Origin of the sequence: Kitasatospora sp. NPDC088134 (genome assembly GCF_044741705.1) — a bacterium.
In the GTDB taxonomy this organism is placed as follows: domain Bacteria; phylum Actinomycetota; class Actinomycetes; order Streptomycetales; family Streptomycetaceae; genus Kitasatospora.
This window is the reverse complement of sequence record NZ_JBIUTD010000025.1, coordinates 1-53,775: the sequence shown is the minus strand read 5'-3', so window position 1 is coordinate 53,775 and position 53,775 is coordinate 1. Positions and strand designations below refer to the sequence as shown.

General features: G+C 73.7%; 59 protein-coding genes, 1 tRNA gene and 2 pseudogenes. 21 read left to right on the top strand and 41 right to left on the bottom strand.

Annotated elements, in window-relative coordinates; genetic code table 11:
* Positions 1-89: 89 nt before the first annotated feature.
* From ACIOHG_RS29715 to ACIOHG_RS29690, 6 genes are all read right to left on the bottom strand, one after another.
* On the bottom strand, positions 90-905 hold the full coding sequence (locus ACIOHG_RS29715) for an ABC transporter ATP-binding protein (RefSeq protein ID WP_400955088.1): 816 nt from the start codon (positions 903-905) through the stop codon (positions 90-92).
* Complete coding sequence (locus tag ACIOHG_RS29710; protein WP_400955087.1) at positions 898-1,869, bottom strand: ABC transporter permease; 972 nt, start codon at positions 1,867-1,869, stop codon at positions 898-900. Before ACIOHG_RS29710 ends, ACIOHG_RS29715 begins: the two co-directional genes overlap by 8 nt.
* A gap of 119 nt (positions 1,870-1,988) precedes the next feature.
* A complete protein-coding gene (locus ACIOHG_RS29705; protein ID WP_400955085.1) occupies positions 1,989-2,873 on the bottom strand; it encodes a glycosyltransferase family 2 protein in 885 nt (294 codons plus the stop codon).
* A complete protein-coding gene (locus ACIOHG_RS29700; RefSeq protein WP_400955083.1) occupies positions 2,870-3,697 on the bottom strand; it encodes a CDP-alcohol phosphatidyltransferase family protein in 828 nt (275 codons plus the stop codon). Before ACIOHG_RS29700 ends, ACIOHG_RS29705 begins: the two co-directional genes overlap by 4 nt.
* Entirely contained in the window at positions 3,675-4,736 is a 1,062-nt protein-coding gene (locus ACIOHG_RS29695; protein WP_400955081.1) for an iron-containing alcohol dehydrogenase family protein, read from the bottom strand. Before ACIOHG_RS29695 ends, ACIOHG_RS29700 begins: the two co-directional genes overlap by 23 nt.
* Positions 4,724-5,479 carry a sugar phosphate nucleotidyltransferase gene (locus ACIOHG_RS29690; RefSeq protein ID WP_400955078.1) on the bottom strand — a complete coding sequence of 252 codons (756 nt, stop codon included), beginning with the start codon at positions 5,477-5,479 and terminating at the stop codon, positions 4,724-4,726. The genes ACIOHG_RS29695 and ACIOHG_RS29690 overlap by 13 nt, the downstream gene beginning before the upstream one ends.
* Positions 5,480-5,933: 454 nt before the next feature.
* Between ACIOHG_RS29690 and idi the strand changes: the two genes are divergently transcribed.
* Positions 5,934-6,542, top strand: a complete 609-nt coding sequence (gene idi, locus ACIOHG_RS29685; RefSeq protein ID WP_400955076.1) for an isopentenyl-diphosphate Delta-isomerase — start codon at positions 5,934-5,936, stop codon at positions 6,540-6,542.
* Positions 6,543-6,606: 64 nt separating this feature from the next.
* Here idi and ACIOHG_RS29680 read toward each other — a convergent pair whose 3' ends face one another.
* Entirely contained in the window at positions 6,607-7,146 is a 540-nt protein-coding gene (locus ACIOHG_RS29680; protein ID WP_400955074.1) for an ATP-binding protein, read from the bottom strand.
* 455 nt (positions 7,147-7,601) lie between these two features.
* On the opposite strand from ACIOHG_RS29680, the gene ACIOHG_RS29675 reads away from it, so the two are divergent.
* Positions 7,602-7,689, top strand: a tRNA-Leu gene (locus ACIOHG_RS29675).
* Between the two features lie 88 nt (positions 7,690-7,777).
* Here the strand turns inward: ACIOHG_RS29675 and ACIOHG_RS29670 are convergent.
* Complete coding sequence (locus tag ACIOHG_RS29670; RefSeq protein ID WP_400955072.1) at positions 7,778-8,659, bottom strand: hypothetical protein; 882 nt, start codon at positions 8,657-8,659, stop codon at positions 7,778-7,780.
* Between ACIOHG_RS29670 and ACIOHG_RS29665 the strand changes: the two genes are divergently transcribed.
* Complete coding sequence (locus ACIOHG_RS29665) at positions 8,595-9,800, top strand: DUF3987 domain-containing protein (RefSeq protein ID WP_400955070.1); 1,206 nt, start codon at positions 8,595-8,597, stop codon at positions 9,798-9,800. The genes ACIOHG_RS29670 and ACIOHG_RS29665 overlap by 65 nt on opposite strands.
* A gap of 748 nt (positions 9,801-10,548) precedes the next feature.
* Here the strand turns inward: ACIOHG_RS29665 and ACIOHG_RS29660 are convergent.
* The 8 genes and pseudogenes from ACIOHG_RS29660 to ACIOHG_RS29625 form a co-directional block, all read right to left on the bottom strand.
* Positions 10,549-10,875, bottom strand: coding sequence for a hypothetical protein (locus ACIOHG_RS29660; protein ID WP_400955067.1), 327 nt, complete (start codon positions 10,873-10,875; stop codon positions 10,549-10,551).
* Positions 10,876-10,967: 92 nt separating this feature from the next.
* Positions 10,968-11,561, bottom strand: a complete 594-nt coding sequence (locus ACIOHG_RS29655) for a DUF5753 domain-containing protein (protein WP_400955206.1) — start codon at positions 11,559-11,561, stop codon at positions 10,968-10,970.
* 51 nt (positions 11,562-11,612) lie between these two features.
* Positions 11,613-11,816: pseudogene (locus tag ACIOHG_RS29650) on the bottom strand (helix-turn-helix domain-containing protein); the annotation flags it as partial.
* A gap of 24 nt (positions 11,817-11,840) precedes the next feature.
* A complete protein-coding gene (locus ACIOHG_RS29645; RefSeq protein ID WP_400955065.1) occupies positions 11,841-12,365 on the bottom strand; it encodes a DUF6879 family protein in 525 nt (174 codons plus the stop codon).
* Complete coding sequence (locus ACIOHG_RS29640; protein WP_400955062.1) at positions 12,346-12,579, bottom strand: hypothetical protein; 234 nt, start codon at positions 12,577-12,579, stop codon at positions 12,346-12,348. The genes ACIOHG_RS29645 and ACIOHG_RS29640 overlap by 20 nt, the downstream gene beginning before the upstream one ends.
* A 408-nt stretch (positions 12,580-12,987) precedes the next feature.
* A complete protein-coding gene (locus ACIOHG_RS29635) occupies positions 12,988-13,827 on the bottom strand; it encodes a hypothetical protein (protein WP_400955060.1) in 840 nt (279 codons plus the stop codon).
* Complete coding sequence (locus ACIOHG_RS29630) at positions 13,824-14,309, bottom strand: hypothetical protein (RefSeq protein WP_400955058.1); 486 nt, start codon at positions 14,307-14,309, stop codon at positions 13,824-13,826. Before ACIOHG_RS29630 ends, ACIOHG_RS29635 begins: the two co-directional genes overlap by 4 nt.
* Before the next feature lie 83 nt (positions 14,310-14,392).
* Positions 14,393-14,803: a Fur family transcriptional regulator gene (locus ACIOHG_RS29625; RefSeq protein ID WP_400955204.1), complete on the bottom strand. Its 411-nt coding sequence runs from the start codon at positions 14,801-14,803 to the stop codon at positions 14,393-14,395.
* A gap of 190 nt (positions 14,804-14,993) precedes the next feature.
* On the opposite strand from ACIOHG_RS29625, the gene katG reads away from it, so the two are divergent.
* Positions 14,994-17,216: a catalase/peroxidase HPI gene (gene katG, locus ACIOHG_RS29620; protein ID WP_400955055.1), complete on the top strand. Its 2,223-nt coding sequence runs from the start codon at positions 14,994-14,996 to the stop codon at positions 17,214-17,216.
* A gap of 74 nt (positions 17,217-17,290) precedes the next feature.
* Here katG and ddaH read toward each other — a convergent pair whose 3' ends face one another.
* The 3 genes from ddaH to ACIOHG_RS29605 form a co-directional block, all read right to left on the bottom strand.
* The gene (gene ddaH, locus ACIOHG_RS29615) at positions 17,291-18,103 is read right to left on the bottom strand and encodes a dimethylargininase (RefSeq protein WP_400955053.1); all 813 of its coding nucleotides are present in this window, start codon (positions 18,101-18,103) and stop codon (positions 17,291-17,293) included.
* A gap of 91 nt (positions 18,104-18,194) precedes the next feature.
* Entirely contained in the window at positions 18,195-18,329 is a 135-nt protein-coding gene (locus tag ACIOHG_RS29610) for a BBE domain-containing protein (protein ID WP_400955202.1), read from the bottom strand.
* A gap of 103 nt (positions 18,330-18,432) precedes the next feature.
* Positions 18,433-19,869 carry a hypothetical protein gene (locus ACIOHG_RS29605; RefSeq protein ID WP_400955051.1) on the bottom strand — a complete coding sequence of 479 codons (1,437 nt, stop codon included), beginning with the start codon at positions 19,867-19,869 and terminating at the stop codon, positions 18,433-18,435.
* Between the two features lie 362 nt (positions 19,870-20,231).
* Between ACIOHG_RS29605 and ACIOHG_RS29600 the strand changes: the two genes are divergently transcribed.
* Entirely contained in the window at positions 20,232-21,797 is a 1,566-nt protein-coding gene (locus ACIOHG_RS29600) for an alpha-amylase family glycosyl hydrolase (protein WP_400955048.1), read from the top strand.
* Between the two features lie 40 nt (positions 21,798-21,837).
* Here ACIOHG_RS29600 and ACIOHG_RS29595 read toward each other — a convergent pair whose 3' ends face one another.
* Positions 21,838-22,803, bottom strand: a complete 966-nt coding sequence (locus ACIOHG_RS29595) for a DUF5937 family protein (RefSeq protein WP_400955046.1) — start codon at positions 22,801-22,803, stop codon at positions 21,838-21,840.
* 97 nt (positions 22,804-22,900) lie between these two features.
* Here ACIOHG_RS29595 and ACIOHG_RS29590 point away from each other — a divergent pair, with 97 nt between their 5' ends.
* Together ACIOHG_RS29590 and hemC are read left to right on the top strand one after the other, a co-directional pair.
* Positions 22,901-24,193 (top strand): MFS transporter, encoded by a 1,293-nt coding sequence (locus ACIOHG_RS29590; protein WP_400955044.1) that lies wholly within the window; start codon positions 22,901-22,903, stop codon positions 24,191-24,193.
* Positions 24,194-24,231: 38 nt separating this feature from the next.
* A complete protein-coding gene (gene hemC, locus ACIOHG_RS29585; protein ID WP_400955042.1) occupies positions 24,232-25,152 on the top strand; it encodes a hydroxymethylbilane synthase in 921 nt (306 codons plus the stop codon).
* A gap of 159 nt (positions 25,153-25,311) precedes the next feature.
* On the opposite strand, the gene ACIOHG_RS29580 is transcribed toward hemC, so the two are convergent.
* The 4 genes from ACIOHG_RS29580 to ACIOHG_RS29565 form a co-directional block, all read right to left on the bottom strand.
* Entirely contained in the window at positions 25,312-26,604 is a 1,293-nt protein-coding gene (locus tag ACIOHG_RS29580; RefSeq protein ID WP_400955039.1) for an MFS transporter, read from the bottom strand.
* The gene (locus ACIOHG_RS29575; RefSeq protein ID WP_400955037.1) at positions 26,601-27,170 is read right to left on the bottom strand and encodes an ArsR/SmtB family transcription factor; all 570 of its coding nucleotides are present in this window, start codon (positions 27,168-27,170) and stop codon (positions 26,601-26,603) included. Before ACIOHG_RS29575 ends, ACIOHG_RS29580 begins: the two co-directional genes overlap by 4 nt.
* Positions 27,171-27,235: 65 nt before the next feature.
* Positions 27,236-28,051: a UbiA family prenyltransferase gene (locus ACIOHG_RS29570; protein WP_400955034.1), complete on the bottom strand. Its 816-nt coding sequence runs from the start codon at positions 28,049-28,051 to the stop codon at positions 27,236-27,238.
* Positions 28,052-28,111: 60 nt separating this feature from the next.
* Complete coding sequence (locus ACIOHG_RS29565) at positions 28,112-28,381, bottom strand: ribosomal protein L7/L12 (RefSeq protein WP_400955031.1); 270 nt, start codon at positions 28,379-28,381, stop codon at positions 28,112-28,114.
* A gap of 137 nt (positions 28,382-28,518) precedes the next feature.
* On the opposite strand from ACIOHG_RS29565, the gene ACIOHG_RS29560 reads away from it, so the two are divergent.
* From ACIOHG_RS29560 to ACIOHG_RS29515, 10 genes are all read left to right on the top strand, one after another.
* Entirely contained in the window at positions 28,519-29,619 is a 1,101-nt protein-coding gene (locus tag ACIOHG_RS29560; RefSeq protein ID WP_400955029.1) for a type III polyketide synthase, read from the top strand.
* 6 nt (positions 29,620-29,625) lie between these two features.
* A complete protein-coding gene (locus ACIOHG_RS29555) occupies positions 29,626-30,144 on the top strand; it encodes an isoprenylcysteine carboxyl methyltransferase family protein (RefSeq protein WP_400955027.1) in 519 nt (172 codons plus the stop codon).
* Positions 30,141-31,169, top strand: a complete 1,029-nt coding sequence (locus tag ACIOHG_RS29550) for an NAD(P)/FAD-dependent oxidoreductase (RefSeq protein WP_400955025.1) — start codon at positions 30,141-30,143, stop codon at positions 31,167-31,169. Before ACIOHG_RS29555 ends, ACIOHG_RS29550 begins: the two co-directional genes overlap by 4 nt.
* A 181-nt stretch (positions 31,170-31,350) precedes the next feature.
* Entirely contained in the window at positions 31,351-31,812 is a 462-nt protein-coding gene (locus tag ACIOHG_RS29545; RefSeq protein WP_400955022.1) for an NUDIX hydrolase, read from the top strand.
* A gap of 44 nt (positions 31,813-31,856) precedes the next feature.
* Entirely contained in the window at positions 31,857-33,428 is a 1,572-nt protein-coding gene (locus ACIOHG_RS29540; RefSeq protein WP_400955020.1) for a prenyltransferase/squalene oxidase repeat-containing protein, read from the top strand.
* Between the two features lie 194 nt (positions 33,429-33,622).
* Positions 33,623-33,874 (top strand): hypothetical protein, encoded by a 252-nt coding sequence (locus ACIOHG_RS29535; protein WP_400955019.1) that lies wholly within the window; start codon positions 33,623-33,625, stop codon positions 33,872-33,874.
* Between the two features lie 140 nt (positions 33,875-34,014).
* A complete protein-coding gene (locus ACIOHG_RS29530) occupies positions 34,015-34,908 on the top strand; it encodes a hypothetical protein (RefSeq protein WP_400955016.1) in 894 nt (297 codons plus the stop codon).
* A gap of 137 nt (positions 34,909-35,045) precedes the next feature.
* Positions 35,046-36,497 (top strand): catalase, encoded by a 1,452-nt coding sequence (locus ACIOHG_RS29525; protein ID WP_400955014.1) that lies wholly within the window; start codon positions 35,046-35,048, stop codon positions 36,495-36,497.
* 181 nt (positions 36,498-36,678) lie between these two features.
* The gene (locus tag ACIOHG_RS29520) at positions 36,679-37,716 is read left to right on the top strand and encodes a phosphotransferase family protein (RefSeq protein WP_400955012.1); all 1,038 of its coding nucleotides are present in this window, start codon (positions 36,679-36,681) and stop codon (positions 37,714-37,716) included.
* Between the two features lie 3 nt (positions 37,717-37,719).
* Complete coding sequence (locus ACIOHG_RS29515; protein ID WP_400955010.1) at positions 37,720-38,949, top strand: acyl-CoA dehydrogenase family protein; 1,230 nt, start codon at positions 37,720-37,722, stop codon at positions 38,947-38,949.
* 57 nt (positions 38,950-39,006) lie between these two features.
* On the opposite strand, the gene ACIOHG_RS29510 is transcribed toward ACIOHG_RS29515, so the two are convergent.
* From ACIOHG_RS29510 to ACIOHG_RS29500, 3 genes are read right to left on the bottom strand one after another with little or no spacing between them, the layout of a single operon-like run.
* On the bottom strand, positions 39,007-39,966 hold the full coding sequence (locus ACIOHG_RS29510) for an NADPH:quinone oxidoreductase family protein (protein ID WP_400955007.1): 960 nt from the start codon (positions 39,964-39,966) through the stop codon (positions 39,007-39,009).
* A complete protein-coding gene (locus tag ACIOHG_RS29505; protein WP_400955005.1) occupies positions 39,963-40,772 on the bottom strand; it encodes an SDR family NAD(P)-dependent oxidoreductase in 810 nt (269 codons plus the stop codon). The genes ACIOHG_RS29510 and ACIOHG_RS29505 overlap by 4 nt, the downstream gene beginning before the upstream one ends.
* On the bottom strand, positions 40,769-41,524 hold the full coding sequence (locus ACIOHG_RS29500) for an SDR family oxidoreductase (RefSeq protein WP_400955003.1): 756 nt from the start codon (positions 41,522-41,524) through the stop codon (positions 40,769-40,771). The genes ACIOHG_RS29505 and ACIOHG_RS29500 overlap by 4 nt, the downstream gene beginning before the upstream one ends.
* A gap of 147 nt (positions 41,525-41,671) precedes the next feature.
* Here ACIOHG_RS29500 and ACIOHG_RS29495 point away from each other — a divergent pair, with 147 nt between their 5' ends.
* Entirely contained in the window at positions 41,672-42,298 is a 627-nt protein-coding gene (locus ACIOHG_RS29495) for a TetR/AcrR family transcriptional regulator (RefSeq protein WP_400955000.1), read from the top strand.
* Between the two features lie 80 nt (positions 42,299-42,378).
* Positions 42,379-43,203: a DUF2470 domain-containing protein gene (locus ACIOHG_RS29490; RefSeq protein ID WP_400954997.1), complete on the top strand. Its 825-nt coding sequence runs from the start codon at positions 42,379-42,381 to the stop codon at positions 43,201-43,203.
* Between the two features lie 32 nt (positions 43,204-43,235).
* On the opposite strand, the gene ACIOHG_RS29485 is transcribed toward ACIOHG_RS29490, so the two are convergent.
* Entirely contained in the window at positions 43,236-44,006 is a 771-nt protein-coding gene (locus tag ACIOHG_RS29485) for a VOC family protein (RefSeq protein ID WP_400954995.1), read from the bottom strand.
* Positions 44,007-44,216: 210 nt separating this feature from the next.
* On the opposite strand from ACIOHG_RS29485, the gene ACIOHG_RS29480 reads away from it, so the two are divergent.
* The gene (locus ACIOHG_RS29480) at positions 44,217-45,464 is read left to right on the top strand and encodes an NAD(P)/FAD-dependent oxidoreductase (RefSeq protein ID WP_400954993.1); all 1,248 of its coding nucleotides are present in this window, start codon (positions 44,217-44,219) and stop codon (positions 45,462-45,464) included.
* A gap of 16 nt (positions 45,465-45,480) precedes the next feature.
* Here the strand turns inward: ACIOHG_RS29480 and ACIOHG_RS29475 are convergent, their stop codons facing one another.
* The 13 genes from ACIOHG_RS29475 to ACIOHG_RS29415 form a co-directional block, all read right to left on the bottom strand.
* On the bottom strand, positions 45,481-45,744 hold the full coding sequence (locus tag ACIOHG_RS29475; protein ID WP_400954991.1) for a hypothetical protein: 264 nt from the start codon (positions 45,742-45,744) through the stop codon (positions 45,481-45,483).
* Between the two features lie 137 nt (positions 45,745-45,881).
* On the bottom strand, positions 45,882-46,154 hold the full coding sequence (locus tag ACIOHG_RS29470; protein WP_400954989.1) for a hypothetical protein: 273 nt from the start codon (positions 46,152-46,154) through the stop codon (positions 45,882-45,884).
* A complete protein-coding gene (locus ACIOHG_RS29465; RefSeq protein ID WP_400954988.1) occupies positions 46,151-46,414 on the bottom strand; it encodes a hypothetical protein in 264 nt (87 codons plus the stop codon). The genes ACIOHG_RS29470 and ACIOHG_RS29465 overlap by 4 nt, the downstream gene beginning before the upstream one ends.
* On the bottom strand, positions 46,411-46,656 hold the full coding sequence (locus tag ACIOHG_RS29460) for a hypothetical protein (RefSeq protein WP_400954986.1): 246 nt from the start codon (positions 46,654-46,656) through the stop codon (positions 46,411-46,413). Before ACIOHG_RS29460 ends, ACIOHG_RS29465 begins: the two co-directional genes overlap by 4 nt.
* Positions 46,657-46,730: 74 nt before the next feature.
* Positions 46,731-46,874, bottom strand: coding sequence for a hypothetical protein (locus ACIOHG_RS29455; RefSeq protein ID WP_400954985.1), 144 nt, complete (start codon positions 46,872-46,874; stop codon positions 46,731-46,733).
* 2 nt (positions 46,875-46,876) lie between these two features.
* On the bottom strand, positions 46,877-47,020 hold the full coding sequence (locus tag ACIOHG_RS29450) for a hypothetical protein (protein ID WP_400954983.1): 144 nt from the start codon (positions 47,018-47,020) through the stop codon (positions 46,877-46,879).
* A 126-nt stretch (positions 47,021-47,146) separates the two neighbouring features.
* Entirely contained in the window at positions 47,147-48,010 is an 864-nt protein-coding gene (locus ACIOHG_RS29445) for a helix-turn-helix domain-containing protein (RefSeq protein ID WP_400954980.1), read from the bottom strand.
* Positions 48,007-48,762: a DUF6879 family protein gene (locus ACIOHG_RS29440; RefSeq protein ID WP_400954978.1), complete on the bottom strand. Its 756-nt coding sequence runs from the start codon at positions 48,760-48,762 to the stop codon at positions 48,007-48,009. The genes ACIOHG_RS29445 and ACIOHG_RS29440 overlap by 4 nt, the downstream gene beginning before the upstream one ends.
* Before the next feature lie 273 nt (positions 48,763-49,035).
* The gene (locus ACIOHG_RS29435) at positions 49,036-49,377 is read right to left on the bottom strand and encodes a hypothetical protein (RefSeq protein ID WP_400954977.1); all 342 of its coding nucleotides are present in this window, start codon (positions 49,375-49,377) and stop codon (positions 49,036-49,038) included.
* A 171-nt stretch (positions 49,378-49,548) separates the two neighbouring features.
* A complete protein-coding gene (locus ACIOHG_RS29430; protein ID WP_400954974.1) occupies positions 49,549-50,421 on the bottom strand; it encodes a P22 phage major capsid protein family protein in 873 nt (290 codons plus the stop codon).
* 39 nt (positions 50,422-50,460) lie between these two features.
* Positions 50,461-50,880 (bottom strand): hypothetical protein, encoded by a 420-nt coding sequence (locus ACIOHG_RS29425; protein ID WP_400954972.1) that lies wholly within the window; start codon positions 50,878-50,880, stop codon positions 50,461-50,463.
* A complete protein-coding gene (locus ACIOHG_RS29420; RefSeq protein ID WP_400954970.1) occupies positions 50,877-51,212 on the bottom strand; it encodes a helix-turn-helix domain-containing protein in 336 nt (111 codons plus the stop codon). Before ACIOHG_RS29420 ends, ACIOHG_RS29425 begins: the two co-directional genes overlap by 4 nt.
* A 554-nt stretch (positions 51,213-51,766) precedes the next feature.
* Positions 51,767-53,311: a recombinase family protein gene (locus tag ACIOHG_RS29415; RefSeq protein WP_400954968.1), complete on the bottom strand. Its 1,545-nt coding sequence runs from the start codon at positions 53,309-53,311 to the stop codon at positions 51,767-51,769.
* A 64-nt stretch (positions 53,312-53,375) separates the two neighbouring features.
* Between ACIOHG_RS29415 and ACIOHG_RS29410 the strand changes: the two are divergent.
* Positions 53,376-53,627: pseudogene (locus tag ACIOHG_RS29410) on the top strand (oxidoreductase C-terminal domain-containing protein); the annotation flags it as partial.
* Between the last annotated feature and the right edge of the window lie 148 nt (positions 53,628-53,775).

Here is a 53,775-nt window from a genome sequence, read left to right as displayed (position 1 = left end):
GCGGCCCCCCCCCCCCCGGGGGGGGGGGGGGGGGCGGGGGGGCCCCCCCCCCCGCCCCCCGGGCCGGGCGCCGTGCGACCGCGCCCCGGTCAGGGGCGCTCGCCCTTCTCGTACCGCCGGACGACCTCCTCGGTCGGGCCGTCCATGATCAGCTCGCCGTGCTCGATCCAGATCGTCCGCTCGCAGACCTCGCGGATCGAGTTGTTGTCGTGGCTGACCAGGAAGACCGTGCCGGCCGCCTTGCGCAGCTCGTTGATCCGGGCCTTGGAGCGCTGCTGGAAGCCCTGGTCGCCGGTGGCGAGGGCCTCGTCGATCAGCAGCACGTCGTGGGTCTTCGCCGCCGCGATGGAGAACCGCAGGCGGGCGCCCATGCCGGAGGAGTAGGTGCGCATCGGCAGCGAGATGAAGTCGCCCTTCTCGTTGATGCCCGAGAACTCGACGATGTCCTCGTAGCGCTCGCGCACCTGGGCCGGGGACATGCCCATCGCCAGGCAGCCCAGCACCACGTTGCGCTCGCCGGTCAGGTCGTTCATCAGCGCCGCGTTCACGCCCAGCAGCGAGGGCTGGCCGTTGGTGTAGATGGCGCCCCGCTCGGTCGGCAGCAGGCCGGCGATCGCCGCCAGCATGGTCGACTTGCCGGAGCCGTTGGAGCCGATCAGGCCGACCGCCTCGCCCTTGTACGCGGTGAAGCTGATGCCGCGCACCGCGTGCACCTCGCGGATCGCGGGCGACTTCTTGCGGGTGATGATCCGGCTCAGCGCGGAGGTGGCGCTGCCCTTGCCGGCGCCCGCGCCGTGCACCTTGTAGACGATGTGCACGTCGTCCACCACCACGGTGGGGACCCGGGCCTGGTCGGCGTCCACCGCGGTGGCCTCCTTGACGGTGTCGAGAGCTGCGTCAGCCACGGCCGTACTCCTCCTCGGCCTTCCAGAAGAACACGAAGCCGACGACGAAGGCGACGACCGCCCAGGTGCCGGCCATGATCCAGATGTGGTCGGGCAGGATCAGCGCCTTGGGCGTCGCGTTCCCCTGCGCGTCCAGGTGGCCGTCGTAGATGTGCTTGTTGAAGCTGTCCGGCATGAACGCGTAGCGCATCAGGTCCATGTAGATGGTCGCCGGGTTCCAGGAGTACAGCGTCCGCCACAGCGGCGGCCAGTTCTGGATGTAGCCGGAGACGCTGTACATCACGCCCGAGACGTACATCCAGGTGCGCAGCAGGAACGGCATCAGCTGCGAGATGTCGGAGGTCTTCGAGCCGACCCGGGCCATCACCATGGCCAGGCCGGTGTTGAACAGCGACTGCAGCAGCAGGATCGGGATGATCAGGAACCAGGTCATCGCCGGGGCGATCCCGCTGCTCAGCACGATCGCGACCAGCACCACCATCGAGATCAGCAGCTGCTGGAGCTGGATCACGGTGAAGGCGATCGGCAGGCAGGCCCGCGGGAAGTGCAGCGCCCGGATCAGGCCCAGGTTGTCGGAGATCGACCGGGTGCCGGCCTGGATCGCGCTCTGCGAGAACTGGAAGACGAAGACGCCGACGCACAGCCAGGCGATGTAGACCGGGACGCCGTCCCGGCTCTTCATGATCACACCGAAGACCAGGTAGAACACCGCGCAGTTGAGCAGCGGGGTGAGCACCTGCCAGACCTGGCCGAGCTTCGCGGTGGTGTACTGCGCGACCAGGCGCGCGGTCGCGAAGGCGCTGATGAACGCGCGCCGCGCCCACAGCTGGCGCACGTACTTCGGCAGGCTCGGCCGCTTGCCACTGACGGACAGCCCGTACTTGTCCGCGAGCTGCTTCGGGGTCAGACCCGCGTCGGTACCCCTTGGTGCGGAGAGGTTGACCGGGTCACTCAGTGTCGACACATTCGTCCTTCAGGGGGTCGAAATCCCCCGCCCGGGGGGACGGGCGGGGAACCGGGTGGTACCGCGAGGAACTCTGCTGCTGCCGCGTGCGGCCGGCGGGGACCTCCGACCGGTTGCGATCAGATGATTGGCGGTCTGCCGAGCCTGGTCAAGCGCCAGACCGTGGACCACCGCATCGGACGGCGCGGGCCGCACGGCTCGGCCCAGCCGGCCCGGAATCCGCCGAGCCAGGCCTTGAGCGCCGGACCGGAGGGGCGGCGGGCCAGGGTCAGCAGGAACCAGGTCCCCAGGTAGAGGGGCACCAGCGGGGCCGGAAGGTTCCGCCGGGCCAGCCAGACCCGGTTGCGGGCCACGTTGTGGAAGTACGCGGCGTGCCGGGCCGGGGAGGTCGCCGGGTGGAACAGCACGACGTCCGGGCGGTAGTCGATGGCCCAGCCGGCGTCCAGCGCCCGCCAGGCCAGGTCGGTCTCCTCGTGCGCGTAGAAGAACTCCGCAGGCAGTTGCCCGGCCTGCGGGAAGACCGCGGAGCGCACCGCGCTGGCGCCGCCGAGGAAGGTGGTGACCCGGGAGGCCCGCAGCGGGTCGCTGGCCCGCAGCCGGGGCACGTGCCGGCGCTGGGTGGTGCCGGTCTCCGGGTCGGCGATCCGGAAGGACACGATGCCCAGCCGCGGGTCGGCGCTGAACGCCTCGCGCAGCAGCCGCGCCGAGTCGGTGTTCGGCAGCAGGCCGTCGTCGTCCAGGAAGAGCACCGCGTCGACGTCCCGGCCGTCCGGGCCGAACAGCTCGATGCCGACGTTGCGGCCGCCCGGGATGCCCAGGTTCTCCGGCAGCTCGACGCTGCGCACGCCCTCGGGCAGCGGCGGCAGCGGGGCGCCGTTGGCGACCACCGCGAGCTCGACCGGCGGGCCCTGCTGGGCGCGCACCGACTCGATCAGGGCGTTCAGCTCGGCGGGCCGGTTGCCCATCGTGATGATGACCGCGCCGAGGCGGAAGTCGTCGCTCATCGCAGCCTGCTGGACAGCACGATGGACAGCAGGTGCAGGACGGTCTGCAGCATCGCGATGGCGGCCAGCACCACGACCGCGAGCCGGGTGAAGAACAGGTCGCCGCGGACCGCGTCGGCGATGCCGGCGGCCAGGACGAACAGCGAGGCCTCGACGGCGCCGACCAGGCGGTGGAACTTGAGCAGCGAGGCGGCCCGGCGGGCCTTGGCGACGGCGGTGGAGCGCGGCACCGAGGCGCTGTCCTCGACGGCGGTCAGCCCGGAGCGGGCCCGGGCCACGTCGACCAGGTCGGTCTCGGACTTGATCAGGATGGCGCCGAGCGCGGCCAGCGTGCCGAGGAAGGCCCACTGCCAGGCGGCGGCGCCCTCGCGGTGGAACAGGTCGGCGGCCCGCAGGCCGAGGCCGGTGAGCAGCGCGGCCTCGGACATGTAGTGGCCGACCCGGTCCAGGTAGACGCCGGTGAGCGAGGTCTGCCGGCGCCAGCGGGCGACCTCGCCGTCCACGCAGTCCAGCAGCAGGTAGACCTGGATCAGCAGGGCGCCGAGGATCGCGCCGGTCAGGCCGGGGACCACCAGGGCGGCGCCGGCCAGGATGCCGGTGAGCATCATCAGGTAGGTCAGGCCGTTGGGCGTGATCACCGTGACGGTCGACAGCACGCGGGTGATCCGCAGCGAGATCTTCCGCATGTACAGGCGGCCGGCCCAGTGCTCGGCGCTGCGGCGCTGGAGCATGCCCTCGGGGTGGATGACCGCCCGGAGCTCCTCGATCGACGGGCGACGGGTCAGGTCGACCGGAGGGCGTTCAGCTGTTGACGGCTTGGACATAGTCGGCGTACGCGTCCCTGATGTCTGTGACGGGAAGGTCGAGGTGTTCGAGGATGGTGAAGCGCCCCGGTCTGGTGTTCGGAGCGTAGTGCACCGCTTCGGTGAACTCCGCCTCGGTGAAGCCGAGCTGATCGGCGGTCACCGGCAGGCCGTGCGAGCGCAGGCGCTCCACGATCAGTCCGGACAGCTCCCGCTCGCCCCGCAGGTGGCAGGCGAAGGCCGCACCGAGGCCGACCTGCTCGCCGTGCTGGGCGGACCGCTTGGGGTGCAGCACGTCCAGGGCGTGCGAGATCTCGTGGCAGGCCCCCGAGCTGGGCCGGGTGCTGCCCGCGATGTTCATCGCGATGCCGGACAGTACCAGGGCTTCCGCCAGCGTGGTCAGCAGGTCCGGGTCGTCCAGGGTGCCGGGGTGCCGGAGCAGGTTCTCGCCCGCCGCGCGGGCCATCGCCACGGCGAGCCCGTCGACGGGTTCGCCGGTGACGGCGTGCGAGAGCTCCCAGTCCGCGCAGGCGGAGATGTTGGAGAGGGCGTCGCCGATCCCGGCCGCCACGAAGCGCTTCGGGGCCTCGGCGACCACGTCCAGGTCGACCACGATGCCGAGCGGCCCGGGCACCCCGTAGGAGCCGCGGCCGGCGTCGTTGTCGAGGGTGGCGACCGGGGAGCAGATGCCGTCGTGGGCGAGGTTGGTGGCGACCGACACCACCGGCAGGCCGACCCGGGCGGCGGCGTACTTGGCGGCGTCGATGATCTTGCCGCCGCCGAGCGCGACCAGCGCGTCGTAGTGGCCGTCGCGGATCTCTTCGGCCAGCAGCACCGCGGCGTCCAGGGTGCCGTCGGTGACCGGGTACCAGTCGGCGACCGGCAGCGCGGGCTCCAGCCGGGCGCGCAGCCGGGCGCCGGAGCCGCCGCTGATCGCCACCGCGATCCGGCCGCCGGAGGACAGCCGCTGGTCGGCCAGGATGCCGCCGAGCGAGTCCAGCGCCCCGGCGCGGATCTCCACGAAGACCGGCGAGGGGACCAGGCGGGTCAGTACTGGCACGCGATCCCCCGGGCCTTGGCGAGGTCCTCGTGGTTGTCGATCTCGACCCAGGCGACCTCGCCGATCGGCTGCACGTCGATGGTCAGCCCGCGGTCGACCATCTCCTGGTAGCCGTCCTCGTAGTACAGCTGCGGGTCGCGCTCGTAGACCGCCTTGAGCGCGTCGGCGAGCGGCGCGGCGGCGGACGGGTTGATCACGGTGACGCCGATGTACTCGCCGGTGGCGTCCAGCGGGTCCATCAGCTTGGTGATCCGGCGCACCCCCAGCTCGGGGTCGACGACGACCTTCATCTCCTCGTCGGCGAGCTTCTTCACGGTGTCCAGCGCCAGCAGGATGCCGGGGGCGTTGCCCTCCTTGGCCCGGCGGGCGTTGCCGTCCAGCACGGTGCGCTGCACCGAGGCCGGGTGCACGGTGTCGCCGTTGGCGAGCAGCAGGCCCTCGGCGAACAGCTCGCGGGCGCACCACAGCGAGTAGGCGTTGTTCCACTCCTCGGCCTTGTCGTTCTCGACCAGGGTGAGCTTGACGCCGTACTTCCGCTCCAGCTCCGCCTTGCGCTCGTGCACCGCCTCCTTGCGGTAGCCGACCACGATCGCGGCCTCCCGCAGGCCGACCTCCGCGAAGTTCCCGAGCGTCAGGTCGAGCACCGTCCGCTCGCCGTCCACCGGCACCAGCGCCTTGGGCAGGGTGTCCGTGTAGGGACGGAGCCGGCGGCCGGCGCCGGCGGCCAGGACGAGGCCGATCATGCGGGACTCCTGGGTGTCTCGGGTGCCGCCCGGCGGCCGAACCGGTTCGGTGCCGTCGCCGCGCGGGCCTGGGTGCGGCCGCGGCTGCGGCGCGCCGAGCGGGCGTTCCCTGCGGGCGGCCCGGTGCCACTGATGGTAGGCGACCTCGGCGAACGGCCCGTACGCGGCCCGGGGCCGTTCGCCGATCGTCCGTGGCCGGTCGGTGACCGGCCGGTGTCCGGGAACGACCGCGAATCGAACACTTTTGCCGGTCGTCCGGTCCTCTTCCCCCGGGCTGTGCGTCGCGGGCCCGCGGCCCCCCGGGCATGCGGCAGACTTGGGCACCGACGCCGTCGGCGGACCGGCCGGTCCGGGCCGACGTGCGCGCAGCCGACCTCAGGACCGGGGTGGGCGGCCCCCGGCCCCGGCCGGGGCGGCGGCCCCGGTCCGCGTGCCGAAAGGGGCATCCGAGCCCATGAGTCCTGCTGTCAGTCCGACCGGAACGCCCGACACCCTCGGCGCCGTCGCGCCGGAGTCCGCCGCCCCGGGCGAGATCCGGCTGGAGCTGGTCGACGACGACGGCGTGACCATCGGCACCGGCGAGAAGCACTGGGCCCACCAGCAGCCGGGCCGGCTGCACCGGGCCTTCTCGGTCTTCCTCTTCGACCGCCAGGGCCGCCTGCTGCTGCAGCGCCGGGCGCTGGGCAAGTACCACTCCCCCGGGGTCTGGTCGAACACCTGCTGCGGCCACCCCTACCCCGGCGAGCAGCCCTTCGTCGCCGCGGCCCGCCGCACCGCCGAGGAACTGGGCGTCGCCCCGGCCCTGCTGTGCGAGGCGGGCACCGTCCGCTACGACCTGCCGGACGAGGCCAGCGGCCTGATCGAGCGGGAGTGGAACCACCTGTTCGTGGGACTGGTCACCGCCGTGCCGGACCCGGCCCCGGAGGAGGTCGAGGACACCCGGTTCGTCACCGCGGCCGAGCTGCGCGAGCTGCGCGCCGAGAAGCCGTTCTCGGTCTGGTTCGAGACGGTCTTCGAGGCCGCGCTGCCGGGCATCCGGGAGATCGCCGGCCACGACTGGTAGGAGTCGCTGTCCTGCTGCTGTTCGGCCGACGGGGGCTCACGGGGTCATGGGGTCTCACGGGGTCTCAGTAGTCCGGGTCGTCGTCGGGGTCGGTGCCCGCCCCGGCGGCGGCCGGCCTCGGCAGCGGCAGGCTGGCCCAGATCACCTTGCCGCCGTCGGCGGTGCGCTCCACGTCGCACTCGCCGCCGGCCTGCAGGGTGACGCTCTTGACCAGCAGCAGGCCGCGGCCGCCCGGGCGGGCCGGGTCGTTCTCCTGCGCCTTGGGGCGGTACGGGTGGCGGTCGATCACCGCGATCCGCACCCGGTCCGGGTCGATGGCCAGCTCGCAGACCACCTCCGGGGAGAGCACCGCGGCGTGGGTGACCGCGTTGGACACCAGTTCGGAGACGATCAGCAGCAGGTCGTCCACCAGCTCCTGGTAGCGCTGGCCCGCCATCCCCTGGGCCAGCAGCCGGTCCCGCACGGCGTGCCGGGTGCGCGGCACCGACGCCTCGTTGGAGACCGCCGAGAACCGCCACACCCCGGCCCCCGGGCCGGGCTGGGGTTCGCGGCCGGGCCACCAGCCGGTGGCGTCCGCCGCCGCCGTCCACTCGGTCTGTTCCACGGCATGCCGCCCTTCACGCGGTGAACGGGAGGCTCCCGCGCCGGTCCTGGCCGGCGGCGGCTGTCGGGAATCGGGCGTTCCGCTCAAGGCTCCCTGGTGCACAGAGGCTAGGAGAGCACCCTCCGATGACCCGCACCGGGACTGGAACTACGCGTGTCGTGAAGGTTCCCGACCGATTCGGTGCGCCTCCTGCACCCTCCTGCCCGGTCCCGTCTCCCCCTCGGCCCACTGCTGCCACCGGAACGCCCGTCCGACCTCCCCCCGCCCCCGCGCCCACCAGCACAATCACCTCGCCCCACCCCCACCCCGCGCCCGACTTGCCCCGTTCCGCCCCACTCCTCCGCCGCACCCCGCCCCGACCCCCGAAAACGCAGGTGAGAAGCACTCCGCGAGCCTGGTAATGTTCTCTCTGTCGCCAGGGGGCAGCCGCAAGGAAGCCCCGAGGTGAACACCCGGTCCGGGTGGCGGAATGGCAGACGCGCTAGCTTGAGGTGCTAGTGCCCTTTATCGGGCGTGGGGGTTCAAGTCCCCCCTCGGACACCAGCACAGACCCCTCTTCACGAGGGGTTTTTTGCTTTTCCGGGCAGTGGCGTGACCAACCACGTGACCAACAGCCGGAGAAGTCCCCTGGTCAGACCAGGGATGCGAGGCCGATTCGGCCGGCGCTTGATGCCGCCAACTTCTTCGCTCCCTCGGCACGACGCCGCCCGTAGCGGGCCATCGTGTAGCCCGGCGAGTGGTGCCGGGCGTTGGCGGAGACCTCCACCGGGTTCTCGTGGTTGTCGAGATCGTTCGTGATCTTCGATCCCCGCCAGTCGTGCAGCCGGAACGTCTCCGGCAGGTGGAGCCGGTTGCGGGCCGTCCGCCAGCGGGCGGACACCTTCTCCGGATCCTGCGGCCCTCCGGCCTCTCGGCCCCTGTGGAGCTTGAAACCGTCCCGGGCGAAGACCAGGCCGTGATCCACCCAGGCCGCCCCGAGAAGCGCCCGCTCCTGCTGCTGGCGCTCGCGCTGCCACTTGAGGACGTTCATCAGTGCCTGATCCACATAGATGACGGCGTTGTCGTCCCCGTCCTTGGTGAGCTTGCGCAGCCGGTAGGTGTTGCCCTCCTCGACCACCACCCAGGCGAGTTCGATGGAGCCCTCGTCCCAGTTGATGAGGTCCCACATCCATCCCAGGACTTCGCTGCGGTGACACGAGGTGGCCGCGTGGGAGGTCCACAGCGGAGCGTCCCGCAGGCAGTGATGCGTGAGCCCGTCGTCGCAGGCCCGGTTCTTGCACGGCTTCCATATCTCGGTGAGGAACTGCGCCGTCTCCTGGTCGTTGAGGGTCGGGAAGTCCGGCTCTGCCGCCTTGATCTGGCGTTCCGTCGGAGGGTTGGCGGTGTGCGCCGGGTTGACCTTCAGCAGCCGTCTCGGGCCGGTGATGGTTTCGAAGGCCGCCGAGAAGGTGTCCGGCCGGGGCAGCGCCCGCCCGGCCCTGGTGTGGTCGGCCCTGGTCGGCGGAACGGGCAAGGGCAAGGGCACCGCGCTGCGGGCCGCCCGGCACATCGTGTCTCCGGCCATCGGCCGGTTCCTGGACGCGAACACCACCTCCGGCATCACCTCCGGCGCGTCCCTGGTCAACTACCTGGCCGAGCAGGCAGAAGCCACGCAGGAGACGGAGGCCGGACGGGACGTCCGGGCCCTGGCCGTCGAAGAGGAGTGGTCCGAGGTCCTGCGCCGGGTGAGGCGGGACCCGTCGTTCACCGCCAGACTGCGCAGCGCCTGGGACGGCGCGCCGATCCGCAACACCACCAAGGAGGGTGCCCAGGCGATCGAGGACCCGGCCCTGGTGATGCACACCCACATCACCCCCTCGGACTGGACCAAGTACGTCGGCGACACCGAGGCCGCCGGAGGGTCCTACAACCGGATCATGCCCTTCACCCTGCGCTCGGTCCCGATGCTGGACGACGACAGCACCACCCTGCCCCAGGTGGACGGGTGGGACCTCACGGACGCCTACGCCTGGGCCACCACCCGCAACCGCGTGATCAGCCTCGCCGACGACGCCCGACAGCTCTGGCACACCGTCCGGCGCTATGCCCGCATCATCTCCGAGACCCTGCCCGAGACCCAGGCCGTCTACGTCGAGCGCACCGCCGAACAGACCATCCGGGTAGCGGCCTGCCTCGCCGCCTCCGAGCAGTCCGAGACCATCACCCACGCCCGACTGTCCGCCGCGTTCTCCCTCGTACGCCACAGCGTCCGCTGCGCCGTCGGCATCACCGGCGGCACCGACACGGCCAAGCCCGCACGCCGGACGCCGACCCTGGCGGAGAAGGTCCGGGCCCGGATCGAGATGCACGGGGGCAAGGCACGGTCTTCCGAACTGCTGCCGTTCGTCGGTGCCACCGCCGAACAGGTCAAGGCCCTGCCCGGAATCACGGTCACCCTCGACCGCTCCGGCCTCGGCCGACCCGCCACCGTCTACACCCTCACCGACGACACCCCCGGTCACGCTCCGATCAGCCGACCGCGAACCCGGCATGACGACGCCCCGACGACGGTCGTCCGCATCGACACCTACCGGACGACCCCAACCCCCGTACCCGTAAACCCACTTCGCCCGCAGCCATCCACGGCAGCGAACCCGTTCCTCTCCCTGCTCTGACGCTCGAAGCAAAGAAGCCCCCGGCCGACAGACCGGGGCTTCTTTCGTTGCTTCCGTCGCCTACGCGTCGCACGACGTGATCACGGCCCCGAACTTCCCCGCCTTGATCGCCTCTCTCAACATCTCCCACCCGGCAGCGGACAACACCGCCACCTCGGACGGGCGTTCGGCAGCACGGACCGCCACATACCCCAGAACGTTGACCGCCACCTCCGGCCCACCGCCCACCCCCAACCCCCCGAACCGGAAAGCACTGGAATGCGGCGGACCCACGGACGGCGGGGGCCGCCACACAGCGGCGCGAGCAACCGGAGCGGGACGCGGCTCCGACCACAGATCGAACTCGCACCAGACATGATCCCGCCCGCACCGCCACATGTGGCCGAACCGATCGGCCTCCCACAGGGCTTCCGCAACAGCCTGACGGTCCGCCCCGCTCCCGGACACGTCCAGATCGAGCCGGACACCTTCCGGAAGACCGGCGATACGCACCTCACCCCCCGAGGCCGCAGCCAACCGGGAAGCAATCCCGAACGCCCTTTCCCGCATCCGCCGTTCAGCAGCAGCGTCACTCACCCCTCAACCCCTGCACAGGACAGCCAGCAGAACCACGACCAGGACCGCCGTCGCCGCCGCCGACACACCCCGGACCGCTCCCGCGCCCGACAGGCCCGGTACCGAAGCACCGCCTGTCTCCGCTCCGCCACCGCCGCCCCCTCTCCGGAGGCCGGCCGCAAGCCCATCCCCCTCACCCACGGCCGCCACCGGCGGGCAGGTACAGGTCGAACGCCAGCAACGGCAGATCCTCGGCCCGCGGCTTCTCACCGCTCGCCGCCCTGATCCTCGTCACGCTCGCGGCATACGCCCTGCGCGTATCCGCCTGCATCAGCCACAGACGCCCGTGATAAGCGTCCGGGAACGTCAACAGCACCGGGCGGCCGGACCCGTCCGGAAGACAGCACAACCCGCCCAGCAGCACATCTCTGATGACGTACCACTCGCCCGCCCGCACCACCTCGTACCGCATCACGTGGCTGGTCGAACGGGCCGAAGCACTTTCCACCCCGACAGACATGGCTGACTCCCACCGCTTGGCCCTAACCAATGATTCGAAGGTAGGGAGCAGCGGCATCGAGGGTCCACGCGGTTGCACTCGGTTGCACGGGTTCAGGTGAAGAGGTCGAGAGCTCTCTCGATGCAGGCTCTTGCCTCCGGGCCGCGTACCGCGATCCTGGACAGCCCCTCGAAGGCGCGGAGGTACGTCCTGATCTCTCTGGGGGCAGTCACATTGACCTCTGCGGTCAGGGTTTCGACAGCGACCAAACTGTCGTCGAAGGCGTAGAAAGCCTCCAGGGGCCAGACGGTTCGCGGGGCTCGGAACGGAATGATGCCCAGGGAGACATTCTGCTGTCGCATGATCATCAGCAGATGTTGCAGTTGCTCGACCATCGCACCAGGCTCGCCCACGTCGTGGTGCAGGACAGTCTCTTCAAGGACCAGTGCGAACCGGTGGTCTCCCTCTCGGATCACCCGGGACCGCTTCAAGCGCGCCTCTACGGCTTGCTCAACATCGTTGGGTGTGCCCTGGAAGACCGTGATCGCTTGAAGTAGCCCAGCCGCGTATGCGGCGGTCTGCACCATCCCGGGCATGACGTTCGACGCGTACACCCGGAAGTTGCGGGTCCGTTGGTAGAGCGGCACGGTCTTTTCGTGGACGTGTTTCATGCCGTCGCGGTGGATCTCGCGCCACTCGACGTACATCGACTCGACTGTGCGTGAGGCTGCGATCAGATCTGCGGCCTGGTCCTCAGCTCCGCAGGCACGGCACCAGGCTCGAATGTCCACGTCCGACGGCACGGTCAGGCCACGGGCAATCCGTGAGGACTTCGACTTGTGCCACCCGCACTCGGCTGCCAGCTCCAGTCCGGACTTCCCGGAGTCCCGCCGAATCTGGTCCAGGCGATCGGCGAGGGCCTTGCGTGCTGCCTGGGCAGTGGAAAGCGGCGATGAGGACATGGTCTGGCCAGCGATGATGAACGATCAGAGAGTGAACTTCTCGTGCGGGACAGCGCGTTCCCACACCGCTGCAAAGGCTGAGGCACAGAGCTGAGCCACTGCCGGTTCCTCGGTCTCGTCTGTGTGAACCCACCGACCATCGCCGTCGAACACGTTGAACTGCACGATCCGACCGTCGAACAGCCAGAAGTCGTTCCCCGGCAGAGCGAGATCAGAGGCATTGCGCCTCGGCAGCCACCGGACCTCCTCGCCTCCGGCGACATTGGTGAACGTGAATGAGTGCTCGTACCTGATGTACTCGCTCACGGGCTCCGAAACGACCCGGGCGCGCCGGACGGCAACTCCCTTGCCGGTGACCTCCTGCACCAGGTCGAGCCACGGCCTCCACCAGGACTCCCGGTCAGCGGGGTCCAGTCGGTGGCCCTCCCGCCATGCCTGCAACCCCTCGGCCTCACTCTCGACCGTGTAGACATCACGCATCTCAAGGTGCAGCGCCGACCGCTTCGCTGACCGTAGGAGGTCCGCAAAACTACTCAAGCTCTGCGACATTCAGCGCCTCCTTGAGAACCTTCGCCATGCGAGCCGGGATGCGGACCACGGTCTCATGGTCCGGGATCGATCCAGCCGCAAGCACCTGCTCCTCAGTGGCCGCGTCGATCTTCCAACCCTGGACGATGAAGTCGGACGTATCCTCGTCCACGAAAACGGTCGGGGAGCCGTGGTCACCCGACTTGTCGTCCTTGCCCACGAAACGTAGCGCCATGTGGTCCTCCCGCGTCGAATCGGTTGCGCCCGGTTGCATTGGTCGGATCATGCTCCGATGGGGCCGCCCCTGTCAGGGCTTTGCCGAATCTCCTGTACGAGGCTCCACGCACGACGGATGGTCACGTGACCAACCCATGACCAACAGCGGTCCGAAGCACTCGGAAACACCCAGGTCGGGTCAGGAAGCCAAGTGGCCGGGCAGGCGGGTTCTCAGAGGCGTTTTCGCAGGTCAGAACCAACAAAGGCTGGTGCCCGAGTGGAGAGTTCAAGTCCCCCCTCGGACACCAGGAAAGACCCCAGCTGAGCTGGGGTCTTCTACTTTTTCCGCCCGTTGCCTCCGGTTCCCGCCCCGTGCGCCCGGCGGCCTGGGGCGGCCGCCGGGCAGGCAGGGTTCAGCGGGCGGGGTTCAGCGGTGGGCGGCGAGCAGGTCGGTGCGGTGCTGTTCGAGGTCGGTGACGCTGTCCAGGTCGACCGCCGCGGTGTAGCGGTCGTGCCGGCCGTCGGGGCCCTGTTCCGGGCGGAGCTGGTAGTTGTCGGCGAAGCCCCAGCTGCCGCCGGTGTACACGCCCTTGATCCGGCCCTGGTCGGTGCCGACGGCGTCGAAGGGGCCGCCCCGCCAGGTGAAGGTCCAGTGGGTCAGGTACCAGGCGTCCAGCTGGTTCGGGGTGACCGCCGGCCGGGTGCCGTCGGGAGCGATCAGCCGCACCTCGCCCGCGGGGTCGAGTTCGGCGGCCGCGGCGTGGGTGGTGCCGTGCAGGACGGCGTACGCCTCGGGGCGGAAGTGGTGCGCCTCGTCGAGCCGTCGGATCAGGGCGAGGCGGGGGCCGAGCAGGTCCTCGTGGTGCTCCTCCGGGTCGGTGACCTCCTCCAGCGGGAAGGCACCCCAGTGGCTGATGGCGCGCTCCTCGAGGTACTCCTCGGCGAAGCCCTCGTCCTCGCCGAGGTAGTCGCCGACGATCGTGCCGCCCTTGCGCTCGGTGCACGCGAAGGGCTCGCCGTGCCAGCGGAAGGTCCGGTGCACGGCGTACCAGGCGTCGAGCCGCTCCGGCGCGACCGGGTGGCCGGCGACCGTGCCGTCCTCCGCGTACCGGGCCGGGACGCCCTCCGGCGCGGGGAGTCCGGGCCCGGGCAGCAGCTCGACCAGCGGCCACCGGTCGGCGGCGGGCCGGGCCGGGTACGGCACGCCGCGGTGGACCGCGACCTCGCCCTTGACCGGGTGCTCGCGTTCCGCAGGTTCAGTCATCATGGCCTCGCAGCCTGTTCGGTGGTCTTGACGTACGGCTTCCACGGTCCGGCGTGCGCGTCCCGGAAGCCGAGCGGCGTCTCGGTGCCGCCCTTGGTGATCTTCCAGATCTCGGCGTTGTGCGGGAGTTCGGTGGGTCCGGCGATCCACTCCGGGACGCCGCCGCCGGTGTGGCCCGCGCCGAGGAACGGGGCCTTCCAGTTCTTCCCCTCCGGCAGGCCGCCGATGGCGGCGACCCGGTCGGCCAGGGCCCGGTCCTCGACCGCGCCGAAGCTCGCGGGGGCCTCCATGCCGTGCGGCGCGGGGTCCAGGTCCCGGCGGCGCAGTTCCTCCTCCAGTTCCTGCTGGAACGCGGGTCCGTCCTGCAGGGCGTTCCGGCCGAACCTGGCGTCCGCGCGGGGCCGGCTCGCCTCGGCGGCGTCCTCGACGACGGTGGCGTGCCTCTCGGCGATCTTCGGCAGGGTCTCGGCGGCGTCGTTCTTCAACGCCCGGAAGGCCGACGGGTCGCGTCACGTGACCGTTCCGAGCGGCGCAGACCGTACCGCACCGTCGTTTCCGGGGGGCGGGGTCAGGCGCAGTCGGGGCAGAGGCCGCGGTAGGTGACTTCGGCGGTGGTGAGGGCGAAGCCGAAGCGTTCGGTGGGGGGGAGGGCGGCGAGGGGGTCGCCGGTGGGGTGGACGTCGCGGATGGTGCCGCAGGCGGAGCAGACCAGGTGCTGGTGGGGGCGGTGGGCGTTGGGGTCGTAGCGCTTGGCCCGGCCGTCGGTGGCGACTTCGAGGACCTCGCCGAGGGTGACGAGTTCGCCGAGGGTGTTGTAGACGGTGGCGCGGGAGATCTCCGGGAGGCGGGCGGCGGCGCGCGCGTGGACCTCGTCGGCGGTGAGGTGGACGTGGTCGCCGTCGAGCACCTCGGCGACCACCCGGCGCTGGGAGGTCAGCCGCCAGCCCCGGTCACGCAGCCGTTCCAGCAGGTCACTCATGTTGTTCATCCATTCAGCTCAATAGACGCCCGAACTGTACAGGGGTGCGGCAGCGCCCCCGGTTCGAGCGGGATCACCACCTGATTGGCCCACATCTTGACTTAGACTTCGTCTATCTTAGGATCGGCTCCGGCGAACAGCCAAGGTGCCTGTCAGCAGAGTGCGATCCGCCCGACCCGGAGGGACTCCCATGCCCGAGAACGACGACGCCATCGTCACCGACCCCAAGTCCGAGGGTGCGGGAGGCTGCCCGGTGGCGCACGGCCGCGCCGCGCACCCGACCCAGGGCGGCGGCAACCGGCAGTGGTGGCCGGACCGGCTGAACCTGAAGATCCTGGCGAAGAACCCGGCGGTGGCGAACCCGCTGGGCGCGGACTTCGACTACCCGGCGGCCTTCGCCTCGCTCGACCTCCCGGCCGTGAAGCGGGACATCGAGACGGTGCTGACCACCTCGCAGGACTGGTGGCCGGCCGACTTCGGCCACTACGGCCCGCTGATCGTCCGGATGGCCTGGCACAGCGCCGGCACCTACCGGATCTCGGACGGCCGCGGCGGCGCGGGCGCCGGCCAGCAGCGCTTCGCCCCGCTCAACTCCTGGCCGGACAACGCCAACCTGGACAAGGCCCGGCGCCTGCTCTGGCCGGTGAAGCAGAAGTACGGCCAGGCGCTGTCCTGGGCCGACCTGCTGATCCTGGCCGGCAACGTGGCGCTGGAGTCGATGGGCTTCCAGACCTTCGGCTTCGGCGGCGGCCGGGCGGACGTCTGGGAGGCCGACGAGGACGTGTACTGGGGCCCGGAGACCACCTGGCTCGGCGACGAGCGCTACACCGGCGACCGCCACCTGGAGGAGCCGCTGGGCGCCGTCCAGATGGGCCTGATCTACGTCAACCCGGAGGGCCCGAACGGCAACCCGGACCCGGTCGCGGCGGCCCGCGACATCCGCGAGACCTTCCGCCGGATGGCGATGGACGACGAGGAGACCGTCGCGCTGATCGCCGGCGGCCACACCTTCGGCAAGACCCACGGCGCGGGCCCGGCCGACAACGTCGGCGCCGACCCCGAGGGCGCGCCGCTGGAGGAGCAGGGCCTCGGCTGGAAGAGCTCCTACGGCTCCGGCAAGGGCGCCGACGCGATCACCTCCGGCCTGGAGGTGACCTGGACCAGCACCCCGACCGCCTGGGACAACTCCTTCTTCGAGATCCTGTTCGGCCACGAGTGGGAGCTGACCAAGTCCCCGGCCGGCGCGCACCAGTGGAAGCCGAAGGACGGCGGCGGCGCGGGCACCGTGCCGGACGCCTTCGACCCGGCGAAGAAGCACGCCCCGCAGATGCTCACCACCGACCTGTCGCTGCGCTTCGACCCGGCGTACGAGCAGATCTCCCGCCGCTTCCTGAACGACCCGGCGGCGTTCGCGGACGCCTTCGCCCGGGCCTGGTTCAAGCTGACGCACCGTGACATGGGCCCGGTGGTCCGGTACCTCGGCCCCGAGATCCCGTCCGAGGAGCTGCTCTGGCAGGACCCGCTGCCGGCCGCCCAGGGCGAGCCGATCGACGCGGCGGACGTGGCGGCGCTCAAGGAGCAGCTGCTGGCGTCCGGTCTGACGACCGCTCAGCTGGTGTCCACCGCCTGGGCCTCGGCGGCGTCCTTCCGGGGCAGCGACAAGCGCGGCGGCGCGAACGGCGCCCGGGTCCGGCTGGAGCCGCAGCGCGGCTGGGAGGTCAACGACCCGGAGCAGCTGGCGCAGGTGCTGCGGGTGCTGGAGGGCGTGCAGCAGGAGTTCAACGCGCGCGGCGGCAAGCAGGTCTCGCTGGCCGACCTGATCGTGCTGGGCGGCACCGCGGCGGTCGAGGCGGCCGCGAAGGCGGGCGGCGTGGACGTCGAGGTGGCGTTCCGTCCGGGCCGGGTGGACGCCACGCAGGAGAAGACCGACGTGGAGTCGTTCGCCGCGCTGGAGCCGCGGGCCGACGGCTTCCGCAACTACCAGGGCAAGGACACCCGGCTGCCGGCCGAGTACCTGCTGGTGGACCGGGCGAACCTGCTGAACCTGTCCGCCCCGGAGATGACGGTGCTGGTCGGCGGCCTGCGGGTGCTGGGCGCCAACACCGGCGGTTCGCAGCACGGCGTGCTGACGGAGCGTCCGGGCACGCTGAGCAACGACTTCTTCGTCAACCTGCTGGCGCTGGGCAGCACGTGGGCGCCGGTCGCCTCCGAGCAGGGCGTGTACGAGGCGCGGGACGCCGCGGGCGCGGTGAAGTGGACCGGCACCCGGGCGGACCTGGTGTTCGGCTCGAACTCGGAGCTGCGCGCGCTGGCCGAGGTGTACGCCTCGGACGACGCGAAGGAGAAGTTCGTCAAGGACTTCGCCGCGGCCTGGACGAAGGTCATGGAGCTGGACCGCTTCGACCTGGTGTGACCGGGTGACGGGAGGGCCCGGAACCGCTGCGGCGGTTCCGGGCCCTCCCGTTGTCTGCGGGCGAACTCACGGACTCAGGGCCGCAGTTCGAGGGTGCAGCACTTGACGGCGCCGCCGGCCCGGAGCAGTTCGGTGAGGTCGACGCCGATCGGGTGGAAGCCGCGTGCGCGCAGCTGCTCGGCCAGGCCGACGGCGGCCTCGGGGAGCACCACGTTGGCGCCGTCGGAGACGGCGTTCAGGCCGAACACCCGGGCGTCCTCGGGCCCGGCGGTGATCGCGTCGGGGTAGAGGCGCTCCAGCAGGGCCCGGGAGGCGTCGTCGAAGGCCGGCGGGTGGTACATGATCTCGGTGTCGCTGAGCACGGCGAGCGCGGTGTCGAGGTGGTAGTAGCGCGGGTCGACCAGCCGCAGGGTGACCACCTCGCGGTCGAGGAAGGCGGCGGCCTCGGCGTGCGCGGCCCGCTCGGTGCGGAAGCCGGTGCCGGCCAGGATCCGCTCGCCGACCACCAGCAGGTCGCCCTCGCCCTCGTTGACCTGTTCAGCGTCCCGGACCTCGGTCCAGCCGTTGGCCCGGAACCAGTCGGTGTAGGCGGGGCCCTCGGCGGTGCGCTCGGGGTACCGGAAGCGGGCGCCGTACACCTTGCCGTCGACCACGGTGGCGCCGTTGGCGGCGAACACCATGTCGGGCAGGCCGGGGACGGGGTCGATCAGCTCCACGGTGTGGCCGAGCCGGAGGAACAGCGCGTGCAGCTGGTCCCACTGGGCGAGGGCGGTGCCGGTGCCGGTGGGCTTGGCCGGGTCCATCCACGGGTTGATCGAGTAGTCGACGGTGAAGTGGGCGGGGCGGCACATCAGATAGCGGCGCGGGCGGGCGGTACGCGGCGACACGGTGGTGTCCTTCCGGGCGGGGCGGCCCGGCCGACGGTCGGTCGGCGGGGCTGCGGGGGCTGCGGGGCTGCGGGGCTGCGAGGAGACGTGCTCAACTGCCGATGGACTGCGGGAAGGTGAACAGTCCGTCCGGGTCGTGGCGGTGCTTGGTGGCCACCAGCCGCGGGTAGTTGGCACCGTAGTAGGCGGTGCGCCACTCCCGAAGGTCCGGATCGGTGAAGTTCAGGTACGCACCGTCGACGGCGTGCGGAACGATCGGGTGGCCGGGCTCCGCCGGCCGGCGCGGTGCGGGTGGCAGGTGCCCGGGGCAGCGGCAGGTCTCCCGCGCGCTACTTCCGGACGATCCGGAGCACGCCGGTCTCGCTGCCCTGGTAGAGGGTGCCGTCGGGGGCGGTGGTGCCGGTCATCTGCAGCGGGTTGTACAGCAGGCCGATGCCGAACGCGGTGCTGCTCAGCGCGGTTCCGGTGGCCGGGTCGACGACGGCGTGCGCGTAGGTGGCGAAGGTCTGCGCGCCCGCCGCGTCGGTCGGGCCGCTCACCGTGACGGTGTAGATCTTCCCGTCGGCGGTCGAGAGCCGGGGCAGCGCCGCCGACTTGACGTCGCTCTCCCAGACGGTGGCGCAGCCGGTGCCGGTCTCGTTCAGGTCGATCCGGGCCAGGCCGCCCTGGAAGGACGCCGAGGCGGGCACGCTGGCGGGCGCGCCCGCGGGCAGCGCCGGGTACGGGTAGCCGTAGGTGTTGGTGACGAACACGCTGCGGCCGGAGGCGATCACGGCGTCCTCGGTGCCGCTGGCCGCCCACCGGGTGAGCACGGGGGTGGCGCAGACCGGCTGCGGGCCGCCGTCGACCCGGTAGACCAGCAGGTTCTCGTGCGGCGCGGCGTTGTCGGTGATCGTCACGTACTCGGTGCCGTTGCCGGGCCCGAAGAAGCTGGGGGTGGCGCCGGTGCCGTGGCTGAGCTGGCCGGGCTTGCGGCCCGGGCCCCGGTCGTAGGGGGCCCGCCACTGGACCACGGGCGTGCCGTCGGCGGACTTGCCGAGCAGGTACAGCGCGTGGTCGGTGGCCACGGCGGTGTGGCCGGGCACGGTGGAGATGCTGTTGGCGACGCCCTCGCCGGTGGCCAGGGTGCGGACCGTGCCGGTGCCGGTGTCGGCGGTGCCGATCACGCCGCCGGCGGTGGCGAACCAGACCGCGCCGTCCCAGTCGGGGGCGAGGCCGACGACGCTGTCCCCGGCGGGCAGCGCGGCGGCCAGCGGGGTCCGCCGGTCGACCGTCAGCTGCCAGCCGGACGCGGCGCGGTGGTGACCGATCCGCACCAGGTCGCCGTTCGCGTCCACGGCGACCAGGGCGTCCGCGCGGTCGAGGTAGGCGTAGACGCCGCCGAACAGGGCGCCCTTGGGGAGTTCCAGCGCGGCCAGGTCCTTGCCGGTCGCCGGGTCCAGCAGGTGCACGGTCGGGGTCTGGCCGAAGATCGTGGTGCACAGCGCGACGGGGTAGCCGTCCTGACCGACCGTCACCGTCGGGCAGGCCGAGGCCAGCGCCGTCCGGCTCCAGGCGACGGGCCCGGCGCCGGGGCCCGGGTACGGGGTGGTGTCGCTGGAGGCCGAGTCGCCGTGCATCCCGGCGTTGCCGTTCGGCGCGGTGGCCGGGTTCTGCGGGGGCGGCGGGCCGAACCCGGGGGCGGCGGCGGTGGCGGTGGAGCCCGCGCCGCCGAGCAGGACGGCGGCGAGCAGGGCGGACGCGGACAGCAGGGGACGTGGGCGCATGGCGGGTCCTGTTCCGGGAGGCGGACGGGTGCGGGCGGGTGCGGACGCCGGGCGGCACCGGGACGGGACGTGCGGGGGTCGCTCGGCGGGAGGCGTGAGCGGCTCCCGGCGCGGGGCGCCGGGAAGGGGACGGGCCGCGTCAGCCGGCGCGGCGACAGCCCGTGGTGGTGGCGCGGCCGTGGTCGACATGGCGGCGGCTCACCAACGGGGTCATGCCAACCACCCTAGCGAGCAGGGCACTTGCCCCGCCTCCCCCGTCCCACTCCTCGGACGGGCCGGTCCGGGGTTTCCGGAGGGGCCGGGGGCGGGAATCGGTCCGGGAGACCGGTGGGCCGTCGGGGGCCGCCGGGACGGGAGGGGCCGTGGTGGGTACGGAGTGGGTGCGGGACGCGGTGCTGTACCAGGTCTATCCGCAGAGCTTCGCGGACGGCAACAGCGACGGGATCGGCGACTTCGCGGGGCTGACGGACCGGCTGGAGTACCTGCGTTGGCTGGGCGTGAACACGGTCTGGCTGAACCCGTGCTTCGCCTCGCCGTTCGGCGACGCGGGCTACGACGTGGCGGACTTCCTGAGCACCGCACCGCGCTACGGCACCGCCGAGGAACTGGCGAAGTTCACCGACGCGGCCCGCGGCGCGGGCATCCGGGTGCTGCTGGACCTGGTGGCCGGCCACACCTCGGACCGGCACCCGTGGTTCACCCGCTCGGCCGACGACCCGTCCGACCACCGCTACATCTGGGCCGACCGCCCCGCGCCCGGGTACGTCGCCTCGCCCGGTGCCCGGCCGGGCTGGTACCGGCCGAACTTCTTCGACTTCCAGCCCGCGCTGAACTTCGGCCACGCCCGCACCGACCCGGCCGAGCCCTGGCGGCTGCCGGTGGACGCCGAGGGCCCGCGGGCCAACCGGGCGGCGCTGCGCGAGATCATGGCGCACTGGTTCGCGCTGGGGGTCTCCGGCTTCCGGGTCGACATGGCGTCCTCACTGGTGAAGGACGACCCGGGGTTCGTCGAGACCGGCCGGCTCTGGCGGGAGACCCGGGCCTGGCTGGACGCCGAGCACCCGGACCGGGCGATCCTCGCCGAGTGGGGCGACCCGGCCCGCTCCGTCCCGATGGGCTTCCACGGCGACTTCTTCCTGCAGTTCGGCGGCCCGGAGGACGGCGCGCCGCTGCGCTCGCTCTGGGACAACGGCGCGGGCACCGTGCACGAGCACTGGCCCGCCGAGCCGTGCTTCTTCGACGCCGAGGGCCGCGGCTCGATGCGCCGCTTCCTCGCCGAGTGGGAGCGCACCCGGGCCGAGACCTCGGGGCGGGGCGCGGCCTTCCTCCCCACCGCCAACCACGACTACTCGCGGCTGGCCACCGGCCCGCGCACCCGCGAGCAGCTGGCCGCCGCCTTCGCCTTCCAGCTGACCTGGCCGACCGTCCCGGCGATCTACTACGGCGACGAGATCGGCATGCGCTACGTCCCCGGCCTGCCCGACACCGAGGGCAGCACGCTCGGCCCGCGCTACAACCGGGCCGGCTGCCGCACCCCCATGCAGTGGGACGCCACCCCGGGCGCCGGTTTCTCCACCGCGCCCGCCACGGACCTCTACCTGCCGCTCGACCCGTCCCCCGACCGCCCCGACGTGGCGACCCAGCGCGCCGACGAGACCTCCCTGCTGCACCACGTCCGGCGGCTGATCGCGCTGCGCCGCGCGCACCCGGCGCTCGGCCCGGACGGTCCGGTCGAAGTCCTGCACAGCGGCTACCCGTTGACGTACCTGCGCAGCGACCTGCTGGTGGTGGTCAACCCGCGCCGCTCCCCCGCCAGCCTGCCGGTCGAACGCGAGCTGCCGGGCCGCCTACTGGACGGGCGGGGCGTGTCGATGACCCACTCGGTGCTGCGCGCCGAGGGCTTCTCCTGGGCGGTCTTCACCCGCTGACTGGCCAACCTCCCGCTTCTGAACAGATACTGACGGTTCGTCAGTCAGAGATCAGCAGTTCGGCGGCGGCCGTCCGCAGGTACAGCACGGTGCGGCCGGTGCGGTGCCGGGCGGCCAGCCCGGCGTCGTGCAGGGCGGACAGGTGGTGCGAGACGGTGGCGGCCGACAGGCCGGTGCGGGCGGCGAGTTCGGTGGTGGTGGCCGGGGCGGCGAGTTCGGCGAGCAGCCGGGCCCGGGCCCGGCCGATCACCCGGGCCAGCCCGTCCGGCACCGCCTCCGCGGTCTCCCAGAGCGTGGCGACGCCGCGCGGCGGGTAGACCAGTCCGGGCTGCCAGGGCGGGTTGAGCTGGGAGAACACCCCGGGCCAGGCGAACACGGTCGGGACCAGCACCAGGCCGCGGGCGCCGTCCAGGCGGCGGTGCACGTCGACGTGGCGGTGCCCGATCCGCAGCAGGTCGCGCTCCCAACTCACCTGCGGGTGCAGGTCGGTGAACAGTCCGGCCGGGCCCTCCTCGGCGGCCTGCCGGGCCCGGCGGAGGATCTCGCCCTCGACCAGCCGCTCGGTCCGGGACCAGTACGGGGCGATGGCGGCCTGCCAGTAGGCCGCCACCTCCGCCGCCAGCCGGGACATCCCGCGCTCCGGGTCCCGGGCCAACTCCGCGACCAGCAGCGGAAGTTCGCCACCCAGCCGGTCCAGGTCACGGCGGACCGCGGCCGGTTCGAGGGCGGTCAGCGCGTCCAGTTGCTGTGCCAGGGTCGGGCTGCCGGCGTCCGGGACGGGGGTGAGGAAGTCCGGCACGTACACCGTCGGCAGCCGGACCAGCTGGGACAGCAACTCCCAGCCCACTCCGGCGAGTCGGGGCCGGACCCGGCGCACCCAGGGCAGGTGGACGGCCCGCCGCCCCGGGTCCTTGAGCACCTCGATGCTGGTCACCACCTCGCACAGCGGCGAGCGGGCGAACCTGGTCAGCGCCAGGTCCTGTGCGGAGAACTCCCAGGTGAGCACCGGCCCTCCCTCCGACGGTACGGTCGTGCGCCCTTCGAGGATTCGAGCAGGATCGAATTCCTGGGCGGGGTCGATCGTCGCAGCCAGGCTCGGAGGCATGACCACCGCCTCCCCCGTCCCGTTCCGGGACCGCCTCGGCCTGCCCGCCACCGCGGGCCGGCACCGCCGCCTGATCGGCGCGCACCTGATCGACAGCCTGGGCACCGGCCTGGTACTGGCGTTCACCCTGGTGTTCTTCGTCCGCACCACCGACCTGTCGCTGGCCGCGATCGGCGCGGCCGTCTCCACCGCCCGGCTGCTGGCGCTGCCCACGGCGCTGCTGGTCGGCCCGCTGATCGACCGGTACGGCGCCCGGCGGGTCGCGGCGGCGGCCAACGCGCTCTCCGCACTGGCCCACGGCGGGTTCCTGCTCGCCGACCGGGCCTGGTCGATCGTGCTGGTCTGCCTGCTGGCCCAGGTCGGCCAGGCCGCCTACTGGACGGCCAGCACCGGCCTGGTGGTGCTGGCCGCCCCCGAGGGCGGGCGGACCCGCTGGTTCGCCCTGGTCCAGACCCTGCGCAACACCGGCCTCGGCCTGGGCGGGGCGCTCGGCGCGCTGCTGGTCGGCGACGGCGGGGCGGGCGGCCTGCGGCTGCTGGTGGCGCTGAACGCGGCCTCCTACCTGGTCGCGGCGGTGCTGCTGGCGCGCTGGCGGCCCGCGCCGGCGGCTCCCCCGGCACCGACGGGCGTCCCGGCACCGGGGACGGCCGGGCCCGGCGGGTACCGGGAGGTGCTGGCGGACCGCCGGTACCTGCTGATGGTCGCGGCGAACCTGTCGTTCGTGCTGGCCTCGATGGTGCTGAGCGTCCTGCTGGCCGTGCACGTCACCGCCGCGCTGCACCTGGGCGCCCCGGTGGCCGCGGCGCTGCTGGTGCTCAACGGCGTGCAGGTGGTGCTCACCCAGGGCCCGGTGGCGCGGCTGCTGGAGGGGTGCCGGCCGACCCGGACGGCCGCCGCCGGGGCGCTGCTGAACGCGCTGGCCTTCGCCGGGTTCGCGCTGCTGCCCGCCGGGGCGCCCGGCTGGGTGCTGGTCCCCGGGCTGGTGCTGGCGATGCTGGTGTACAACCTGGCCGAGACGGTCGCCACCCCCGGCCGCGAGGAGCTGAGCGTGGCGCTGGCCCGTCCGGAGCGGCGCGGCCGCTACCTGGCGGTCAACCAGCTCTCCTGGAGCCTGGGCCAGGCGCTCGCCCCCGGCCTGCTCACCCTGCTGTTCGCCCACGGCCCGTCCTGGCCCTGGCTGTTCCTGCTGGCGGCCTCGCTGGTCGCCGTCCCCGGCCTGCTCCGGCTGGAGCGGCCGGCCGCCCCGGTTCCCGACATTCCGTCGGAAACCGGGCCGGTTCCGGCGCGCTAACATGCCGTCAGAGTGCGGCCCGGCAGCAGGAGTTGACGATGATCGAACTGGTGGTGGGATCGCGGGCGAGCCAGCTGGCCCGGGCCCAGGTCAAGGAGTTCCTCGCCCCGCTGCGCGAGCGCCACCCCGACGTGGTGTTCCGGCACCGGGTCGTCCTGGAGGACGGCGACCTCGACCGGACGTCCCCGCTGCGCGAGGTCTCCGAGCGGGGCGGCGGCTCGGCGTTCGCCGGGCGGCAGGCCGCGGCGCTGCTCGACGGCGAGGTGGACGTGGTGGTCCACTCGCTCAAGGACCTCCCCACCGCGGACCCGGACGGCCTGGTCCTGCTGCCCTCGCCCGCCCGGGCCGACGTCCGCGACGCGCTCTGCGGCGCCCCGCTGGCCGCCCTCCCGACCGGCGCCCGGGTCGGCACCTCGGCCGCCCGCCGGATCGCCCAACTCCTGCACGTCCGGCCGGACCTGGTCCCGCAGCGGATCCGCGGCAACGTCCCGACCCGGCTCGGCCGGCTGCGCACCCTGGACGCCGTGGTGCTCGCCTCGGCCGGACTGCACCGGCTGGGCCGGGCCGGGGAGATCGCCGAACTCCTCCCGGTCGCCCAGTTCCCGCCCAGCCCCGGGCAGGGGGCGCTCGGCATCCAGATCCGCGCGGACGACCGCAAGGCCCGCGAACTGCTGGCCGGCACCGGCGACCCCATCACCGACGCGGAGGTCCGGGCGGAGCGCGCGATGCTCGCCGAACTGCACGGCGGCTGCTCCGTCCCGGTCGGCGCGTACGCCACCACCGCCGACGGCATCCTCACCCTGCACGGCCAGGTCACCTCCGTCGACGGCACCCGCCAGATCGAGGCCACCCTCTCCGGCAACCCCGCCGAACCCGAGAAGCTCGGCGCCGCCGTGGCCGGAGCCCTCCTCGACCAGGACGCCGAACTCCTCCTCGCCGCCGCCCGCCCCTCCCCCTGACCCCCGCGACGCCCTGGACAGCACCCACGGGCGACGCGGGCGGCGGCCGCGCGCAGCAGCACGGGGGACACGGCCCGCAGCCCGCCTTCGGCCACCGACCCCACAGCCGCGCACAGCGCCACCCCCACGCGCCGACGCTCCGTCAGGCCGACGCCCCGCTCAGTTGCTCGTGGCGCCCTGGAGCTCCCGCTGCGGCTGCTCCTCCTTCTGCTCCTCCTCCGCCTTCGCGGCCGCGCGCAGCGCTGCCTCGACCCGGCGGTTGCTGGTCATGGTCGCCGTGACGGCGGTCATCGTGAGGAGCAGGCCCGCGGCGGCGAAGAGCGGGGCGCGGACGCCCTGCGCGGTGGCGAGCCAGCCGCCGAGGAAGGCGCCGAAGGGAGCGGCGCACATGGCGAGCATCCGGGAGGTGGAGGCGACCCGGCCCATCAGGTGGGCAGGGACGATCGTCTGGCGGAGCGAGGGGCCGAGCACCATGGTGGCGCCCATGCCCGCCCCGCAGACGGCGAGCGCGAGGCCCGCGACGTACGCGTTCGGGGCGGCCGCGAGGCCCAGCATGGCGAGGCCCTCGACGGCGGCGGTGCAGGTGAGCGCGGCGCCGGTGCCGAGTCGGCGGCCGAGGAAGGAGGCCAGGCCCGCGCCCGCCAGGCCGCCGGCGGCCTCCGTGGTGAGCAGCAGGCCGAAGCCGGTGGCGCCGATGCCGAGCCGGTCGTGCGCGAAGAGGGCGAGGACGGTCTCCACGGCGAGGAAGGCGATGTTCCCGACCGCCGGACGGAGCGCGAGCCCGAGCAGCAGGGTGTCGCGGAAGACGTAGGAGGCGCCGGCCCGGGCCTGTCGCAGCAGCGACTCGCGGGCCTGCGGCACCGGCCGGGGCGCGGCGGGCAGCGAGCGGACGAGTACCGCGGAGACCGCGAAGGAGAGCGCGTCGGCGAGCAGCGGGAAGGCCCGGCCGAGGGCCAGCAGGGCACTGCCGGCGGGCGGGCCGGCGAAGCCGGAGGCGGCGGTCTGGGCGCCGCGCAGGCGGGAGTTGGCGCGCTCCAGCCGGGCCGGGTCGCGGCCGAGCAGGTCGGGCAGGTAGGCGGTGGCGGCGGTGTCGAAGAAGAGTCCGCCGAGGCCGAGCAGGAAGCCGACGGCCGCGAGCAGCGGGATGCTCAGCAGGTCGAGCGCGGCCGCGGCGGCCGGGACGGCGAGCAGCAGCGTCCGGACCGCGTCGGTGATCCACATGGTGCGGCGGCGGTCCCAGCGGTCCACCAGCGCGCCGCCGAGGATGCCGAACAGCAGCCAGGGCAGGGTGCCGGCGGCGGCGACCACGGCGAGGGCCAGCGGGTCGCGGGTGAGCGTCAGCGCGAGCAGCGGGAGCGCGGCGTGCGAGACGCCGTCACCGAGCGAGGACACCGTCTGCGCCGTCCACAGCCGGCCGAACCCGGCGGGCAACTTCCTTGCGTCCTGGGTCACTTGTCGTCCTTCTCGGTCGGCCCGGTCGGCTCGGAGGCTGCGGGAGCGACGGGGGCGGCGGCGGGGTGGAACAGCGCGAAGACCAGCGAGGCGTCCGGCAGGGCGGGGTCGGAGAGCGCCCGGTACTCGTCGGCCAGGGCCTGCAGGCGGGAGCCGAGTTCGGCGAACTGCTGCTCGGTGAGCCGCAGGTGGGCCATCCGCACGTGCCGTTCGGCGTCCGCCGGGGCGGCCTCCAGGTCGGCCACCGCGTGCCGCATCAGCACGTCGGGGCCGCCGTCGGTCGGGTCCGGCAGGACGATGCTCCGGGCGGCCATCGCGTAGTACCGCTCGGTGACGCCGCGGACCTTCTGCGTCCGCACCACCTTGACCAGGCCGGCCCGTTCGAGCAGCCGCACGTGGTAGCTGGAGCTGCCCTTCGCCAGGCCGACGCGGGCGGCGATCTGGGTGATCGTGGCGGGCTCGAAGCGGAGCACCGCCATGATCCGGTGGCGGGTGAGGTTGGAGACGGCGCGCAACTGCTCGGCCGTGGTGACGTGGAGCGCCTCTGGGCGGTCTTCGGTGGGCACGGCACCAATGGTCAACGTTTCTTGACCATTGGGCAAGGGGTTTTCCCGATCTCCCTCACCGGGCGTCAACTGCCGGGCCGCAGACCCCCGTCGAGCAGCAGCAGGCCGAGTGCCAGCGCGGCGGCGGCGATCACCGCCAGGAAGGGCAGCCGGCCGCGCGGCGCGCGCAGGACGGCCAGCACCGGCGGGGCGGTGACCAGCGCGACCGGCCAGCCGGGCGCGAGCACCAGCGCGGCGGCGGCCGCGGCCAGCACGGCGACGGCCGCCGAGGCGCGCGGGCCGAGGCGCTGCGGGAGGCCGCGGACGCCGGCGGCGCGGTCGGCGGCGATGTCCGGCAGGACGTTGGCGAAGTGCGCGGCGACGCCGAGCAGCGCGCCCGCGCCGAGCACGGCCGGGGCGGGCCACGGGCGGCCGGGCAGGGCCAGCGTGACGAACGCGGGCAGCAGGGCGAACGCCAGCGCGTACGGCAGCCAGGACCACGCGGTGGCCTTCAGCCGCAGGTTGTACGCCCAGCCCGCGGCCACCGCGACCAGGTGCACAGTGGCCGCGGCCGGTCCGCACGCCGCCGAGAGAGCGACGCAGCAGGCCACCGCCCAGGCGGTGGCCGCCCACCCCCGACGCGCCGTCACCTCCCCGGCGGCGAACGGCTTGTCGCCGCGCCCGGCGGCCAGGTCGCGCCGCCGGTCGACCAGGTCGTTGCTCCAGCCGATCGAGAGCTGCCCGGCCGCGACCGCCCCGGTGGTCAGCACCGTCCCGACCACCCCGCGCCCGGCCCCGACCGCCATCGCCGCCGCCAACCCGGTCACCGCCACCGCGGGCCCCGGATGACAGGCCCGCACCAACGCCCACCCGGGCCGCCCGGCCACCACCGCACCACTCACCCGCCCCAGGCTAGGCCCGCCCCACCCGCCGCCCCGGCATCCGACCGCCGTGTCGCCCGCTCAGGCGTGCGGCCGCGCCTCGGCCGTGGCGCCGACCGCGCGGAGGCGGGCGACGCAGCGGCGGGCGGTGCGTTCCTCGACCCCGGTGAGGACCGGGACCGGGAGCGGGCCGGTGACCGCCTGCTTGGCGGCCAGGATGCCGACTCCCGTGAGCTCGCGGTGGACCTTGACCACCTCGAACGGCGCGGGGCCGGGGTCGAGCAGCAGCACGTCGTAGTCGGTGTGGTCGCAGACCAGCAGGCCGTACCGGATGCCCCCGAACTCGCCCATGCCGCGCAGCATAGGCACCGACTCCATTGCACCCCAAGGGATTTGCCGACCGGGCGGCTCCGATGCCGACGGGGGCGACGCGCCCGCTCCGGGAGGATTGCCCGGGTTCGTGGCGGTCTGCTCCCTATCCTGGCCCGGTGACGCGGATCGCGGCAGTGAGCGGGGTGCTCCCGGCCCACCGGTACCGGCAGCGGGAGTTGGCCGGGGCGGTGGCCGCGCTGCGGGCCGGGGCGGGCGGGGAGCGGCGGGCGCTGGCGGAGCGGTTCTTCGCGGGGGCGGGCGTGGAGTTCCGGCACCTGGCGTTCCCGTGGGAGCGGTACGCGGAGTTCGACGGTTTCGGGCGGGCCAACGACGCCTGGCTGGTGGCGGCGGCGGAGCTGGCCGAGCGGGCCGCCCGGGAGGTGCTGGACGCGGCGGGGATCGGCGCCGAGCAGGTGGACGTGGTGGTCTCGACGACCGTCACGGGCGTGGCCGCGCCCTCGCTGGAGGCCCGGCTCGCGGCCCGGATCGGCCTGCGCGAGGACGTCCGGCGGCTGCCGCTGTTCGGCCTGGGCTGCGCGGGCGGCGCGGCGGGGACGGCGGCGGTGCACGAGCTGCTGACGGGGCGGCCGGAGGGGGTGGCGCTGCTGCTGGCCACCGAGGTGTGCTCGCTGACCTTCCAGCGGGCCGACGACTCGCCGGCGAACCTGCTGGCCGCGGCCCTGTTCGGGGACGGCGCGGGTGCGCTGCTCGCGGTCGGCGACGCGCACCCGGCGGCACGTCCGGCGGCGGGCGCGGCGGCCGGCACCGCAGCGGGCGCGGCCGGGCCCGAGGTGGTGGCGACCCGGAGCCGGCTGTACCCGGGCACCGAGCGGCTGCTCGGCTGGGAGGTCGGCGACGGCGGCTTCGGTATCCTGCTGGGGGCCGAACTCCCGGAGCTGGTACGGCTGCACGTGGCCGAGGAGGTGTCCTCCTTCCTGGCCGCGCACGACCTGAAGCCGGGCGACGTGGCGGCCTGGGTCTGCCACCCGGGCGGCCCCCGGGTGCTGGACGCGCTGGGCGGCGAACTCGGCCTGACGGAGCGGGCGTTGGCGCCGAGCCGGGCCTCGCTGGCGCGCTGCGGCAACCTCTCCTCGGCCTCGGTGCTGCACATCCTGCGCGACGTGGCCGCCCAAGGTCCGCCCGCGCCGGGCTCGTTCGGGCTGATGCTGGCCCTCGGCCCGGGCTTCGCCTCCGAACTCGCCCTGCTGCGCTGGTAGTCGCCGATGCTTCCCTACACCCTGCTGATCGCGCTGGTCGCCGTGGAGCGGCTGGCGGAACTGGTGGTGGCCCGCCGCAACGCCGCCTGGAGCCTGGCCCGGGGCGGGGTGGAGCACGGGCGCGGCCACTACCCGCCGATGGTGGCGCTGCACACCGCGCTGCTGGCGGGCTGCCTGTTGGAGGTGTGGGGCGCGGGTCGGCCGTTCCTGCCCGCCCTGGGGTGGCCGATGCTGGCGCTGGCGCTGGCCGCGCAGGGCCTGCGCTGGTGGTGCATCCGGACGCTGGGGCCGCGCTGGAACACCCGGGTGATCGTGGTGCCCGGCCTGCCGCTGGTGGCGGGCGGCCCGTACCGGTGGCTGCGGCACCCCAACTACCTCGCGGTGGTGGTGGAGGGCTTCGCGCTGCCGCTGGTGCACACGGCCTGGGTGACGGCGCTCTGCTTCACCGTGCTGAACGCCTGGCTGCTGGCGACCCGGCTGCGCTGCGAGGAGCGCGCCCTGACGCCGTACCGGACCGCCGCGTGATCGACCTGCTGGTGGTCGGTGGCGGCCCGGCGGGGCTGGCCACCGCGATCCACGCGGCCCGGGCGGGCCTGTCGGTGACCGTCCTGGAGCCGCGCGCCACGCCCGTCGACAAGGCCTGCGGCGAGGGCCTGATGCCGGGCGCGGTCCGGGCGCTGGCCCGGCTCGGGGTCGCCGTCGAGGGCCGCCCGTTCCACGGCATCCGCTACCTGGAGGCGGCCGGCCCGCGCTCCGCCGAGGCCCGGTTCCGCACCGGCCACGGCCTGGGCGTGCGCCGCACCGTCCTGCACGCGGCCCTCGCCGAACGGGCCGACCGGCTCGGCGTCCGCCGGCTGCCGGTGAAGGCGGACGGGCTGACGCCGCTGCAGGACGGCGTCGCCGTCGGAGAGTTGATCTGTCGACATGTCGTCGCCGCGGACGGCCTGCACTCCCCGCTGCGGCGCGTCCTCGGCCTGCACCGCCCGCCCGCCGGCCGCCGCCCGGCCCGCTACGGGCAGCGCCGGCACTTCGCGGTCCGGCCGTGGAGCGACCTGGTCGAGGTGTACTGGTCCCGGCACGCCGAGGCGTACGTGACGCCGGTCGCCGACGGCACCGTCGGGGTCGCGGTACTGGGCACCGAACGGCTCCCGTTCGACCGCCAACTCGCCGCCTTCCCAGCCCTGTTGGAGCGCCTGGGCGACGCCTCCGCCGGCCCGGTCCGGGGCGCGGGGCCGCTGCGCCAGCACGCCGCCGCCCGGGTCCGGGGGCGGGTGCTGCTGGTCGGCGACGCCGCCGGGTACCTGGACGCGCTGACCGGCGAGGGCGTCGCCCTGGCGCTGGCCTCCGCCGAGGCCGCCGTCGCCGCCCTCGCCGCGGGCCGCCCCGCCGACTACGAGCGGGCCTGGCGCCGCGCCACCCGCCCCTACCGCCTGCTCACCGCCGCCCTGCTGACGGCCCGTCATCATCCGTCCCTCGGGCCGCACATCGTCCCACTGGCGGCTGCCCTGCCCCCGGTGTTCCGGGCAGCCGTCGGCCTGCTGGCCCGCTGAGCGCCGGACCGCGCACCCCTCGCTCCCCCGGCACGCGCACGAGTACTCCGATACCTCGCTTTTGGGGTATTTCGTGCAACAATCGGGCCGCATCCGGACGTTGATCGAGCGTCAGGGGCGCGGCACCCACCGGCGCTACTGCCGCCGCCCAGGTTCCGGCCCGACCGCAGGCAGGATGCCCATGCCCTCGCTCTCCCCCGCCCCGCCGTCCGTCCCCGGGACCCCGCTCGTCCCCGTCCCGCTGTCCGCCGTCCCGCTGCGCCGCCGCTGGGCGACGGTCTGCGTGGACCCGGCCGGGCGGGTGCTGGTGTACCGGCGCGGCGAGCAGGCCCTGGTCCACCCGGGCTGGTGGGACGTGCTGGCGGACGGCGGGGTGCGCGCGGGCGGGCGGCCGGCGGAGCCCGCCGGGGGCTTCCCCGGCCCGGGCCTGGCCGAGCTGCACCGCCACCTGGCGGCCGACCCCGCCGGGACGGGCCTGCTGACGGTGCGCAGGCTGCTCGTCGGCCGGGCGCCGCACCCCGATCCGCGCGAGGTCGCCCGGTACGCCTTCGTCCCGCCCGCGGAGCTGCTCGCCGACCGCGACCGACCGCTGGTCCCGGCCGCGCGGGCCGCCGTCCACCGCCTCCTCCGCCCCACCGGCTGAACGCCCCCGCACGGCCCGCCCCCATCGAAAGCTCCGGAGGCACCATGGCGATCGACACCCTCGACCCGGCCCGGCTCGGACCGCTGGCCGCCGCCCGGGCCGGGCTGGTCACCCGGCTGACCGCCGCCGCCGGCCCCGGCGGGCTGCTGGCCGCCCCGTGCGCGGGACGACTCTGGGAGACCGCGCTGACCCTGCAGCTGCTGACTGCCACCGGTGCCGCGCCCGCCCTGCGCGCCGGGGCCGCCGACCGGCTACGGCTCGCCCTGGCCCGGGGCGGGGACGACCCGGTGCAGACCGCGGCCACCCGGGCGGTCCTCGGCGAACCCGCCGGGGACGCGGACCCGGTGACGGCCCTGCCCGGGTGCGCCGCGGACCGCGACCGCCTGGCACTCCGGCTGCTGCTCGCCGAGCTCGGCGCCGGTCCGCTCCCCGAGCCACCGGGCCCCGCCACCGGGTTCGGCGGCCGCGGCGAATCCGCCCGGCAGACCGTCGAGACCGCCGCCCTGCGGGTGCTGCACGCGGCCCGCTCCGGCACCGCCCGCCCGGTGGGCGCCGCCGACCGGCGCGTCCTGGCCCCCGCCGCGGAGCCCGGCCCACCGCCGTTCGCCGACCACGGCCTGCGCCTGCTCGCCCTGCTCGCGCTGCGCCACTGCCCCGAGTCGCTGCCCGCCGTCCGGGAGCGGGCCACCGAACTGGGCCGCCGGGCCGGCACCGAGGGCGGTGTCCCGCCCGTCACCGGCGCGGACGTGCTCGCCACCGCCGCCGGGGGCCTCGCACTGGCCGCCGCCGACGCCCCGGACACCGTCCTGCGCCCGCTGGCCCGCGCCCTGGCCGAGCACCAACTCCCGGACGGCGGCTGGCCGTTCACCCGGGGCGCCGGGCACTCCGGCGTCGAGGACAGCGCGTACGCCGTGGCGTTCCTGCGCGCGGTCGCCGACCGGGTGCGCTCCGAACCGCTGACGGCGGCGCTCGCCGCCGGTGAGCGGTACCTGCTGGCGAGCCGCAACCGGGACGGCGGCTTCCCCGCGCACGGGCGCGGCGACTCCGAGCCGACCGTGACGGCGGCCGCGGTCGAGGCGCTGGCCGGGAACCCGGAGCACCGGCAGGCGGCGCAGGACGCCGTCCGCTTCCTCGCCGAGCGACAGCTCGCCACCCCCGCCGTCGAGCGCCGCCGCAGCCTCGCCGAGGGCGCGGCACTGTCCCGCGCGGTGCTCGCCCACGAGGCCCTGGAGCGCTCCGCCGGGGGCGCGGCCGTGTCCGCCCTCGCCGCGCAGGCCCGCGCCCAGGCCCTCGGCCGGCTGCTCGACACCCAGCGCCCCGACGGCGGCTGGGGCCACACCCCCGACCGCCCCTCCGACCCGGTCTCCACCGGCTACGCCCTGATCGCCCTCGGCCGCCACCCGGCCGGCCGCGCCCCCGCCCGCCGCGCCCTGCGCCACCTGCTCACCCACCGCACCCCCGCCCGCCCCGACCGCACCGTCCCGGGCCCGCTCCCCCACGACATCCCGCTGCTCGCCGACATCACCACCCTCACCGCCCTCAACCGCGCCGCCACCCTCTTCCCCACCGACCTCCCGTCCCCCCGCGACCACCCCGCCCCACCGCACCTGCTCTGACCCCACGTACCGCCGGCGAGCCCTTCCGACCAAGCAGCCCGCCCCGCACCACCGCTCGGCCGCCCGCCGCACCCCCTCCGACCCGCACCTGTACCAGCCCGTCCGACGCGCGGAACCTCGCCGCTCGGTCGCCCGCCGCACCCACCCTGACCTGCACCCATGCCGGTCCGTCCGGCGCGCGGGACACTGGGTTCATGAGCAAGTCCGACATATTCCACCCGCCGGTCGTGGTCCTCCCGCCGACCCGCGGGGCTCGGCCGTACCGGCGGGTGGAGATCTACGGGCGGACGGTGGGGCGGGCGACCGCGCCGGAGGACGTGGCGGAGTTCGTCCGGCGGGCGGGTGTCGCCGAGCCCGACCTGGACGATCCCGACCTGGTGGCGTGGCGCGGCGGTGATCGCACCGTCTGGGCCCAGGAGCAGCCGGAGGCGCCCCCGGGCGGCTGAGTCCGCGGGGCCCGGCGGTGGGCCGTCCAGGGCAATGCCGTACCCCTTGTGCGGAGCGGGCCCGCTCTGGAGTGGCCGGGTGGCGGGCGGCGGGAGTGGATGGTGTCCAGCCCCCGCCGTGCCGACTCCCAGGAGCCGTGATGCCCCGTCCCCGCCGTGCCGCCGCTGCCGCGGTGCTCTCCCTGTCCGCCCTCTCGGCCGCGGGCTGTGCGGCGGACCCGTCCCCGAGCGCCCCGCCCGCCACCGCCGGTTCGGCGCCGAGTCCGAGCGCCGTCGCGGCGAGCCCGACGGGCGGCCCCGTGAAGTCCTCCTTCGCCACCTCGACGGGCACCCGGGTGGCGCTGGCCGGGGTGGGGAGGCTGGGCCCGATCCTGGTGGACGCGCAGGGCCGCACGCTGTACCTGTACGGTGCGGACACCTCGGTGCACGCGAGCTGCCTGGACGAGTGCGCGAAGTCCTGGCCGCCGGTCACCACACCGGGTTTCCCGCTGGCGGGTCCGGGCGTCGACGACGGTCTGCTGGGCGCGGCGGCGCTGCCCGACGGGACGGCGCAGGTGCTGTACAAGGGCCACCCGCTGTACTTCTACGCGGGTGACCACGGCCCCGGCGAGACGGCCGGCCACACAGTGGCGGACCCGCGCGGCACGTTCTACGCGGTGACCTCGCTGGGCGACCCGGTGGGCGTCGACCTGGCCACCCTGCACGGCCCCGGCGGCACCGCCCCGTCCGCCTCGTCCGCCCCGTCCGCCTCGTTCACCCCGTCCTCGTCGGCGAGCCCGTCCTCCCCGGCCGACCCCTCGGCCGGCCCGGCGGACCCGTCGCCGTCCGCCACCTCGCCCTCCCCCGCCTCAGCGTCACCGTCGCCCTCCTCTGCCGCGTCGTCGCCGACGCCGCCGCCCTCGCCGTCCGTACCGCCGAGCAACCCGGCGACGCCGCCTGCCGATACCTCCGCCGTGCCCGCCGCCCCGGCCGTTCCGGCGGCCCCCGCCGGTGCCGCTGCGGACCAGGGCGCGGACGAGGGCGCGGACGGCTGACGGCCCGTCGGCCGGTCGGGGCTGCGGTTGTGGGCGGCCCCGGGCGGTGTTCGAGTGGGAGGCAGTCGCGGCGGTCGACCCTCGCCGCCGCGCGGCCGCGACGGCGCCCGGCGGGGCGCCCGAGGAGGATTCCCCCAATGTCCCAGCACGTCCCCTTCAGTACGACCAACGCCGGTGTCCCGGTGGAGAGCGACAGCGATTCGCTGACGGCGGGCCCGGTCGGGCCGGTCCTGCTGCACGACCACTACCTGATCGAGAAGATGGCCCAGTTCAACCGGGAGCGGGTGCCGGAGCGGGTGGTGCACGCCAAGGGCAGCGGCGCGTACGGCTTCTTCGAGGTGACCCAGGACGTCAGCCGGTTCACCAGGGCGGACCTGTTCCAGCCGGGGAAGCGGTGCGACCTGCTGGCCCGGTTCTCGACCGTGGCGGGCGAGATGGGGTCGCCGGACACCTGGCGCGACCCGCGCGGCTTCGCGCTGAAGTTCTACACCGAGCAGGGCAACTACGACATGGTCGGCAACAACACCCCGGTGTTCTTCGTCCGGGACCCGATGAAGTTCCAGGACTTCATCCGCTCGCAGAAGCGCCGCCCGGACAACGGCCTGCGCGACCACGACATGCAGTGGGACTTCTGGACGCTCTCCCCGGAGTCCGCGCACCAGGTGACCTGGCTGATGGGCGACCGGGGCATCCCGCGGACCTGGCGGCACATGGACGGCTTCTCCTCGCACACCTACCAGTGGGTGAACGCGGACGGCGCGCGCTTCTGGGTGAAGTACCACTTCAAGACCGACCAGGGCAACGAGTTCCTCACCCAGGCGGAGGCCGACCGGCTGGCGGGCGCGGACGGCGACCACCACCGGCGCGACCTGTTCGAGGCGATCGGGCGCGGCGAGTTCCCGTCCTGGACGCTGCACGTCCAGGTGATGCCGTTCGACGAGGCGTGGGACTACCGGTTCGACCCGTTCGACCTGACGAAGGTGTGGCCGCACGGCGACTACCCGCTGATCGAGGTCGGCCGGTTCACCCTGAACCGCAACCCGGAGGACCACTTCGTCCACATCGAGCAGGCGTCCTTCGAACCGTCCAACCTGGTGCCGGGCATCGGGGTGTCGCCGGACAAGATGCTGCTCGGCCGGATCTTCTCCTACCCGGACGCGCACCGGTACCGGATCGGCCCGAACTACGCGCAACTGCCGCCGAACCGGGCGCACGTGCCGGTGCACTCGTACGCCAAGGACGGGCCGATGCGCTTCGACGCGGCCCGCACCGCCCGGCCGTACGCGCCGAACTCGTACGGCGGGCCGGCCGCCGACCCGTCGCTGTGGGGCGGGCCTGCGGGCTGGGACGTCGCCGGGGCGATGGTGCGGGAGCCGCACCCGCTGCACCGGGAGGACGACGACTGGGGGCAGGCCGGGACGCTGGTGCGCGAGGTGCTGGACGACGCGGCCCGGGGCCGGCTGGTCGCCAACATCGCCGGGCACCTGCAGGACGGCGTCTCCGCGCCGGTGCTGGAGCGCGCCCTGCAGTACTGGCGCAACGTGGACGCGGCGCTGGGCGACCGGGTGGCCGCCGCCCTCGCCCGCTGACCCGGCAGGACCGCCGCCGCAGCCACCGCGCCGCTGTACCGCCGCACCGCCCGTCCCGGAGCCGTTCCCGGGGCGGGCGGTGTGCTGCTCGCGGTGTGCTGCTCGTTGACAAGCGGGGGCGGGCGGATGATCCTAAGCAAGCGCTTAGTCAAACCCTGCTACCCGCTGCGAGGTGCCCCAGATGACCACCGCTGCTCCGCCCGGCCTGGACCTGGAGAGGCTGCGCGCCCACCTGGACGGGGCACTGCCCGCACCGACCGCCGGGCCGCTGACGGCCGCGCTGTTCGAGGGCGGGCGGTCGAACCTGACGTACCTGGTCGGGGACGGGGCTTCGCGCTGGGTGCTGCGCCGGCCGCCGCTCGGGCACGTGCTGGCGACGGCGCACGACATGGGCCGCGAGTACCGGGTGCTCGGCGCGCTGGCCGGGACGGCGGTGCCGGTACCGCGCCCGGTGCTGCTGGTCGAGGACACCGGGGTGATCGGCGCGCCGTTCTACCTGATGGAGTACGTCGAGGGCACCGCGCACCGGGACGCGAAGGAGCTGGCCGCGCTCGGCGAGGAGCGGGTGCACCGGCTCGGCAAGCAGCTGGTGGACACCCTGGTGGCGCTGCACGCGCTGGACCCGGCGGCGGTCGGACTGGCGGACTTCGGTCGGCCCGAGGGCTTCCTGGAGCGCCAACTGCGCCGCTGGGGAAAGCAGTTGGACGCCTCGCGGAGCCGCGAGGTGCCGGGCGTGGACGAGCTGCACCGGCGGCTCGCCGAGACCCTGCCGGCCTCGCCCGCGCCCGCGCTGGTGCACGGCGACTACCGGCTGGACAACGTGCTGGTCGACGCGGCGGACCGGATCGCGGCGGTGCTGGACTGGGAGATGTCCACCGTCGGCGACCCGCTCACCGACCTCGGCCTGCTGGTGATGTACACCGAACTGGCCCGCCGCTTCGACGGCGTGCTGCCGGGCGCGGCGCTCGCCCCCGGCTTCCCGTCCACCGCCGAACTGGTCGGCCGCTACGCCGAGTCGTCGGGCCGCGACGTCTCCGGCCTGGGCTGGTACGTGGGTTTCGCCTCGTTCAAGCTGGCGGTGGTGCTGGAGGGCATCCACTTCCGCTACACCCGGGGCGGCACGGTCGGCGCGGGCTTCGACCGGGTCGGTGAACTGGTGCCGCTGTTCGTCGAGTTCGGGCTGGCCTCGCTCGACTCCCCCACCTCCCAGGAAGGTTGAGCCGTGGATTTCGCACCCGATGCCAGGACGGTCGAGCTGATCGGCGAGGTCGGCGCGTTCATGGACGAGTTCGTCTACCCGGCGGAGCCGGTGCTGGCCGAGCAGTTGGAGGACCCGAAGCGCGAGCCGTGGGCCGTCCCGCCGGTGGTCGGCGAGCTGCGGGCGGCGGCGAAGGCCCGCGGCCTGTGGAACTTGTTCTTTGTGGACAAACACAGCCTGCCCGGTGAGCTGGGGGCCGGGCTGACCAATCTGCAGTACGCGCCGCTGGCCGAACTCACCGGCCGTTCGGTGCTGTTGGCCCCGGCGGCGTTCAACTGCGCGGCCCCCGACACCGGCAACATGGAGCTGCTGGCGCAGTTCGGCTCGGCCGGGCAGCGCGAGCGCTGGCTGCGCCCGCTGCTGGACGGCACGATCCGTTCGGCGTTCGCCATGACCGAGCCGGAGGTGGCCTCCTCGGACGCCACCAACATCACCACCCGGATCGAGCGCGACGGCGACGAGTACGTGGTCAACGGCCGCAAGTGGTACATCACCGGGGCGATGAACCCGGACTGCAAGGTGTTCATCGTGATGGGCAAGACCGACCCGGCGGCCGAGGCGCACCGCCAGCAGTCGATGATCCTGGTGCCCCGGGACACCCCGGGCGTCCACGTGCTGCGCGGCATGCGGGTGTTCGGCTACCAGGACGCCGACCACGGCGGCCACGCGGAGATCCTGTTCGAGGACGTCCGGGTCCCGGCCGACCACCTGATCGGCGCGGAGGGCACCGGTTTCGCCATCGCCCAGGCCCGGCTCGGGCCGGGCCGCATCCACCACTGCATGCGGGCCCTGGGCATCGCCGAACGGGCCCTCGAACTGACCTGCCGCCGGGTCAACTCCCGGATCGCGTTCGGCCGTCCGCTCGCCGACCAGGGCGTGGTGCAGGACTGGATCGCCGAGGCCCGGGTCCGGATCGAGCAGGCCCGCCTGCTGGTGCTGAAGACCGCCTGGCTGATGGACACCGTCGGCAACCGGGGCGCCCACACCGAGATCCAGGCCATCAAGATCGCCGTCCCGTCCACCGTCGAGTGGATCCTCGACAAGGCCGTCCAGGCCCACGGCGCCGCCGGCGTCAGCCAGGACACCGTCCTCGCCCAACTCTGGGCCGGCAACCGCACCCTCCGCCTCGCCGACGGCCCGGACGAGGTCCACCGCCGCTCGCTGGCCCGCCGCGAACTGAAGAAGTACCGCTGACGGCGTGCAAAAAGGGGGCCGGCCCGGTCGGGTCGGCCCCCTTTTTCGCACGCCCCGCTACGGGATGACGACCAGGCGGCCGGTGGTGGTGCCGGTGGCGACGCGGTGGACGGCGTCGGCGGCGGCGGGTAGGGGGAGGCGTTCGGAGACCAGGGGGCGGACGGCGGGGAGGGCGGTGAGGGCTTCGTGGCAGTGGCGGACCAGGGCGGGGTCACGGGTGACGTAGAGGCCCCAGTGCAGGCCCAGGACGGTGTAGTTCTTGACCAGGGCGTGGCCGAGCGGCGGGGCGGGGATCTCGCCGGAGGCGAAGCCGACCACGACGATCCGGCCCTCGAAGGCGACGCACTTGGTGGAGCCGGTGTAGGCGGAGCCGCCGACCGGGTCGAAGACCACGTCGGCGCCGCGGCCGCCGGTGGCGGCCCTGACCGCGGCGGGGAAGTCCTCGGCCCGCCGGTCGATCACCAGGTCGGCGCCCAACTCGCGGGCGACGGCGGCCTTTTCGGGGCCGCCGACCACGGCGATGACGAACGCCCCGGCGGCCTTGCCGAGTTGGACGGCGGCGCTGCCGACGCCGCCGGCCGCGGCGTGCACCAGCAGGGTCTCGCCGGGGGCCAGGGCGGCCCGCCGGTGCAGGGCGAACCAGGCGGTCTGGTAGGCGATGTGGAGCGCGGCGGCCTCGGCGTCGTCCAGCCGTTCGGGGGCGGGCAGCGCGGTCGCCGCGTTCATCAGGGCGTACTCGGCGAACGCCCCGGCGGGCAACTCGGCGGTGCCGACGAGGCGTTCGCCGGCCCGGGGGCCCTCGGCGACCTCGCCGCAGAGTTCCACGCCGGGGGTGTAGGGCAGCGGCGGGCGGACCTGGTAGAGCCCGGCGGCCATCAGCGCGTCGGGGAAGTTGACGGCCGCGGCCCGGACCTTGACCAGCAGCTGCCCCTCGCTGGGAACGGGGCGGTCGGCGCCCTCGACGAGCTTCATCACGTCGAGCGGGGCGCCGAGTTCGGCGATCTGCCAGGCTCTCATCGGGTCTCCTGTCCGGCCGTCCGGGCCTCGATCTGCTGCTGGAGCCGGTTCATGCCGTGCAGCCAGCGGTCGGGGGTGGTGGCGCGGGCCGCGTAGTAGTCGGCGACCTCGGGGTGCGGCAGGATCAGGAACTCCTCCGCCGCCATGCCGCGCAGGGCCCGTTCGGCGACCTCGGCGGGTTCGATCGCGGTGGGCGCGAGCAGCACCTGCCCGTGCTCGCCGGTGCCGTCGAGCATCCTGGTCCGGACGCCCTGCGGGCAGAGCGCGTGCACCCGCACGCCGCGGTGCCGGTAGGTCGCGGACAGCCACTCGGCGTAGGCCAGCGCGCCGTGCTTGGTGACGGCGTACGGGGCGGAGCCGAGCATGGTGAGCAGTCCGGCGGCGGAGACGGTGGCCAGGAAGCGGCCGCTGCCGCGCTCCAGCCAGTCGGGGAGCAGGAGTTCGCTGGCCCGGACGTGGCTGAGCACGTTGACCTGCCAGGCGAGTTCCCAGGCGGCGGGCGGGGCGTCCGGGCCGCCGGTGGTGGCGACGCCCGCGTTGGCGCAGTACAGGTCGATCGCGCCGAGGTGGTCGCGGGCGGCGCCGATCAGCGCGGCCACGCCCTCGGCGCTCGCGGCGTCGCCGGGGACGGCGTGCGCGCCGAGCTCGGCGGCGACCGCGCGGGCCGCGTCGGCGTCCAGGTCGTTGACCACCACCCGGGCCCCGGCGGCGGCCAGCGCCCGGGCGAGGGCCGCGCCGATGCCGTGCCCGGCGCCGGTGACGACGGCACCCAGGCCCGCGTAGGGGGCGGCCGGGCGGCCGGTCACAGCCCGCCGCCGAGGGTGACGCCGCCGTCCACCACCAGGGTCTGGCCGGTGATCCAGCCGGCGTCGGCGGAGAGCAGGAAGGCGACCGCGCCGGCCACGTCCTCGGGCAGGCCGAGGCGGCCGAGCGGGTAGGCGCGGGCGACCTTCTCCTCGCGGCCCTCGTAGAGCGCCTCGGCGAACTTGGTCTTGACCACGGCGGGGGCGACCGCGTTGACCCGGACGTCCGGGCCGAGTTCGGAGGCCAGTTCGGTGGTGAGGCGGATCAGCGCGGCCTTGGAGACGCCGTACATGCCGATGCCGTTGGAGGCGCGGAGGCCGGCGATCGAGGCGACGTTGACCACGGCGCCGCCGTGCTCGGCCATCCAGGCGGCGTGCGCGCGGCGGGTCCAGGCCAGCGGGGCGAGCACGTTGACGGCGAGGATCTTGGCGGCGGCGGCCGGGTCGGTGTCCAGGATCGGGCCGTAGACCGGGTTGATGCCGGTGTTGTTGACCAGCAGGTCGAGCCGGCCGAAGGTCTCCAGCACCGTGGCGACGGTCTCCTCCTGGTGCGCGGCGTCGTCGGACTTCCCGGCGACGGCGAGGGCGTGCTCGGGGCCGCCGAGGGCCTGCACCGCCTCGTCCAGGGTCTCCTTGGTGCGGGCGGTGATGCAGACCTTGGCCCCGCGCCGGACCAGCTCGTGCGCGATGCCGAGCCCGATGCCGCGGCTCGCCCCGGTGACCACGGCCACCTGGCCCTTGAACGACACTGTCATCGCCGTACCTCTCGCTGTGCGGGAACCCTGGGCGCCCGTCCGTGACTAAGCGCTTGCTCAGCATCTTGGGGACGGGCGACACTGTCAACAGCCCGCCACCGCACCGACCCCGCCGGGCCGCGCCGAACCGTCTGCGAGGATTGCCCCATGACCGACCCCGCGACCGCCGCACTCTGGCCCGGGGAGCGCACCGAGGCCGCCCGGCGACTGCTGCTGGCCGCCGTGGACTCCTTCGCCCGCCGCGGCTACCACGCCACCACCACCCGGGACATCGCCACCGCCGCCGGCATGAGCCCCGCCGCGCTGTACATCCACTACCCGTCGAAGGCCGCGCTGCTCGCCGAGATCTCCCGCACCGGGCACCGCGCCACGCTGGAGCTGGTGGAGCGGGCCGAGGACGCCTCGACCGACCCGGTGGAGCAGATGCGCGCCCTGGCGGAGTCCTTCACCGCCTGGCACGCCCGCGGCCACACGGTCGGCCGGATCGTCAACCACGAGCTGCACGCGCTGCCCGAGGAGGACTTCGCGGCCGTCGCCGAGCTGCGGATCAGGATCGAGGAGACGGTGCTGCGGATCATCTCCGCGGGCGTCGCGGTGGGCGTCTTCCAGGTACCCGACCGGCGCACCGCGGCCCGCGCCGTCACCTCGCTGGGCATCGACGTGTCGCGCTGGTACACCGACCGCAGCAGCGAGTCGCCGGAGGAACTGGGCCGCCGCTACGGGCAGTTGGTGCTGCGCATGCTGGGCGCCCCGGCGGCCGCGACGGACGGCTGACCGGGACCCGCCGCGCCCGCTGGACGACGGGCCTCCTTCGAGATTAGGTTAGCCTTACCTAATTCCGAAGGAGGCTGTCCGTGCTGCCCCAGCCCGCCCGCCGCTCGCCCGCCCCGACCGCCGCCGAACGCGCCCGCACCCTGCTGGAGTTCGCCTCCTCGGCCGTCCTGGACGTCCGCGGCGCCGACCTCACCGCCCGCCCCGGCCTGCCCCCGCAGGTGGCCTGCGCGCTGCGGCCGGACGGCTCGGTGGCGGTCCTGGTCGGCCGGGAGTCGGCGCTGCACCGGATCACCGCGCTGGCCCGCGGCCCGCTCACCGCCGAGCTCGACTGCGTGGACGTGGCGCCCGTGGCGATGCCGCACCGCATCCGCGGCCGCCTGCAGGCCCAGGGGCTGCTCTCCCGCTCCCCCGGCGAGGACCCGGCCGGGCTGTTCGCCCATGGGCGCGGCCCGGCGCACGGCGAGGGCGTGCTGCTCCGCCTCGACCTCGACCACCTGGCGCTGGAGGACCTGTGGGGCTCCGAGTGCTGCGTCGCCCCGGACGAGGTGGCCGCCGCCGCGTCCGACCCGGTGGCCGGCGAGGAGGCCGGGCTGCTCCAGCACCTCGCCGAGGCGCACGCCGACCAGCTGCTGGTGCTCGGCGCGCAGGCGCTGGACCGCCCGGCCGGCCCGCCCGGCTGGAACGCCGCCACCGACCGGCTGCGCGAGGTCCGCCCGGTCGCCCTGGACCGGCGCGGCCTGCGGCTGCGCCTGCTCGGCGCCGACCCCGGCACCGCGCTGGACGCCCGCTTCGAGTTCCACCGCCCGATCCGCCACTGCGCGGAGCTGCCCGAGGCCATGCACCGGCTGTTCGCGCCCGCCCGGGCCGCCGCCCCAACCTTCGGCGGCACCCCCTACGACGCCTGAAACCCTTGCCCAACAAGCAAGTTGACCGGCAGTCAGGAACTCGGGCCGAGGATCGAGAAGTGCCCGCCCTCGGCGTCCTCCAGCCGGGCCACCCGCCCGTACGGGGACTCGACCACGCCGTCCAGCACCCGGCCGCCGAGCGCGGCGGCCCGCCGGGCGGCCGCGTCGGCGTCGGCCACCGAGAAGAACACCTCCCAGTGCGGCGCGAGGTCCTTGGCGGTGCGCAGCCCGGCGACGCTGCGGCCCTCGGAGCGCAGCACCACCCGCTCGTGCTCGTAGCGGACCTCGAAGTGCCGGGGGTCGCGGCCGTCCCAGCGGAACACCTCGCCGTAGAACAGCGCGGCGGCGAACGGGTCGGCGGTGCGCAACTCGATCCACACCGGCGCGCCGGGCTCGGACATCCAGGTCTCCGCGCCGACCTCGCCCTCCCAGATGCCGAAGGTGGCGCCGAACGGGTCGGCGGCGAGCGCGATCCGGCCCGCGTCGAAGGCCAGCGGGCCGACGGCGAGGGTGCCGCCGCGCTCCCGGACGCCGTCGGCGGCCCGGTCGGCGCTCTCGATGCCGAAGTAGGTGGTCCAGGCGACGGGGCGCTCCCAGCCGGCGTCCGGCTCGCCCAGCCCGGCGATCTCGACGCCGTCCACCACCGCGCGCGCGTACCGGCCCCAGCGGTCCGGCCCCGGCCGGAACTCCCAGCCCAGCAGCGGCCCGTAGAAGTCCTGCGCGACCGCCAGGTCACGGGTCGTCAGGCCGACCCAGCACGGCACCGCGGGCACGCAACGCACCGTGGCCGTTCGCTCCAGCATCCTGCGGGCTCCCTTCGCCGCTCCCCCGGCCGGGAAGGTCCGGGCCCGTCCCAGCCTAGGGCGGCGACCCGCCCGGAACGTGGTCCGCCTCGCGGGCGAATCCCGGCCGGACCCGGGCGGCGACCGGCGCGGGGTCCCCCGTTCGGAGGGGTGCCGGTGCCATCGTCGGGAGGTGCACGGAGTGACGCGGATGCCGGAAGGAGAGCGGGCATGGACAGCGGGATCGTGATCGTGGGAGCGGGCCTGGCCGGGGCGAAGGCGGCGGAGGCACTGCGGACGGAGGGCTACCGGGGGCCGGTCACCCTGGTCGGCGACGAGGCGGAGCGGCCGTACGAGCGGCCGCCGCTCTCCAAGGGGTACCTGCTGGGGACGGAGGAGCGGGAGAAGCTGTTCGTCCACCCGGCGGACTGGTACGAGCAGCACGAGGTCGCCCTGCGGTCCGGCACGGCGGCCACCGCGATCGACCCGGTCGGGCACACCGTCACCCTCGCCGACGGCGACCGGCTCCCGTTCTCCAAGCTGCTGCTGACCACGGGTTCCTCGCCCCGGCGGCTGCCGGTGCCGGGCGGGGACGGCGACTTCGTGCGGACCCTGCGCCGGATCGGCGACAGCGACGGGCTGCGGGCGGCGTTCCGCCCCGGCGCCCGGGTGGTGATCGTCGGCGCGGGCTGGATCGGCCTGGAGGCGGCGGCCGCGGCCCGCACCGCCGGGGCGGAGGTGACGGTGCTGGAGGCCGCCGAGCTGCCGCTGCTGCGCGTCCTCGGCCCGGAGGCGGCCCGGGTCTTCGCCGACCTGCACCGCGCGCACGGCGTCGACCTGCGCCTGGGCGTCCGGGTCGAGGAGCTGCGGGCGGACGGGGTCCGGCTGGGCGACGGCGCCACGGTGCCCGCGGACGTGCTGCTGGTCGGCGTCGGGATCAGTCCGAACACGGCGCTCGCCGAGCGGGCCGGGCTGACCGTCGACAACGGCGTCCGCACCGACCAGCACCTGGCCACCTCGCACCCCGACGTGTACGCGGCGGGCGATGTGGCAAACGCTTTCCATCCGCTGTTCGGCAAGCCGATCCGGGTCGAGCACTGGGCGAACGCGCTGCACCAGCCGGCCGTGGCGGCGGCCGCGATGCTCGGCAAGGACGCCGTGTACGACCGCGTCCCGTACTTCTTCACCGATGCCGAGTGGACACCCCGGTATCCTAACGAGGACGTGCCCTCCCGGGACAAGCTGAGCATGGAGTACACGGGCTACGTGGAGCCCGGCGACTACGACCGGGTGGTGTTCCGGGGCGACGTGGAGGCCAACGAGTTCGTGGCGTTCTGGTTGAAGGGCGGCCGGGTACTGGCCGGGATGAACATGAACGTCTGGGACGTCACCGACCCGATCCGGGAACTGGTCCGTTCCGGTCGTCCGGTGGATGCCGAGCGGCTGGTGGACCTCGACGTGCCACTGACCGAGGTCTGATCCAGGCAGGCCCCCGTCAGCGCGCCGGGAGGGACGGGCCGAGCAGCAGCAGGGCCACCAGGGCGGCGAGCAGTCCGACACCGGCCCAGTACGCCGCCGCGTGGGCCCTCGGCTCCGGGTGGCCCAGCTCCCGCCGGAGGGCCGCGATCACGTACAGCAGGTGCATGCCGTCCGCCTCCGTCAGCCCGGCGTCCCCGGACCGGAGCAGCGCCGCCCGGCGCTCGAACTCCTCCGGGTCCAGCCCGGCCAACTCCGCCCGCAGGCGCTCGCGTGCGTCCATCGCTCCTCGCGGGTGGTGTCCGGCCCCGTGCCGGACGCAGGTCTACGGCACGGGGCCGGGTCGGGCCCCCGCCAGCGCTGCCCCGGGATGACCCTTCCCCGACGCTGGCGGGGCGCTTGGCGGACCGCCAGGGGGCGCTAGCGGTTGCGGAGCACGTCCGAGGCATCCCGGACGCCGTGCGGGTCCGTACGGCTCGTCGTGTCGGTCCGCTCCCGGTGCGCCGCCTGCGTATTGGCCCGGTTGGCGTCGCCGATCAGGGCGTGGGTGTCGGCACCGGGCTGCCCGGCGTCGTGCGCGTGCCCGGCGGCCCGGTCGCGCAGTTCTCCGGCGGTGGGCTGCGGCGTCGTGGCGTAGGTCGCTTCGTGCGGGTGGTTGGACTGCCCCGCGCCCTTGCTGTAGCGGCCCCTCACAGCTCACCCACCCACTTGCCGGGGGTGACGCTGACGGCATGGGAGACCGTCTGCCGGAAGTCCTGGTGCCCCGTGGCAGCGCAGTGCCGCCCGATTCGGAGGTTCAGTTCCGGAACGTCGGCCGGGTAGCCGCTCACCCAGTCGCACGCCCTCGTGCCGTCCTCGGACCTCCAGTCACATCCCGCCACGGCGCTGGTGGGCTTCGACTGGTCGTGGCCCACGGTGTAGTTGCGGAACCGCTTGATGGTCGTCTCGCTCACTCTTCCACCTCCGAGGCGTCGGGCAACAGGCTGCCGTCCTGGTGCTGCGGGACGACGGGGGTGCACACGGTGTGCTTCGGCATGAAGTGCTCCGGGGGCGGGTGTCCGTCGCCCTCGCTGTCGAACAAGCCGACCTGCGATCGGTCGGGGTCGTGCGGCACGCTGCTCTCCTCCGTGCTGGTGGGGGTGGCCCAGGGCGGTCCCTGCTCGGCCTCGGGGCGGCGGTAGTCGAGTTGGCCCACGGGGTTTCTCCGGGTCGGGGGCCGTCGCACGTCGCAGCGTCGGCGGCGCGGGGGCTCGTTGCGCGCTATCGCGGTCACAACCACTCCGACCGCCCGTTGATCCGGCGCACCTCGGGGCGCAACCGCGCCATGGTGGGCGAGTCCTCGGGCTCCGCCGACGTGCCGTCAGTGGCGCCGTCCGGCTCCGACTCGGGGGCGGGGTCTTCGAGTTCGAACACCGTCACTCGCCCCCGAAGCGTTCGTCCAGCCACTTGCGCTGTGCCACGCAGGGCGGGTACGCGCACGGGCAGCCGGCGGGCAGGGGGTAGCGGGTGGCCTCCCGGGTCGCCCTGGCGGACGTGTAGTCGGCCAAGATCCTGGCCATCTCGGCCCTCGTCGCGCGGCCTCGCGGGCGCTGCTGGGTCGGCATCCTGCTCACGCTCCCTACCTGCGGTGAAATCCCGTCAGTAGGAAGCTAGAACCGGCCAGTTGCCCGGAAGCCGAGTGATTCTCAATGATTCTCGCGGAAGCGCAGAGCAGCCCGGACGATCACCCGATGGGCGTCCGCCCCGTACAGCGCGGATGCCTCCAGCGCGTCCCACGCCCGGCGGTGGATCGCCACGTCCGCCGGATCGTCCAACCACATCTCGGCGTGGTAGGACTCCGTGATCACCAAGGTGTCGTCGTGGATGCTGAACCCGACCATGGCGGGCACCTCCAACGCCGCGTCGAACGGGACGATCCCGAGACGCACATGGGGCTGCACGAGCCACTGCACCAGGCATTCGAGCTGATCGAGCATCACGGCGTCGGATGCCAGCCGCGACACCAACGCGCCTTCCCAGAGCAGGAAGTGGAAGGACCGGTCACGTTCCCGGAGGACGCTCTGCCGCTCCATCCGCTTGTCCACGGCAGCGCCCACGTCCCGGATGGACGGGTGGATCGTCCGGAACCGCTCCAGCACCGCCCAGGCGTACCCGGCCGTCTGCAACAGGCCCGGGACCAACGTCAGGTCGAACGACCGGCGCACCCGCGTCCGCGCGCCCTGCGCGGCGTGCGCCTCCTGCACCGGAACGGCACCTCCGGCGAGTTGCCGCCGGTACGACCGGTACTGCGTCTCCACGGTCCGCAGGCGGCCGGTCAGTTCGGCCACGGCCTCCGGGCGTCCCACCGCCTCCGCCCAGGCCCGCACGTCCGCCATGGTGGGCAACTGGCGGCCGTTCTCCAGCTTGCTGACCTTCGACTGTGGCCAGCCCAGCCGGGCGGCGAGCGCCCGGCCGGACAGCTTGCGGCCGTTGGGTTGCGCGCACGACTCCCGAAGCTCCCGCATACGGGCCCCGAGCGCCGCCCTGGCCTGCTGAAAGTCCGTGCTCACATGGCGGACGGTACCTCAGTCAGGAACTCGGCGTACGGCTTGGCGTGGTGCCACGCGGCGTCCCGCGCCTGGCAGGCCCGCAGCACCTCCAGCGGGTCCGTGATCAGCTCCATGCCCACCGTGCGCTCGCCCTCGAAGTGGAACCGCGCCACGGTCCGGGAGTCGAACAGCCAGAAGTCCGACAGCCCGGCGAGGCCAGCCGCTTCGGCGTCCGACCGCCACATGCAGCGGATGTCCTCACCCGCCGCGACGTTCGTCCGCGCGCATGCCAGGAGGTAGCGCTGGCCCTCGGTCGGCGGGTTGTCCACCAGGCGCACCCGCTCGAACCGCTTGCCCTTGCCGACCATGCGGCGCACGTTGTCGAACCACGGGTGCCCGACCTCCCCGGCGGTGTCGCCGGTAGCCAGGAACTCCGCGTACGACGGCATCTGCTTGTCGGACAGGTATCCGGTCCGGGTCTCCAGCCGCCAAGCGGTGTGCTCGAAACCGTCGTTGATGAACTCGGTGATCTTCTGCTGCGGCACGAACTCGGGCACGTGAACGGCCTCTCTCGGCGCGAAGTTCACCAGCAGTTCGCGGGGCACCACCACGAACGCCTCGCCGTCCTTGATGTGCTTGAGCTGTGCCACGTCCTGCGGGTCCGTCACCGCGTCACCCTGCACCAACACCTCGCCGCTGTCCACGTCCTCGTACAGCGTCGGACAGTCCCCCACCCCGGAGGTGCTGCCGATCACGCGCAAGCGCCGCGCCATGTACTTCTCCCCTCGGATCAGTCAGGGCACCAAGCATGCTGCGGGCAGGCCGATCTGTCACTCAGTAACCGGAAGATGACGGACCGCCGCGCTCACTGCCGGCGGAAGCCGACTGATCGACAGCCAGACATCCGCAGGGGCATCTCACCGGCTCGTCATCGCGGCCCCGCAGCCGGTTGTACAGCGCGCAGTCCTCGTGGATCTCGGCCGCGCGCTCGACATCCACGGCCGGGTCCCGTGACACCGACAGGGCCCGCCGACTGGCCCGCCGGATCACCCCCGGCTCCAACGCGCACGGGCGGCGCGCTGGGCCTGCGAGGACTTGGACAGCCGCTCGGCCTCGGCCTCATCGGGTGGCGGAGGCACCATCGCGCGCAGCACCGCGACAGCGGCGGAGCGCTGGTGGCGGGCCTCGGCAACGGCCGGGTGCAGCTTCATTCCGCCCCGGTCGCCGGGCACCATCAGGCCGTCCCGCTCCACCTGCATGTCCAGCGCCTCTGCGGCGTCCAGGTGTTCGCCTGCCAGCCCGACGGCGTGCAACGCCTCGGGAGTCAGGTCGAACGCCTCCGACCAGGCGGTGAGCAGGTCCGCCGAAGCCAACTGACGGCTACTCAATGTGGTACCTCGCTACTCACTTGGGAAGTGGAACCGGTGGGCGCACGCATGGTTTTCCTCGCTTTGACGTGGTGCAGCGGAAGCCTTCGCGGAGGGAGGTACCCCCCACCCCCGGAAGGCGCTGAGTCGTTCATCGGTTGACCGGGCGCTGCTCAGGTGCCCGGCGATGCGTCAGAAAGCCTTCAACTTGAAGGCAACGGCTCGGCTGGCATCCACCAACTTCGCGCCACCGAACGACTTCACCAGCGACACATCCGAATGGCTGGACAGGTCGAAGTCCCTTGTCACCGTCAGCGCGTAGCCGTCCTGCACCTCGGCCTGCGACCAGGCCGCGCCCTCCATCGCCCGGGGTGCCCGGACCGCCAGCGCGAACGCCTCCCGGACGAACGCCACCGCGCCGCCCTTGATCTGATTGGACGCGATGACCTTGAAGCCGTGCACGTCCGCGATCTGGCCTCGGCGCAGTCCGTCGGTGCCACCGGCCTTGTCGGCCTGCCGCAGCCCCTCGTCCTTGAGAAAGAACGCCTTGATCTCCGGTGCGATCACCAGGTACCGACCTTCGTCCGGAACGTCCCGCTGATCCAGCATCACCGAGGCATCGGCCACGAAGTCCAACGCTCGTGCGGGGTCGATGACCTGCGCGGTGTCGGTGTCCTTCACCGCAGCGATGAGAGCGTTCATCGGCTTCGCCACCACCGCCTCCAGCGCCCGCGCCACACCGTCAACCTGCGGGGCGAGAACCTGAGTCGCGTAGTTCATCAGCGTGAACGTGTTCTCCTCGTCGGTGATCGGCACCGCGCTGTACGGCGAAGCGGTGATCTTGAGTTCCACCAGGTCCTCACCGGCGGCGGAGAACTTGTTCACACCGTCGAAGTCGGCGGCCGGGATCGCGTGCGGCACGGGGATGGAGACCGTGGTGCCGGAGCGGCCCCCGAAATCCTTCTCCGCGTCGCGGTAGACCAGCGGGGCGAGGACGCCGAGTTGCTTGAGCAGCGCGACGCCCACCGCCGCGACGGGGCTTTCGGCACCGAACGTGTTAGCCATTCAATGGCCTTTCTGAGTAGGGGTGTTGGGAGGAGGGATTCACGCGCCGTACCGGCGCTTGAGGATGGCGGCGGCGAACCGGGCCGCACTGAACTCGCCGACGGGCAGGCCCGCCCCTCCGCCCATAACCGGCGTCGGACGGGTTCGCAGAACCGGCCCCCTGGCGTCCCGGATGGTTCGGGCGAAGCTCTCCGCGTCGGCCATCACCTCGGCCGGCGAGCCGCCGGTGAGACGCTGCGCGTGGTCGGCCGGGATGCCGTGGGCCAGCGCCGCACGAAGTTGCCAGTTCTCCAGCTCGGTGGGCGTCACCCCGGGCCGGTCGGCAGAAGCATCGGACGAGTCCCCGGAGGGCCCCTGGGCAGCCTCCACAGGCTCGGAGGCTGCCTTGGCCAGGCGTCCGACCGGCGGGGTGGGCTGTGCGGCGGAAGCGGCCTCCACGGCCCGCGCGACGGCACTCATGCCGCCACCCCGCAAACCGCAGTGGTACCCGCGTACGGGAACGGCCGGGAAGCCCTTCCGACCTGCTCGCGGTCGGCACCGAGCTGCCGACGGCGCACGGCCTCGGCAGCGGAGTACACCCGTCGCACGGGCGCGGGAACAGGCTTGAGCAACGCCTCGAACGGCACCCGCAGCGCGGCGGCCAACGCCACCACCCGCGACACCGACGGCTCCACCGCACCGCCCTCCCAGCGGCCCACGGTCGTCTCGTGGACACCGAGCGGCACCGCGAGCTGAGCAAGCGTCAGCCCCAAGCGCTTGCGCCGATCGCGCATGCGAACCGAATCGAACACAGAGGACTCCAGAGATCACGCCTGCACCCGTGCAGGCCGAACGGGAAATGAGAGAGACCGGCAAGCCCGCCGGAGGGGAAAGCGGCCTGTCGGCCGGTCGGGAACGAGAGGGGCGCACCGCCGAGGAACGCTCGACCACGGGCAGGAGAGAGAACCCGGGGAGACCGCTCGGCGGCGCGCCTCCCTCCTGCCGGAAGAATCACAGCGGGAGGGAACTGGAAGGCCACGACAGGCTGATACGAAGAAACGGCCTCCGCCGGGAGCAGCACCCGGCACGGTGCCCGCTCGACCGGCGAAGGCCGCGATCAGAACTGCGCCGGTGCCGTGACGCGCGAAGCTGGCGAGCCGTCAGGCCCTTGCTTCTACCTGTGTATAGCTGCGGCGGGTAACAAGCTAGCGGGGCGAAAAACGTCCCCCCTCTGGTAACTCTCTTTACATGTAAAGGGAGTTTGGCTCGGGGGTGTGTTTTTTACCTTCCCCGGACGATGCCGCAGCAGCGCGCAGGCGCGGCGAGGCCCCGCCGAGCAGCACACGACGGGGCCAGAGGCACTGCATCAGGCAGCGAGTTGTCCCGGTGCCGCTATCCACGGGTCCGGCTGGTCAAGCCAGTGGATCTCCACCCGGTCCGGACTGAGGCCGTTCTGACCTCGCACGCCCTTGGCCACCACCACCCGTCGGATGGCCAGGCGCAGCAGATCCCGCCGCAGCGGTAGGTCCGCCGCCTCCCATGCCTCCTCGGTCTGCTCATGGTCCAACAGCCATCCGATGTCCAACCTGTTGGATGAGCACGCCGCCACCTGCTCGGTGGCCATCTGGAGTGCCGCGCGGGCCTCGGCCTGGAGGCGGGGCAGGTGGACATCGAATGGCGGGTCGTACATGCCAGCCGCCTGATGCTCGGCAATGCGCTGCACGCGCGCTCGGGCGACCTTCTCGGCGGCCAGGGCCTCCGCCAGCGCCTCGGCCCCCGCCGGGTCCTGTAGGCCCGCGTAGCGGTCCGCCGCGATCCACAGGAGTTCGTCCTCCGCGTCCCCGGAGTTGACCCGGGAGAACCACGCAAGGGTGACGTACTGCTCCAGGGTTGTCCGCTTCACGCTCACCGGGGCCGGGCAGGACTTCCCGGCAGCATGGCGGGCACACACGTGGCTCCTGCCACCGGAGGCCGCGCCACGGCACCCAGCGCAACGCGCGAGATCGGTCAGCAGGTGGTACTTCTGGCTGCTCGGCTGCGTCTCGTAGCGCATGTGGCCACGCATCGCGGCACGGGCCTTGCGCACGATGTCGGGCGGGACCGGCTCCGCGCCGGGGGCGAGCACACTGACGCGCTCCCCCGTCTCCGGGTGGCGGAACACCGCGTCCTCACCGGTGGTGGCTCCTTGGGCGACCATCACTTGCCACCCCTCGTAGACGGGGTGCCACACCATCTTGGAGATGGTGGACGCCTGCCACTCCCCGCCGCCCGGCGAAGGGATCGGCCGGGGGCCTGAGTTGAGGGCGCGGACCAGCATCCGGGCGGGCACGCCGAGCGCCAGGCTCTCGAAGACGTGCAGCACGTACCGCCAGGTGTCGGCGCTGTTGACCAGCTTCCGCGTGTCGGGGCCGTCCAGGTCGAAGCCGTACGGCACCTTGCCCAGCCACTTGCCCGCCTTGCGCTGGGTGGCCTTGGTGGAGCGCAGGTTGAAGCTGAGGCGCTGAGAGAACTCCCGGGCCTGCTCGGCCCGGTCGATGATCCACCGGCGGTCCCGCTCGATCGAGCTGTCCAGGCCCTCGTAGTCGAAGATCACGCGGGCCTTGCCCAGGATGGGCACGATCTCATCCGCGCCCTTGCGGGTGAAGCGGTCCAGGAACGCGCACCACAGGATCGGGACCTCACCGGCCAGTACGTCCGACACGGCTCTGTCGAACTCGGGCCGCTTCACGTCTGACCACGCCGACAGGTTGTCCACCCAGACCTTGCGGACCCTCTTGCCGTGCTTGTCGGCCCAGGCCCGGCCCAACTCCTCCTGTGTCTGCACCGACAGCAGGTCGCGCGGGTCCTCCGCGCGGACCTTCTTGGACTTCCGCAGGTAGAGATCGACTTCTTCTTGGACGGCCTCGGCCATGGCCACAGTCTCCGGTCGCTCGGGAATCCCCGCACGTCAGGCGATGTACCGGGGTGTCCACTCGACTGACCAGTACGACCTGGGCATGGAGTCCACCGGCTACGCCGAGCCCGGCGGCTACGACCGGGTGGTGTTCCGCGGCGACGTCGCCGGGCGGGAGTTCATCGCGTTCTGGCTGGCCGGCGGCCGGGTGCTGGCCGGCATGAACGTCAACGTCTGGGACGTCACCGACCCGATCCGCGCGCTGGTCCGGGCCGGGCGGCCGGTGGACCCGGAGCGGCTGGCCGATCCGGCGGTGCCGCTGACCGAGCTCTGAGCGCCCGGGTCCCGGGTCCTGTTCTCACATCGGCTCTCAGAGGGCGTTCGATCGGGGATTCCCCCCAACTGTCCGGATTTGATCGCTGCGGCACGGACTCGATTCCAGGATCTCGTGGCGACCGGGTCCGTGTCCGCGATATTGATCA

Excerpts from the sequence above, each read along its gene's own strand:
- ACIOHG_RS29705 (WP_400955085.1), bottom strand. The coding sequence starts at position 2,873 with ATGAGCGACGACTTCCGCCTCGGCGCGGTCATCATCACGATGGGCAAC.
- ACIOHG_RS29700 (WP_400955083.1), bottom strand. The coding sequence starts at position 3,697 with ATGTCCAAGCCGTCAACAGCTGAACGCCCTCCGGTCGACCTGACCCGT.
- ACIOHG_RS29690 (WP_400955078.1), bottom strand. The coding sequence starts at position 5,479 with ATGATCGGCCTCGTCCTGGCCGCCGGCGCCGGCCGCCGGCTCCGTCCC.
- idi (WP_400955076.1), top strand. The coding sequence starts at position 5,934 with ATGAGTCCTGCTGTCAGTCCGACCGGAACGCCCGACACCCTCGGCGCC.
- ACIOHG_RS29660 (WP_400955067.1), bottom strand. The coding sequence starts at position 10,875 with ATGTCTGTCGGGGTGGAAAGTGCTTCGGCCCGTTCGACCAGCCACGTG.
- ACIOHG_RS29655 (WP_400955206.1), bottom strand. The coding sequence starts at position 11,561 with ATGTACGTCGAGTGGCGCGAGATCCACCGCGACGGCATGAAACACGTC.
- ACIOHG_RS29645 (WP_400955065.1), bottom strand. The coding sequence starts at position 12,365 with ATGTCGCAGAGCTTGAGTAGTTTTGCGGACCTCCTACGGTCAGCGAAG.
- ACIOHG_RS29640 (WP_400955062.1), bottom strand. The coding sequence starts at position 12,579 with ATGGCGCTACGTTTCGTGGGCAAGGACGACAAGTCGGGTGACCACGGC.
- ACIOHG_RS29635 (WP_400955060.1), bottom strand. The coding sequence starts at position 13,827 with ATGATGACTGAACCTGCGGAACGCGAGCACCCGGTCAAGGGCGAGGTC.
- ACIOHG_RS29625 (WP_400955204.1), bottom strand. The coding sequence starts at position 14,803 with ATGAGTGACCTGCTGGAACGGCTGCGTGACCGGGGCTGGCGGCTGACC.
- katG (WP_400955055.1), top strand. The coding sequence starts at position 14,994 with ATGCCCGAGAACGACGACGCCATCGTCACCGACCCCAAGTCCGAGGGT.
- ACIOHG_RS29605 (WP_400955051.1), bottom strand. The coding sequence starts at position 19,869 with ATGCGCCCACGTCCCCTGCTGTCCGCGTCCGCCCTGCTCGCCGCCGTC.
- ACIOHG_RS29590 (WP_400955044.1), top strand. The coding sequence starts at position 22,901 with ATGACCACCGCCTCCCCCGTCCCGTTCCGGGACCGCCTCGGCCTGCCC.
- hemC (WP_400955042.1), top strand. The coding sequence starts at position 24,232 with ATGATCGAACTGGTGGTGGGATCGCGGGCGAGCCAGCTGGCCCGGGCC.
- ACIOHG_RS29565 (WP_400955031.1), bottom strand. The coding sequence starts at position 28,381 with ATGGGCGAGTTCGGGGGCATCCGGTACGGCCTGCTGGTCTGCGACCAC.
- ACIOHG_RS29555 (WP_400955027.1), top strand. The coding sequence starts at position 29,626 with ATGCTTCCCTACACCCTGCTGATCGCGCTGGTCGCCGTGGAGCGGCTG.
- ACIOHG_RS29545 (WP_400955022.1), top strand. The coding sequence starts at position 31,351 with ATGCCCTCGCTCTCCCCCGCCCCGCCGTCCGTCCCCGGGACCCCGCTC.
- ACIOHG_RS29540 (WP_400955020.1), top strand. The coding sequence starts at position 31,857 with ATGGCGATCGACACCCTCGACCCGGCCCGGCTCGGACCGCTGGCCGCC.
- ACIOHG_RS29535 (WP_400955019.1), top strand. The coding sequence starts at position 33,623 with ATGAGCAAGTCCGACATATTCCACCCGCCGGTCGTGGTCCTCCCGCCG.
- ACIOHG_RS29530 (WP_400955016.1), top strand. The coding sequence starts at position 34,015 with ATGCCCCGTCCCCGCCGTGCCGCCGCTGCCGCGGTGCTCTCCCTGTCC.
- ACIOHG_RS29525 (WP_400955014.1), top strand. The coding sequence starts at position 35,046 with ATGTCCCAGCACGTCCCCTTCAGTACGACCAACGCCGGTGTCCCGGTG.
- ACIOHG_RS29520 (WP_400955012.1), top strand. The coding sequence starts at position 36,679 with ATGACCACCGCTGCTCCGCCCGGCCTGGACCTGGAGAGGCTGCGCGCC.
- ACIOHG_RS29510 (WP_400955007.1), bottom strand. The coding sequence starts at position 39,966 with ATGAGAGCCTGGCAGATCGCCGAACTCGGCGCCCCGCTCGACGTGATG.
- ACIOHG_RS29500 (WP_400955003.1), bottom strand. The coding sequence starts at position 41,524 with ATGACAGTGTCGTTCAAGGGCCAGGTGGCCGTGGTCACCGGGGCGAGC.
- ACIOHG_RS29495 (WP_400955000.1), top strand. The coding sequence starts at position 41,672 with ATGACCGACCCCGCGACCGCCGCACTCTGGCCCGGGGAGCGCACCGAG.
- ACIOHG_RS29485 (WP_400954995.1), bottom strand. The coding sequence starts at position 44,006 with ATGCTGGAGCGAACGGCCACGGTGCGTTGCGTGCCCGCGGTGCCGTGC.
- ACIOHG_RS29480 (WP_400954993.1), top strand. The coding sequence starts at position 44,217 with ATGGACAGCGGGATCGTGATCGTGGGAGCGGGCCTGGCCGGGGCGAAG.
- ACIOHG_RS29475 (WP_400954991.1), bottom strand. The coding sequence starts at position 45,744 with ATGGACGCACGCGAGCGCCTGCGGGCGGAGTTGGCCGGGCTGGACCCG.
- ACIOHG_RS29450 (WP_400954983.1), bottom strand. The coding sequence starts at position 47,020 with ATGGCCAGGATCTTGGCCGACTACACGTCCGCCAGGGCGACCCGGGAG.
- ACIOHG_RS29440 (WP_400954978.1), bottom strand. The coding sequence starts at position 48,762 with ATGGCGCGGCGCTTGCGCGTGATCGGCAGCACCTCCGGGGTGGGGGAC.
- ACIOHG_RS29430 (WP_400954974.1), bottom strand. The coding sequence starts at position 50,421 with ATGGCTAACACGTTCGGTGCCGAAAGCCCCGTCGCGGCGGTGGGCGTC.
- ACIOHG_RS29425 (WP_400954972.1), bottom strand. The coding sequence starts at position 50,880 with ATGAGTGCCGTCGCGCGGGCCGTGGAGGCCGCTTCCGCCGCACAGCCC.
- ACIOHG_RS29415 (WP_400954968.1), bottom strand. The coding sequence starts at position 53,311 with ATGGCCGAGGCCGTCCAAGAAGAAGTCGATCTCTACCTGCGGAAGTCC.